Annotated in this window: 49 protein-coding genes, 2 tRNA genes and 3 rRNA genes (2 of these 54 only partly in view); 20 read left to right on the top strand and 34 right to left on the bottom strand. The window is 64.3% G+C overall.

Annotated elements, in window-relative coordinates:
- The 3 genes from CV_RS05525 to acnA all read right to left on the bottom strand — a co-directional run.
- A protein-coding gene (locus CV_RS05525) for a primosomal protein N' (protein ID WP_011134679.1) crosses the window boundary here: on the bottom strand, positions 1 to 1,690 show its 5' portion. It extends 494 nt beyond the left edge of the window; 1,690 of the gene's 2,184 nt are visible here — the first part of the coding sequence; its start codon is at positions 1,688 to 1,690; the stop codon falls past the left edge of the window.
- A gap of 507 nt (positions 1,691 to 2,197) precedes the next feature.
- Positions 2,198 to 3,265, bottom strand: a complete 1,068-nt coding sequence (hemE, locus tag CV_RS05520) for a uroporphyrinogen decarboxylase (RefSeq protein ID WP_043595575.1) — start codon at positions 3,263 to 3,265, stop codon at positions 2,198 to 2,200.
- 116 nt (positions 3,266 to 3,381) lie between these two features.
- Positions 3,382 to 6,054 (bottom strand): aconitate hydratase AcnA, encoded by a 2,673-nt coding sequence (gene acnA / locus CV_RS05515; protein WP_011134676.1) that lies wholly within the window; start codon positions 6,052 to 6,054, stop codon positions 3,382 to 3,384.
- Between the two features lie 148 nt (positions 6,055 to 6,202).
- Between acnA and fumC the strand changes: the two genes are divergently transcribed.
- Positions 6,203 to 7,588 (top strand): class II fumarate hydratase, encoded by a 1,386-nt coding sequence (fumC, locus tag CV_RS05510; RefSeq protein WP_011134675.1) that lies wholly within the window; start codon positions 6,203 to 6,205, stop codon positions 7,586 to 7,588.
- 133 nt (positions 7,589 to 7,721) lie between these two features.
- Here the strand turns inward: fumC and CV_RS05505 are convergent, their stop codons facing one another.
- The 4 genes from CV_RS05505 to CV_RS05490 all read right to left on the bottom strand — a co-directional run bounded on the left by CV_RS05505 (position 7,722) and on the right by CV_RS05490 (position 10,614).
- The gene (locus tag CV_RS05505; RefSeq protein WP_011134674.1) at positions 7,722 to 8,567 is read right to left on the bottom strand and encodes a substrate-binding periplasmic protein; all 846 of its coding nucleotides are present in this window, start codon (positions 8,565 to 8,567) and stop codon (positions 7,722 to 7,724) included.
- A 42-nt stretch (positions 8,568 to 8,609) separates the two neighbouring features.
- Positions 8,610 to 9,125: a chromate transporter gene (locus CV_RS05500; protein WP_011134673.1), complete on the bottom strand. Its 516-nt coding sequence runs from the start codon at positions 9,123 to 9,125 to the stop codon at positions 8,610 to 8,612.
- Positions 9,122 to 9,679, bottom strand: coding sequence for a chromate transporter (locus tag CV_RS05495; protein WP_011134672.1), 558 nt, complete (start codon positions 9,677 to 9,679; stop codon positions 9,122 to 9,124). Before CV_RS05495 ends, CV_RS05500 begins: the two co-directional genes overlap by 4 nt.
- A 68-nt stretch (positions 9,680 to 9,747) precedes the next feature.
- Positions 9,748 to 10,614: a LysR family transcriptional regulator gene (locus CV_RS05490; RefSeq protein ID WP_220468526.1), complete on the bottom strand. Its 867-nt coding sequence runs from the start codon at positions 10,612 to 10,614 to the stop codon at positions 9,748 to 9,750.
- Between the two features lie 122 nt (positions 10,615 to 10,736).
- Here CV_RS05490 and CV_RS05485 point away from each other — a divergent pair, with 122 nt between their 5' ends.
- Both CV_RS05485 and CV_RS05480 read left to right on the top strand, forming a co-directional pair.
- The gene (locus CV_RS05485; protein ID WP_011134670.1) at positions 10,737 to 11,333 is read left to right on the top strand and encodes a short chain dehydrogenase; all 597 of its coding nucleotides are present in this window, start codon (positions 10,737 to 10,739) and stop codon (positions 11,331 to 11,333) included.
- Positions 11,334 to 11,400: 67 nt separating this feature from the next.
- On the top strand, positions 11,401 to 12,114 hold the full coding sequence (locus CV_RS05480; RefSeq protein ID WP_080508924.1) for a substrate-binding periplasmic protein: 714 nt from the start codon (positions 11,401 to 11,403) through the stop codon (positions 12,112 to 12,114).
- Positions 12,115 to 12,178: 64 nt separating this feature from the next.
- On the opposite strand, the gene parE is transcribed toward CV_RS05480, so the two are convergent.
- Positions 12,179 to 14,146 (bottom strand): DNA topoisomerase IV subunit B, encoded by a 1,968-nt coding sequence (gene parE / locus CV_RS05475; RefSeq protein WP_011134668.1) that lies wholly within the window; start codon positions 14,144 to 14,146, stop codon positions 12,179 to 12,181.
- A gap of 114 nt (positions 14,147 to 14,260) precedes the next feature.
- Positions 14,261 to 14,785 (bottom strand): RNA pyrophosphohydrolase, encoded by a 525-nt coding sequence (locus CV_RS05470; protein ID WP_011134667.1) that lies wholly within the window; start codon positions 14,783 to 14,785, stop codon positions 14,261 to 14,263.
- A 186-nt stretch (positions 14,786 to 14,971) separates the two neighbouring features.
- Between CV_RS05470 and pssA the strand changes: the two genes are divergently transcribed.
- A complete protein-coding gene (gene pssA / locus CV_RS05465) occupies positions 14,972 to 16,312 on the top strand; it encodes a CDP-diacylglycerol--serine O-phosphatidyltransferase (RefSeq protein WP_011134666.1) in 1,341 nt (446 codons plus the stop codon).
- A 100-nt stretch (positions 16,313 to 16,412) separates the two neighbouring features.
- Positions 16,413 to 18,206: an ATP-binding protein gene (locus tag CV_RS05460; protein ID WP_011134665.1), complete on the top strand. Its 1,794-nt coding sequence runs from the start codon at positions 16,413 to 16,415 to the stop codon at positions 18,204 to 18,206.
- A 116-nt stretch (positions 18,207 to 18,322) separates the two neighbouring features.
- Here the strand turns inward: CV_RS05460 and CV_RS05455 are convergent, their stop codons facing one another.
- The 18 genes from CV_RS05455 to CV_RS05370 form a co-directional block, all read right to left on the bottom strand.
- The gene (locus CV_RS05455; RefSeq protein ID WP_218567068.1) at positions 18,323 to 19,342 is read right to left on the bottom strand and encodes an ion channel; all 1,020 of its coding nucleotides are present in this window, start codon (positions 19,340 to 19,342) and stop codon (positions 18,323 to 18,325) included.
- A gap of 60 nt (positions 19,343 to 19,402) precedes the next feature.
- Positions 19,403 to 19,517, bottom strand: a 5S ribosomal RNA gene (gene rrf / locus CV_RS05450).
- Positions 19,518 to 19,641: 124 nt separating this feature from the next.
- A 23S ribosomal RNA gene (locus CV_RS05445) occupies positions 19,642 to 22,530 on the bottom strand.
- A 254-nt stretch (positions 22,531 to 22,784) separates the two neighbouring features.
- A tRNA-Ala gene (locus CV_RS05440) sits at positions 22,785 to 22,860 on the bottom strand.
- An 86-nt stretch (positions 22,861 to 22,946) separates the two neighbouring features.
- Positions 22,947 to 23,023, bottom strand: a tRNA-Ile gene (locus CV_RS05435).
- Between the two features lie 182 nt (positions 23,024 to 23,205).
- Positions 23,206 to 24,741 (bottom strand): 16S ribosomal RNA (locus CV_RS05430).
- Together the 16S, 23S and 5S rRNA genes with 2 tRNA genes alongside form the textbook arrangement of a ribosomal RNA operon.
- Before the next feature lie 370 nt (positions 24,742 to 25,111).
- The gene (locus CV_RS05425; protein ID WP_052262797.1) at positions 25,112 to 25,663 is read right to left on the bottom strand and encodes a glutathione peroxidase; all 552 of its coding nucleotides are present in this window, start codon (positions 25,661 to 25,663) and stop codon (positions 25,112 to 25,114) included.
- A gap of 117 nt (positions 25,664 to 25,780) precedes the next feature.
- Positions 25,781 to 26,143 (bottom strand): thioredoxin, encoded by a 363-nt coding sequence (trxA, locus tag CV_RS05420; RefSeq protein ID WP_043595566.1) that lies wholly within the window; start codon positions 26,141 to 26,143, stop codon positions 25,781 to 25,783.
- A 126-nt stretch (positions 26,144 to 26,269) separates the two neighbouring features.
- Complete coding sequence (gene gltS / locus CV_RS05415) at positions 26,270 to 27,472, bottom strand: sodium/glutamate symporter (protein WP_011134660.1); 1,203 nt, start codon at positions 27,470 to 27,472, stop codon at positions 26,270 to 26,272.
- Positions 27,473 to 27,705: 233 nt separating this feature from the next.
- Positions 27,706 to 28,650: a class I SAM-dependent methyltransferase gene (locus CV_RS05410; protein ID WP_011134659.1), complete on the bottom strand. Its 945-nt coding sequence runs from the start codon at positions 28,648 to 28,650 to the stop codon at positions 27,706 to 27,708.
- 80 nt (positions 28,651 to 28,730) lie between these two features.
- Positions 28,731 to 29,261 carry a pantetheine-phosphate adenylyltransferase gene (coaD, locus tag CV_RS05405; RefSeq protein ID WP_043595562.1) on the bottom strand — a complete coding sequence of 177 codons (531 nt, stop codon included), beginning with the start codon at positions 29,259 to 29,261 and terminating at the stop codon, positions 28,731 to 28,733.
- A 92-nt stretch (positions 29,262 to 29,353) separates the two neighbouring features.
- Positions 29,354 to 29,764 (bottom strand): VOC family protein, encoded by a 411-nt coding sequence (locus tag CV_RS05400; RefSeq protein WP_011134657.1) that lies wholly within the window; start codon positions 29,762 to 29,764, stop codon positions 29,354 to 29,356.
- Positions 29,765 to 29,875: 111 nt separating this feature from the next.
- A complete protein-coding gene (locus CV_RS05395; protein ID WP_011134656.1) occupies positions 29,876 to 30,847 on the bottom strand; it encodes a peptide ABC transporter ATP-binding protein in 972 nt (323 codons plus the stop codon).
- Positions 30,840 to 31,820: an ABC transporter ATP-binding protein gene (locus CV_RS05390; RefSeq protein WP_011134655.1), complete on the bottom strand. Its 981-nt coding sequence runs from the start codon at positions 31,818 to 31,820 to the stop codon at positions 30,840 to 30,842. Before CV_RS05390 ends, CV_RS05395 begins: the two co-directional genes overlap by 8 nt.
- 10 nt (positions 31,821 to 31,830) lie before the next feature.
- Positions 31,831 to 32,751 (bottom strand): ABC transporter permease subunit, encoded by a 921-nt coding sequence (locus CV_RS05385; protein WP_011134654.1) that lies wholly within the window; start codon positions 32,749 to 32,751, stop codon positions 31,831 to 31,833.
- Positions 32,752 to 32,764: 13 nt separating this feature from the next.
- On the bottom strand, positions 32,765 to 33,793 hold the full coding sequence (locus tag CV_RS05380; RefSeq protein WP_011134653.1) for an ABC transporter permease subunit: 1,029 nt from the start codon (positions 33,791 to 33,793) through the stop codon (positions 32,765 to 32,767).
- Between the two features lie 415 nt (positions 33,794 to 34,208).
- Positions 34,209 to 35,804 (bottom strand): ABC transporter substrate-binding protein, encoded by a 1,596-nt coding sequence (locus tag CV_RS05375; RefSeq protein WP_011134652.1) that lies wholly within the window; start codon positions 35,802 to 35,804, stop codon positions 34,209 to 34,211.
- Between the two features lie 170 nt (positions 35,805 to 35,974).
- Positions 35,975 to 37,096: a beta-ketoacyl-ACP synthase III gene (locus CV_RS05370; RefSeq protein WP_011134651.1), complete on the bottom strand. Its 1,122-nt coding sequence runs from the start codon at positions 37,094 to 37,096 to the stop codon at positions 35,975 to 35,977.
- Between the two features lie 309 nt (positions 37,097 to 37,405).
- Here CV_RS05370 and iscR point away from each other — a divergent pair, with 309 nt between their 5' ends.
- From iscR to CV_RS05305, 13 genes are all read left to right on the top strand, one after another.
- Entirely contained in the window at positions 37,406 to 37,900 is a 495-nt protein-coding gene (iscR, locus tag CV_RS05365; RefSeq protein ID WP_011134650.1) for a Fe-S cluster assembly transcriptional regulator IscR, read from the top strand.
- A 31-nt stretch (positions 37,901 to 37,931) separates the two neighbouring features.
- Positions 37,932 to 39,149, top strand: coding sequence for an IscS subfamily cysteine desulfurase (locus tag CV_RS05360; RefSeq protein WP_011134649.1), 1,218 nt, complete (start codon positions 37,932 to 37,934; stop codon positions 39,147 to 39,149).
- Between the two features lie 56 nt (positions 39,150 to 39,205).
- Positions 39,206 to 39,589: a Fe-S cluster assembly scaffold IscU gene (gene iscU, locus CV_RS05355; protein WP_011134648.1), complete on the top strand. Its 384-nt coding sequence runs from the start codon at positions 39,206 to 39,208 to the stop codon at positions 39,587 to 39,589.
- A 13-nt stretch (positions 39,590 to 39,602) separates the two neighbouring features.
- A complete protein-coding gene (gene iscA / locus CV_RS05350) occupies positions 39,603 to 39,926 on the top strand; it encodes an iron-sulfur cluster assembly protein IscA (RefSeq protein ID WP_011134647.1) in 324 nt (107 codons plus the stop codon).
- A gap of 91 nt (positions 39,927 to 40,017) precedes the next feature.
- Entirely contained in the window at positions 40,018 to 40,545 is a 528-nt protein-coding gene (gene hscB / locus CV_RS05345; protein ID WP_043595559.1) for a Fe-S protein assembly co-chaperone HscB, read from the top strand.
- Position 40,546: 1 nt separating this feature from the next.
- Positions 40,547 to 40,906 carry a hypothetical protein gene (locus CV_RS05340; protein ID WP_011134645.1) on the top strand — a complete coding sequence of 120 codons (360 nt, stop codon included), beginning with the start codon at positions 40,547 to 40,549 and terminating at the stop codon, positions 40,904 to 40,906.
- A gap of 33 nt (positions 40,907 to 40,939) precedes the next feature.
- Positions 40,940 to 42,799: a Fe-S protein assembly chaperone HscA gene (gene hscA, locus CV_RS05335; protein ID WP_011134644.1), complete on the top strand. Its 1,860-nt coding sequence runs from the start codon at positions 40,940 to 40,942 to the stop codon at positions 42,797 to 42,799.
- Between the two features lie 9 nt (positions 42,800 to 42,808).
- Positions 42,809 to 43,150 (top strand): ISC system 2Fe-2S type ferredoxin, encoded by a 342-nt coding sequence (gene fdx, locus CV_RS05330; protein ID WP_011134643.1) that lies wholly within the window; start codon positions 42,809 to 42,811, stop codon positions 43,148 to 43,150.
- Positions 43,151 to 43,280: 130 nt separating this feature from the next.
- On the top strand, positions 43,281 to 43,475 hold the full coding sequence (iscX, locus tag CV_RS05325; RefSeq protein ID WP_011134642.1) for a Fe-S cluster assembly protein IscX: 195 nt from the start codon (positions 43,281 to 43,283) through the stop codon (positions 43,473 to 43,475).
- Between the two features lie 138 nt (positions 43,476 to 43,613).
- Positions 43,614 to 44,249 (top strand): glutathione S-transferase family protein, encoded by a 636-nt coding sequence (locus CV_RS05320; RefSeq protein WP_011134641.1) that lies wholly within the window; start codon positions 43,614 to 43,616, stop codon positions 44,247 to 44,249.
- A gap of 91 nt (positions 44,250 to 44,340) precedes the next feature.
- Positions 44,341 to 44,955 (top strand): uridine kinase, encoded by a 615-nt coding sequence (gene udk, locus CV_RS05315; protein WP_011134640.1) that lies wholly within the window; start codon positions 44,341 to 44,343, stop codon positions 44,953 to 44,955.
- Positions 44,956 to 45,001: 46 nt separating this feature from the next.
- The gene (locus CV_RS05310) at positions 45,002 to 45,349 is read left to right on the top strand and encodes a hypothetical protein (protein WP_139794327.1); all 348 of its coding nucleotides are present in this window, start codon (positions 45,002 to 45,004) and stop codon (positions 45,347 to 45,349) included.
- Positions 45,350 to 45,427: 78 nt separating this feature from the next.
- Positions 45,428 to 45,874, top strand: a complete 447-nt coding sequence (locus CV_RS05305) for an LEA type 2 family protein (RefSeq protein WP_011134638.1) — start codon at positions 45,428 to 45,430, stop codon at positions 45,872 to 45,874.
- On the opposite strand, the gene CV_RS05300 is transcribed toward CV_RS05305, so the two are convergent.
- From CV_RS05300 to CV_RS05285, 4 genes are all read right to left on the bottom strand, one after another.
- Entirely contained in the window at positions 45,875 to 46,315 is a 441-nt protein-coding gene (locus CV_RS05300) for a hypothetical protein (protein WP_011134637.1), read from the bottom strand.
- A 99-nt stretch (positions 46,316 to 46,414) separates the two neighbouring features.
- Entirely contained in the window at positions 46,415 to 48,298 is a 1,884-nt protein-coding gene (locus CV_RS05295) for a methyl-accepting chemotaxis protein (protein WP_011134636.1), read from the bottom strand.
- Positions 48,299 to 48,576: 278 nt separating this feature from the next.
- A complete protein-coding gene (locus CV_RS05290; protein WP_011134635.1) occupies positions 48,577 to 50,463 on the bottom strand; it encodes a methyl-accepting chemotaxis protein in 1,887 nt (628 codons plus the stop codon).
- Between the two features lie 103 nt (positions 50,464 to 50,566).
- Positions 50,567 to 51,526 (bottom strand): LysR family transcriptional regulator, encoded by a 960-nt coding sequence (locus tag CV_RS05285; RefSeq protein WP_052278766.1) that lies wholly within the window; start codon positions 51,524 to 51,526, stop codon positions 50,567 to 50,569.
- 86 nt (positions 51,527 to 51,612) lie between these two features.
- On the opposite strand from CV_RS05285, the gene CV_RS05280 reads away from it, so the two are divergent.
- Together CV_RS05280 and CV_RS05275 are read left to right on the top strand one after the other, a co-directional pair.
- Positions 51,613 to 53,118: an MFS transporter gene (locus CV_RS05280; RefSeq protein WP_158303300.1), complete on the top strand. Its 1,506-nt coding sequence runs from the start codon at positions 51,613 to 51,615 to the stop codon at positions 53,116 to 53,118.
- A 45-nt stretch (positions 53,119 to 53,163) separates the two neighbouring features.
- The gene (locus CV_RS05275; protein ID WP_011134632.1) at positions 53,164 to 53,805 is read left to right on the top strand and encodes a TetR/AcrR family transcriptional regulator; all 642 of its coding nucleotides are present in this window, start codon (positions 53,164 to 53,166) and stop codon (positions 53,803 to 53,805) included.
- A 117-nt stretch (positions 53,806 to 53,922) separates the two neighbouring features.
- Here CV_RS05275 and sucD read toward each other — a convergent pair whose 3' ends face one another.
- The 3 genes from sucD to lpdA form a co-directional block, all read right to left on the bottom strand.
- A complete protein-coding gene (sucD, locus tag CV_RS05270) occupies positions 53,923 to 54,807 on the bottom strand; it encodes a succinate--CoA ligase subunit alpha (RefSeq protein ID WP_011134631.1) in 885 nt (294 codons plus the stop codon).
- A 27-nt stretch (positions 54,808 to 54,834) separates the two neighbouring features.
- Positions 54,835 to 56,007, bottom strand: a complete 1,173-nt coding sequence (gene sucC / locus CV_RS05265) for an ADP-forming succinate--CoA ligase subunit beta (protein WP_011134630.1) — start codon at positions 56,005 to 56,007, stop codon at positions 54,835 to 54,837.
- Positions 56,008 to 56,170: 163 nt separating this feature from the next.
- On the bottom strand, positions 56,171 to 57,438 hold the 3' portion of the coding sequence (gene lpdA / locus CV_RS05260; protein WP_011134629.1) for a dihydrolipoyl dehydrogenase. The gene runs 166 nt beyond the window's last position; 1,268 of the gene's 1,434 nt are visible here — the last part of the coding sequence; its start codon lies off the right edge, out of view; its stop codon occupies positions 56,171 to 56,173.

Below are 57,438 nucleotides of genomic sequence, written 5' to 3'. Positions count from 1 at the left end.
AGTCGGCCGAATACAGGCCGCCGTCGGCCCCCAGCGCCGCCACCAGCGACAGGGTGCCGAAATCGTGGCCCTTGGCCAGCATCTGGGTGCCGACCAGAATGTCCACCTCGCCGCCGTGCACCTTGCGGTACACCTCGTCCCAGGCATCCTTGCGGCTGGTGGTGTCGCGGTCTATCCGCAGCACGCGCGCGTCCGGCAGCATGCGCTGCAGCGCCGACTCCAGCCGCTGCGTGCCTTCGCCCAAGGGCTTGATGTCGGGATCGCCGCAGTCCGGACAGGCGCGCGGCACCGGCTCCTCCCAGCCGCAGTGGTGGCAGCGCAGCTTGCGCTCCATCAGGTGCACCACCAGCTTGGCCGAGCAATGCGGGCAGCCGCTGGTCCAGCCGCAGGCGCTGCAGGCCACCACCGGCGCGAAGCCGCGGCGGTTGATGAACACCAGGCTCATCTCCTTGCGCGCCAGCCGGGCCTGCAGCGCCTCCAGCACCGGCTCGGACAGGCCCTCGGCCAACTTCTTGCGGCGGGTGTCCACCAGCCGCACCTCGGGCAGCCTGGCCGCGCCGTGGGCGCGCCGGCTCAGCGTCAATCTCTTGTAGCGGCCGGCCTCGACATTGGCCACCGTCTCCAGGCTGGGCGTGGCCGAGCCCAGCACGATGGCGACGCCGGCGCGGCGCGCGCGCCACACCGCCAGGTCGCGCGCGTGGTAGCGCAGGCCGTCCTGCTGCTTGAACGAGCCGTCATGCTCCTCGTCGACCACGATCAGCCCCAGCCGCGGCAGCGGCGTGAACACCGACAGCCGGGTGCCGATCACCACGTCGGCGTCGCCATGCCAGGCGTCCAGCCAGCCGTGCAGGCGCTCGCCGTCGGCCAGGTGGCTGTGCTGCACCACGATGCGGCTGTCGGGAAAGCGGTCGGCGAAGCGGTTGATCAGCTGCGGCGTCAGGTTGATTTCCGGCACCAGCACCAGCGTCTGCGCCCGCGCGGCCAGCTGCTCGGCGATCAGGCGCAGATAGACCTCGGTCTTGCCGCTGCCGGTGACGCCGTGCAACAGCCAGGGCTGGAAACCCTCGCTCGCCAAGAGCGCGTCCAATGCCGCCTGCTGCTCGTCGTTCAGCGCCGGCGCGTCGCCCAACCGCAAAGGCGGCCTCTCCGGCGTCGCGCGCTCGGCCTTGCCCTCGGCCAGCCAGTCGGCCAGCAGCTTGCCGGCCTGCGGCGTCACCGCCTTGGCGGCGGCCAAATCCAAGGGCCCATCCTGCAGCGCCTGCCACAAGGCCAGCCGCGCGCGCTGCCGCGCCGGCGGCGGCTCGGCCAGCCCGGCGGCGGTCAGCGCGAACGGCCGGCGGTCGGGCCGGCTGACGTCGCGCGGCTCGCGCAGGCCGGTAGGCAGCGCGGTGAACAGCGTCTGGCCCAACGGGTGGTGGTAGTAATCGGACGCGAAACGCGCCAGCGCCAGGAAATCGTCCGGCAGGGGCGGCAGGCCATCCAGCACGCCGTCTATGCGCCGCAACTTGGCGGCGTCGACCTCGGCCACACCCTCCCCCGGTATCGGCGTGACCACGACGCCACAAACCCGGCGATTGCCGAAGGGAACGCTGACTCGGGAGCCTGGCATGACAGACGATTCAGTCAGGTAGCTGAACGTTCCTGCCAAGGGCACATCGACCGCCACCTGAATCCGGACCGGCCCGTTCATGATCGCCCCCCGACAGATGCAAACCCTGCTGCGACAAGGCTTTGCATCCGCTGTGCACAGATCTTGTGGATAACTTTGTGAACAACCATGGTGATATCGGGCAAAAAGCCGTGAAATCAGTGTTTCCACTAGATTGCACAAAAATTAATCAGATGTAAAACTTCTTATTTTTCAATGACTTACTTATATTAATTTTTTTTAACGCGCGCGCTTGACAAGTTTTCCACCAGGGTCTAGGCAGTGTGCATAACTCGCGGAACACCAGCCGAGCCGGCTGTCAACCCGCATCTTTCCCGAGTCGGGCATCGATATTGTCTACAGGCGCATTTACGCAACGCGAACGATAACAAGCGGCTGAATACCCCCTGGCCCAAGCGCCTGTTACAACAGGGAAAATTTAATAAAACCTTAAAAAAGCAACGCCTTTTAATCAGTTTCGCTCAAAGCGACAGTCACAACGCACCGACATGGGGCGGCATGCCTGGACAACCGCCCCGGATCGGCGCGTCACGCCGCGCCGTGATAGTCGCGCGACAGGCGATGGACCGCCTCCACCAGCGCCCCGGCGTGGGCCGGGTCGGCGAATTGCGAGATGCCGTGCCCCAGATTGAACACGTGGCCGCTGCCCTGGCCGTAGCTCTGCAGAATGCGCTCCACTTCGCGCTCGATCGCGGCCGGTTCGGCGAACAAGGCGTTGGGATCGAAATTGCCCTGCAGCGCCACCTTGGCGCCGACGCGGGCGCGCGCCTGGCCAATGTCGGTGGTCCAGTCCAGGCCCACGCAGTCGGCGCCGATGGCGGCGATGTCCTCCAGCCACTGGCCGCCGCCCTTGGTGAACACGATCACCGGCACCCGGCGGCCATCCGCCTCGCGCTTGAGGCCGGCGACGATGCGCTGCATGTAGGCGAGAGAGAACTCACGGTAGGCGGCATGGCTGAGCGCGCCGCCCCAGGTGTCGAAGATCTGCACCGCCTGCGCGCCGGCGTCGATCTGCGCGTTCAGGTAGGCGATCACCGACTGGGTGTTCGCCTCCAGGATGTGATGCAGCAGCTCGGGCCGGCTGTACAGCATCGCCTTGACGTGGCGGAAGTCGTCGGAGCCGCCGCCCTCCACCATGTAGCAGGCCAGCGTGAACGGGCTGCCGGAGAAGCCGATCAGCGGCACGCGGCCGTCCAGCGCCTTGCGGATGCTGGCCACCGCGTCGAACACATACTGCAGCTTGCCCATGTCGGCCGGCGCCAGCGCGCGGATCGCCGCCTCGTCGCGCAGCGGGCGCTGGAACTTCGGCCCCTCGCCCTCGGCGAAGTACAGGCCCAGGCCCATCGCGTCCGGCACGGTCAGGATGTCGGAAAACAGGATGGCCGCGTCCAGCGGGAAACGGTCCAGCGGCTGCAGCGTCACCTCGGTGGCGTAATCGGGGCTGGTACACAGGCCCATGAAGCTGCCGGCGCGGGCGCGGGTGGCGCGGTATTCCGGCAGGTAGCGGCCGGCCTGGCGCATCATCCAGATCGGGGTGTATTCGACCGGCTCCTTCAGCAGGGCCCGCAGGAAGGTATCGTTTTTCAGCTGGGTCATGGCGTCACGCGGCTATGGAAATCAGCGGGCATTATATCCCAGCCGACCCTGCCGCCGGCGCGGACAAATGAAAACGGCCGCAAAAGCCGACCGTCCTTCCATCCTTCCAGGCGCCGTCAGGACAAGATCTGCCTCAGCACATAGGGCAGAATGCCGCCGTGGCGGTAGTAGTCGACCTCCACCGGCGTGTCGATGCGCAGCGTCAGCGCCAGGCGCCGCTCCGCGCCGCCCGGGCTTCTGATCACCAGCGTCGCGTCCTGCCGCGGCCGCAGTTCGCCGTCCAGCCCTTCCAGATCGAAAGTCTCGTCGCCGGTGAGGCCGGCGGCGCTGTCGCCGTCCCGGAACTGCAAGGGCAGCACGCCCATGCCCACCAGGTTGGAGCGGTGTATCCGTTCGAAGCTCCTGGCGATCACCGCGCGCACGCCCAACAGCCGCGTGCCCTTGGCCGCCCAGTCGCGGCTGGAGCCGGTGCCGTATTCCGCGCCGGCGAAGATCACCGTCGGCGTGCCCTCGGCCTGGTAGGCCATCGCCGCGTCGTAGATGGACAGCCGCTCGCCGTCCGGCTGGCGCAGCGTCAGGCCGCCTTCCACCGGCCGGCCGTCGGCGTCGGGCGGCAGCATCAGGTTGCGGATGCGGACATTGGCGAAAGTGCCGCGCATCATCACCTCGTGGTGGCCGCGGCGCGAGCCGTAGCTGTTGAAATCGACCGGCTTGATGCCTTGCGCTTGCAGATACAGCCCGGCCGGCGACGAGGGCTGGATCGATCCCGCCGGGCTGATGTGGTCGGTGGTGACCGAGTCGCCGAAGATGGCCAGCGCCCGCGCGCCGCGCACCGGCTGGGCGGTGGACGGCTGCAGCGCGAAATCGGCGAAGAACGGCGGCTCGGCGATGTAGCTGGACGGCTCCCAGCCGTACACCTCGCCGCCCGCCGCCTGGATGCCGGCCCACAGCGGATTGGCGTCGGCCAGGTCCCGGTACAGCTTGCGGTAGGTTTCCGGATCGGCGGTCTGCGCCAGCGCCGCGCCCACTTCGTCCAGGCTGGGCCAGACGTCGCGCAGGAATACCGGCTGGCCGTCCGCGCCCTCGCCCAGCGGCTCGCGCGCCAGGTCGATGTCGACGCGGCCGGCGATGGCGAACGCCACCACCAGCGGCGGGCTCATCAGGAAATTGGCCTTGATCGCCGGATGGATGCGCGCCTCGAAATTGCGGTTGCCGGACAGCACCGACGCGCATACCAGATCGCCGGCGGCGATGGCCGATTCGATCTCCGGCGCCAGCGGGCCGGCGTTGCCGATACAGGTGGTGCAGCCGTAGGCGACCACGCCGAAGCCGAGTTGCTCCAGCGCCGGCAGCAGCCCGGCCTTGGCCAGGTAATCGGTGACCACGCGAGAACCCGGCGCCAGCGAGGTCTTGATATGCGGCGCCACCGTCAGCCCGCGCGCGGCGGCCTTCTGCGCCAGCAGGCCGGCGGCCAGCATCACGCCGGGGTTGGAGGTATTGGTGCAGGAGGTGATCGCGGCGATCAGCACCGAGCCGTGCGTCAAGCCTTTCGCGGCGGCCCCGCCGGCCGCCTTGCCATAGCCGCCGGCGGCGGCCGGCGTCTGCAGCAGCTCGCCGAAGCGCGGCTTCAGCTCCGTCAGCGCGATGCGGTCTTGCGGCCGGCGCGGGCCGGCGACGCTGGGCACGACGGACGCCAGGTCCAGCGTCAGCGTCTCGCTGTAATCGATGTCGCCTTCCCGCGGCATGCCGAACAGCTTCTGCGCCTGGAAGTAGCGGCGGAAGGCGTCCACCTCCTCGGCGCTGCGGCCGGTGGCGGCCAGGTAGTCGGCGGCGCGCTCGTCCGGCGGGAAGAAGCCCATGGTCGCGCCATACTCCGGCGCCATATTGGCCAGCGTCGCGCGGTCCGGCAGCGTCAGCGAGGCCGCGCCCTCGCCGAAGAATTCGACGAACTTGCCGACCACCTTGGCCTGGCGCAGCCGCTCGGTCACCGCCAGCACCAGGTCGGTGGCGGTGACGCCGGCGGCCAGCTTTCCCTTCAGGTGCATGCCCACCACGTCCGGCGTCAGGAAATACACCGGCTGGCCCAGCATGCCGGCCTCGGCCTCGATGCCGCCGACGCCCCAGCCGACCACGCCCAGCGCATTGATCATCGTGGTGTGCGAGTCGGTGCCGACCAGCGTGTCCGGATAATAGACGTCGCCGTCGCGCTGCACGCCGCGCGCCAGGTATTCCAGGTTCACCTGGTGGACGATGCCGATGCCCGGCGGTACCACCTTGAAGGTGTCGAAGGCCTGCATCCCCCACTTGATGAAGCGGTAGCGCTCGGCGTTGCGCTGGAACTCCAGCTTCATGTTCAGATCCAGCGCCCCCGCCTCGCGGAAATGGTCGACCTGCACCGAGTGGTCGACCACCAGATCCACCGGCACCAGCGGCTCCACCGCCGACGGCGGCTTGCCGAAACGGGCGGCGGCGCCGCGCATCGCCGCCAGGTCGCACAGCAGCGGCACGCCGGTGAAGTCCTGCAGCACGATGCGGGCGACCACGAAGGGGATTTCCTCGCTGCGTTCGGCCCTGGGCTGCCAGCCGGCCAGTTGCCGCACATGGGCTTCGGTAATACGCTGACCGTCCAGCTTGCGCAGCAGAGACTCCAGCACGATGCGCAGCGACACCGGCAGCCGGCCGACATCGCCGACGCCGAGCTCGGCCAGCGCCGGCAGCGAATGGAAGCGGACGCGGTGGCCGGACGCCAGTTGGAAATCTCGCAAACTATCTTGGGCAAGCAGGGACATGGTGAACTCCGGTGAGCGCCGGCCGCTCGGCCGGCGGGGCCGCAAAGGGCGGATGGGAAGGCGTCCGCCGCCAGAATCTGACATCCTGCGTCAGGATAGATTAGGACCGGCCCCGCCGGCGCAAGTTCGACCCGAAAAGGATGATGGCATGACGAAAACCGTACGCAGCGAAACCGACACCTTCGGTCCGATCGACGTCCCCGCCGCTGCGCTGTGGGGGGCGCAGACCCAGCGCTCGCTGGCGCATTTCCGCATTTCCAGCGAGAAGATGCCGCCGGAGCTGATCCTGGCGCTGGCTCGGGTCAAGCGCGCCTGCGCCGAGGCCAACCGCGGGCTGGGCAAGCTGGACGACGCCAAGGCCGCCGCCATCGCCGGCGCGGCCGACGAGGTGCTGGCGGGCCGACACGACGGCGAGTTTCCGCTGTCGGTGTGGCAGACCGGCTCCGGCACCCAGAGCAATATGAATATGAACGAGGTGCTGGCCAACCGCGCGTCGGAGCTGCTGGGCGGCCGGCGCGGGCCGGGCCGGCTGGTCCATCCCAACGACGACGTCAATCTCGGCCAGTCGTCCAACGACATCTTCCCCACCGCGATGCACGTCGCCGCCGCCACGCAGGTCAAGGAACGGCTGCTGCCGTCGCTGGATCTGCTGCGCCACGCGCTCGAATCCAAAGCCGAAGCCTTCGCCGACGTCGTCAAGATAGGCCGCACCCATCTGCAGGACGCCACGCCGCTGACGCTGGGCCAGGAGATCTCCGGCTGGGCGGCGCAACTGGCGCTGTCCGAACAGGCGGTGCGCGCGGCGCTGCCCATGCTGTGCCAGCTGGCGGTCGGCGGCACCGCGGTGGGCACCGGCCTCAACACCGATCCAAGCTTCGGCGCCGCGGTGGCGGCGCGCCTGGCCGAGCAAAGCGGCCTGCCATTCGAAAGCGCCGGCAACAAATTCGCCGCGCTGGCCGGCCACGAGCCGCTCGTGTTCGCCCACGGCGCGCTGAAAACGCTGGCCGCCGCGCTGATGAAGATCGCCAACGACATCCGCTGGCTGGCTTCCGGCCCGCGCAGCGGCCTGGGCGAGCTGTCGCTGCCGGAGAACGAGCCGGGCAGCTCCATCATGCCGGGCAAGGTCAACCCCACCCAGTGCGAAGCGATGACCATGCTGTGCTGCCAGGTGCTGGGCAACGACGCGGCGCTGGCCATCGGCGCCGCGTCCGGCAATTTCGAACTGAACGTGTTCAAGCCGCTGATCGCGCACAACTTCCTGCAAAGCGCGCGGCTGCTGGCAGACGGCATGGACAGCCTGCGCGAGCACTGCGTGGACGGCATGGAAGCCAACCGCGCGCGCATCGCCGAACTGATGGCGCGCTCGCTGATGCTGGTCACCGCGCTGAACCCGCACATCGGCTACGACAAGGCGGCCGCCATCGCCAAACACGCCCATCGCCACGGCACCACGCTGCGCGAGGCGGCGCTGGCGCTGGGCCACCTGAGCGCCGAGCAGTTCGACGCCTGGGTGCGGCCGGAAGACATGGTGTGAGCGGCGGGCCCTGCCGGACGGGAAGACGGGAGCCGATGGCCCTGCCGGGCCGGTCTCCCGTCGGGCAGCCCAGGCGAGTCAAGCCGTCATCCGCGCGGCGGTCCCCAAACCACGATCGCCGGAAACGGCGGCGTCAGGGATGAAACCACAGCTCGCGCCGCGACAGCGGCGTGGCCTCGGGCAGCAATGGATTGGGCAATTCGATGATGGCGCGGCCGGACAATTTCAGGCCGCGCAGATGCTCGTCGTTGAACGCGCGGAACAGCTGATCGAAGCTGCCGTCGGCCACGCTCTTCTCCAGTCCCTGCTGCAGCATGCGCGCCAGTTCCGGCCGCTTGGGGCTGACGAAGAAATAGAAAGCGGTGGGATAATGCAGCAGCAGGTGCGGATCCAGCATCAGCCCCTTGCTGTTCGGCGACTCCAGCTCCTGCCTGACCTCGATCACGCTGCGGGGAAAGTAGTCGTAGCGGCGTTGGCGCAGCATGGAAAACAGATTGGGATAGTCGGCGCTGGTGACCACCGGCAGGCCGGCCTCGCGCAGAATCCGGGTATCGGGCCAGTCCTGCCCCTGCCCGGCGCGGAAGGCCGCCAGCTGGCGGATGCTCTTCACATCCTTGAGCAGATCGGGCCGGTCGGCGGCAATCAGCGGCACCCGCCAGCCTATCAGTCCCTTGTCCAGCGGAATCCGCACCGTTAGCAGCTTTTGCTCGCGCTCGCGGCTGGTCATGCCCCAGAACAGGTCCACCTGGCCGTCCGGCCGCAGCATCTGCTCCATCGCCCGGCCCTGGTTCATGTCGCGCGCGGACAGCAGTTCGCAGCGTTGGGCCATCTGGCTGCAGGCCAGCTGCAGCAGCCCCTGGACATAGGGCCAGTGCGGATCGTTGTCGCCGGACACCAGCGCATAGTGAATCTGGACGCCGGCCGCCTGCGCGCACGCGCAGCTCAGGCACAGCAGCCAAGTCCGCAGCAATCTCGCCATGTTTTGCCTTTATGTAAGCGCTAAGGCCATTATGGCAACGCCTCACAGCCAGCCCAAGCCCCCGGCCGCCCCACCCAGCAGCAGCAGCCACAGCGGATTCCAGTTGCGCTTCCACGCCAGCAGCGCCACCACCGCGCTCAACGCCCAGCCGGCGAGGTCGCGGTTGGCCGCCTGCAGCAGCAGGCAGGCGCTGGCCCCCACCAGGCCCACCGTCAACGGCAGCAGGGCGCGCGACAGCAGCCTGGCCAGCTCCCCGCCCTGGTTGGCATCCCACCAGCGGGAAACGTAGAAGCTCAGCAGCGACGACGGCAGACACATCCCCAGCATGCTGACCAGCGCGCCGGCAACGCCGGCCACATGCCAGCCCACCAGGCTGACCACCAGCACATTGGGCCCCGGCGCGGCCTGGGCGATGGCGAACAGCTCGGCGAACTGGCCGGCGCTCATCCAGCCCTCGGCCACCACCAGCCGCTGCAGCTCGGGCAGCAGCACGTTGGCGCCGCCCACCGCCAGCAGCGACATCAGGCAGAAATGCCACAGCAGCACCAGCAGGATCATGTCGCCCTCCTCTCCCGGCTTAGCCAGGCCAGCGCCAGCGCCGACGGCGCGGAAGCCAGCAACACCCACAGCAAGGGCAGGCGGAACACCGCGATGGCGGCGAAGGTGGCGCACACCACCAGCGCGCTCCACCAGCGCCGCTCCAGCCTGGACAGCAGCCGCAGCGCCATCGCCAGCAACAGGCCGGCCGCCGCCGCCGCCAGGCCGTGCATCACGTGTTCGACCAGCGGCAGCTGCCGGTAGCGTCCATAGGCCGCGGCCAGCAGCAGCACGATGACCATGGGCGCCAACAGGAGGCCGCACACCGCGACCAGCGCGCCGGACGGCCCGTGGAAGCGCGCGCCTATCGACACCGCCATATTGACGATATTCGGCCCGGGCAGCACCTGGCACAGCCCCAGCTGCTCGGCGAAGTCGGCCTCGGACAGCCAGCGCCGCCGCAGCACCAGCATGCTGTGCGCCTGCGGCAGCACGCCGCCGAAGCCGCTGACGCCGATGGAGAAGAAGCCGGCGAACAATTCGCGCCGGCTGGGAAGGATCAGATCGCGATTCATGCCTTGACACTACTCGCCGCAAGCGGGCGATACAAACGAGAATTTCTGACAGGGGCGGTCACCGGACCTCACAGCTCGCCCAGCCGTTCGACGATGAAATCGACGAAAACCCGCAGTTTCGGCAAGGGCTGGCGATCGGCCGGGTAGATCAGGTGCATGGGCTTGGGGTCGGGCAAATAGCCGTCCAGCAGCGACACCAGCCTACCTGCCGCCACATCCTCCGCCAGCAGCGCTTCCGCCTGCAGCGCGATGCCGGCGCCGGACAGCGCCAGCTGGCGCAAGGCCTGGCCCTGATTGCACTGGAAGCGGCTGGCGCGCATCCGCACCCCATGCAGCTGCGCCAGCGCCTCCCAGCCGTCGTCGCGCCGCCAGCGGCTGAAGCCCAGGCAGTCGTGATCCGCCAAGTCTGCCGGCGTCGCCGGCGTGCCGCGCGCGGCCAGGTAGGCCGGCGACGCGGCGATCATCATCCGGTACGGCCGCAAGCGCCGCGCCACCATGCCGGAATCGGCCAGACGGCCGATGCGGAACACCGCGTCGTAGCCGTCGGCCACCAGGTCCGCCAGTTGATCGCTGAGTTCCAGCTCCACGCCGATGTCCGGCCAGCGCGCCATGAACTCGGCCAGCAGCGGCGCCAGGCGCAGCGTGCCGAAAGTGATGGAGGCGTTGACCCTCAGCACGCCGCGCGGCTGCGCCCGCAACAGCGCGGCGGCGTCCTCGGCGGCCGCCAGTTCGGCCAGGATGGCGCGGCAGCGCTGATAGTAATGCTGGCCCAGCTCGGTCAATTGCTGGCGGCGGGTGGTGCGCACCAGCAGCTTGCCGCCCAGCCTTTGTTCCAGCGCGGCGATATGCTTGCCGACCATGGGCTGGGACAGCCGGTGGGCGTCGGCCGCGGCGGTGAAGCTGCCTTTCTCCACCACCGCGACGAATAACTCCATGCTGAGCAGGCGATCCACAGATTAAAAACTCCAGATTATTAATCTTGTTCATCATAGCGGATTAATCAACACAGGGAATCCATGCACACTGTGGACATCGCAACCCGCAACGGAGAACACGCATGAAGATCCTGCTCGTAGGCGCCAGCGGCACGCTGGGCCGCGCCGTGCATCAAGCCTTGTCCCACCATCAAGTCATCACCGCCGGCCGCGGCAGCGGCGATCTGCGCGTCGACATCACCGACAGCGCCAGCGTGCAGCGGATGTTCGAGCAGGCAGGCCGGCTCGACGCCATCGTCAGCGCCGCCGGCAGCGTGCACTTCGCCCCGCTGGCGGAGATGACCGCCGCCGATTTCCGCATCGGCCTGAACGACAAGCTGCTGGGTCAGATCGACCTGGCGCTGACCGGCCAGCACTATCTGAACGACGGCGGCTCGATCACGCTGACCAGCGGCATCATCAGCGCCCAGCCCATCCGCCAGGGCGCCAACGCCACCGCGGTGAATCGCGCGCTGGAGGGCTTCGCCGCCGCCGCCGCGCTGGAGCTGGGCCGCGACCGCCGCATCAACGTGGTCAGCCCCAACGCGCTGCAAGAATCGTGGGACGGCTACGCGCCCTTCTTCCCCGGCTTCGAGCCGGTGCCGGCCTCGCGCGCGGCGCTGGCCTACGTGCGCAGCGTGGAAGGCATCACCAACGGCCAGACGCTGACCGTCTGGTAAGCCCGGCTATACTGCAGCAAGCGTTGTCCGCCGCCCTTCTCGGACACGCTCCTGCCGCGGGAGCCGGATGATGAACAAGTTGCTGGGCGGGCTGGCGTTGCTGCTATGCCCGCTCCTTCTCCATGCCGAACCGATCCCGGCATACAGCCAGGCGATAGAGCCCTGGGGCGACGCCGTCAGCGGCGACGGCCTGACACCGCGCTTCCTGCGCTGGCTGGCGGAGCAAAGCGGCCTGCAGTTACAGCAGAACACCCGCCCGCTGCCGCGGCTGGTGGAGGAGCTGAAAGCGGGACGAGACGCATTGGCGCTGATCACCGCGTCTCCGGAGCGCGACGTCTTCGCACTGGAACTATGCCGCCCGACCGACATCAGGCTGTCCATAGTCTACCGGCAAGACGAGCGCGCGCCGAAGGCCGCCAATCTGCGAGCGCGGCCGGTGGGCATTCTGCGCGGCACCCATACGCTAGATGGATTCATCGCCCAGAGCGGCGCGGAAGCGGTATTGGTCAACGACATGCGCCAGGGGCTGGGCATGCTGCGCATCGGCCGGCTGGATGCGATGATGTGCGTGCGCCCAGGCTGCGGCCGCGTGCTGCGCGGCCTGTCCGTGCCGGCCGACCGCTGGGCGGAACTGCCGGTCAGCCGCGAGCCGATGGCGGTGTACGTGTCGCGCGCCCATCCGCTGGCGCATGACGCTGCGGCGTTGGAGAAAATCAAGGCCGCCTGCCAGTCCTCCGCCGGAAAGGCCAAGATGGCGGAGCTGCTGTCCATTTTCGACTGACCATGAAAAACCCCGCCGGCCTTCGCAGGCGGACGGGGTCGTCGAACTCGCGGATCCAGCCGGATCAGATGTCGGCTTCCACCTCGTTGCCCTTGGCCTCCATCCAGCCGCGGCGGCTGGACGCCTCGCCCTTGCCCATCAGCATCACGAACATGTCCAGCGTTTCCTGCAGCATGCCGGGACGCACCTGCACCCTGACCAGGCGGCGGGTGTCCGGGTTCATCGTGGTGTCCTTCAACTGCTCCGGGTTCATCTCGCCCAGGCCCTTGAAGCGGGAGATGCTCCACGCGTTCTCGCGCACGCCCTCGCTGCGCAGGCGGTCGAGGATGGCGCTCATCTCGCCTTCGTCCAGCGCGTACAGCTTGCGCGGCGGCCGGGTCTTGCCCTGACCGGGCACGTCGACGCGGAACAGCGGCGGCTGGGCGATGTAGATGTTGCCGTTTTCCACCAGCCGAGGGAAATGGCGGAAGAACAGCGTCAGCAGCAGCACCTGGATGTGGGAGCCGTCGACGTCGGCGTCGGACAGGATGGCGATCTTGCCGTAGCGCTGGCCGGACAGGTCCGGATCATCGTTCGGGCCGTGCGGGTCGACGCCTATCGCCACCGCGATGTCGTGGATTTCGGCATTGGAGAACAGTTGGTCGCGGTCGGTCTCCCAACTGTTCAATACCTTGCCGCGCAGCGGCAGGATGGCCTGGTATTCCTTGTCGCGCGCCAGCTTGGCCGAGCCGCCGGCGGAATCGCCCTCCACCAGGAACAGCTCGTTGCGCTCGATGTCCTCGCTCTCGCAGTCGGTGAGCTTGCCGGGCAGCACCGCGACGCCGGACCCTTTCTTCTTTTCCACCTTCTTGACCGACTTCAGCCGGCTCTGCGCCTGGCGGATGGCCAGCTCGGCGATCTTCTTGCCGGCTTCCACATGCTGGTTCAGCCACAGCTCCACCGGGTCGCGGGCGAGGCCGGAGATCAGCTTCAGCGCGTCGCGGCTGGTCAGCTTGTCCTTGGTCTGGCCCTGGAACTGCGGGTCCAGCACGCGGGCGGACAGCACGAAGCGCACGCGGCTCCACACGTCCTCGGCCATCAGCTTGACGCCGCGCGGCAGCAGGTTGTGGTGGTCGATGAAGCTCTTCACCGCGTCGTAGACGCCGGCACGCAGACCGGCCTCGTGGGTGCCGCCCACCGGCGTCGGGATCAGGTTGACGTAGCTCTCGCCGCTGGCGCCGTCCTCGAACCAGGCCATCGCCCACTGCGCGCCCTCGCCCTTGGCGAACTGCTCGTGGTCGTCGCCGATATAGGCTTCGCCGGCGAACAGCGGCGCCACCGGCTCGTCGCCGTTGCACAGCTCGGCCAGGTAGCTCTTCAGGCCGTCCGGATACTGCCACGCCTTCACTTCGTCGCCGCTGGGCTTTTCCACCGTCAGCGTGACCGCCACGCCGGGCAGCAGCACCGCCTTGGCGCGCAGCAGGCGCTCCAGCTCCTGCATCGAATAGCGCGGACTCTCGAAATACTTGCCATCCGGCCACACCCGCACGCGGGTGCCGCTGGTGCGCGGACCGCAGTCGCCCACGCGGGCCAGCGGCTCGATCACGTCGCCGCCGGAAAACACCAGCCGGTGCACGCCGCCCTCGCGCTTCACTTCCACTTCCAGCCGGGTGGACAGCGCGTTGGTCACCGACACGCCGACACCGTGCAGGCCGCCGGAGAAGGCGTAGGCGCCGCCATCCTTCTTGTTGAACTTGCCGCCGGCGTGCAGGCGGGTATACACCAGCTCCACCACCGGCACGCCTTCCTGCGGATGCAAACCCACCGGAATGCCCCGGCCGTCGTCCTCGACGCTCAGCGAGCCGTCCTGATGCACGGTGACGGCGATCTTGCGCGCGAAGCCGCCCAGCGCCTCGTCGGCGGCGTTGTCTATCACTTCCTGGCAGATGTGGGTGGGGTCGGTGGTGCGGGTGTACATGCCGGGCCGCTCTTTCACCGGCTCCAGCCCTTTCAGCACCCGTACCGAGGATTCGTCGTATTGTTGTTGAGTCATGTTCTGGTCTTGCCCTGTCGGCGCGTCACGTCGACGCCGCCCGCGACGGGCGGCACAAATGAAGACAGCGGGCATCGCCCGCCGTCGCTGTACTGTAAACAATCCTGCCGCCGCTCACTGCTCGCTCTGGGTGGAGGTGCGCGCCAAGTACGCGTGGTGGCTTTCCACCCCTCGCATGAAGCGCGCCAGCTCGGACAGCGCGCGCTCGTAGACGTCACGCTTGAACTCGATCACCGCGTCCACCGGCGCCCAGTAGTCGTTCCAGCGCCAGCCGTCGAACTCCGGATGATTGGTGGCGCGCAGACAGACGTCGCTGTCCCGCCCCACCAGCCTGAGCAGGAACCAGATCTGCTTCTGGCCCTTGTAACTGCCGCGCCATTCGCGGCGAACCCAATTGGTCGGCACCTCGTAACGCAGCCAGTCGCGGGTGCGTCCCAGGATCTTCACGTGCTGAGGCAGCAAACCCACCTCTTCCAGCAGTTCGCGGTACATCGCGGCTTCGGGGCTTTCGCCCGGCTTGATGCCGCCTTGCGGGAACTGCCAGGAATGCTCGCGCACGCGCTTGCCCCAGAACACCTCGTTTTTAGCGTTGGTGAGGATGATTCCGACGTTTGGGCGGTATCCGTCCCGGTCCAGCATGGAAAAAACCTGCAATTCGTTAGTTACCGGAATTTTTGCACATTTCAGGCCTCCTTGCCACGCGCCCAGGCGCGTCCCTCCCGCTCAGGCCGCTTGACCCATGTCACCGCGGCCGGTCGGGCACTCCCCCAAACCACTCAAACGGTGCTACGATTCGCCGATTGAACGTCATTCCACTGCGCATTCATGGCAATCCTGCTCAACCGACCCACGCTGTCCCGCCTGCCCTGGTTTCCCTTGCGGCCCGAGGACTTCACCACCCTGCTGCAGACGGCCGATTTCCGCCTGCGCTTGCTGGAGGCCATCGCGGCGGCGACGCGGCGCGTCTACATCTGCGCGCTGTACCTGGAAAACGAGGAGGCCGGCCAGGAGATGCTGGATGCGCTGTACCGGGCCAAACAGCGGAATCCCCAACTGGACGTGAGGGTGATGGTGGACTGGCACCGCGCGCAGCGCGGCCGCATCGGCGAGGACCAGTCGCATTGCAATGCCAGCTGGTACCGCGAAGAAGCCGCGCGCCGCGAGCTGGACATTCCGATCTACGGCGTGCCGGTGCAAACGCGCGAGCTGTTCGGCGTGCTGCACCTGAAAGGCTTCGTCATAGACGATACCGTTTTCTACAGCGGCGCCAGCCTGAACAACGTCTATCTGCACAAGCTGGACAAATACCGCTTCGACCGCTACCACCTGATCCGCAGCCCGGAGCTGGCGGACGCGATGGCGGGCTTCATGGCCGAGCAGTTCTTCAACGACCCGGCCGTATTCCGCCTGGACAAGCCGACGCCGTCCACCCGCAGCATCCGCAAGGAAATCCGCCAGCTACGCGACAAGCTGTCCCACAGCCAGTACCGCCCCGGATCCGCGCATGCGGCTCCGGACGAGCTGGCGATCAGCCCCATCGTCGGCATCGGCAAGGGCAACCGGCTGAATCGCGCGATCCTGGACGTGATCGCCGGCGCCCAGCGCCGCCTGTTCATATGCACGCCTTACTTCAACTTCCCCCGCGCGGTGGTGCTGGAAATCAACCGCGCGCTGCGCCGCGGCGTGGAAATCGACATCGTGGTCGGCGACAAGACCGCCAACGATTTCTACATCCCGCCCGAGCAGCCGTTCCGCGTGATCGGCGCGCTGCCCTACCTGTACGAGATGAACCTGCGCCGCTTCGCCAAGCGCCAGCGCCAGTACCTGAGCCGGGAACAGCTGCGTGTCCGCCTGTGGAAAGATGGCGACAACACCTATCATCTGAAGGGCATCTGGAGCGATGACCGCTTCATCCTGCTGACCGGCAACAATCTGAATCCGCGCGCCTTCCGGCTGGATCTGGAAAACGCGCTGCTGCTGCGCGACCCGCAGGGCGCGCTGCGCGGGCAGAGCGCGGCCGAACAGCAGAGCATCCTGCGCCACACCACCCAGTTGAGCCATTATCGCCAGTTGGAGGACGTGCGCGCCTATCCGGAACAGATCAAGAAACTGCTCACCCGCCTGAGCCGGGTGCGGATAGACCGGATGCTGAATCTGATGCTGTAAGCGCCGTCCCGCCCCTTCACCCCATAGCCCCGCTTGCCGGGGCTTTTTGCCGCCCTCGGCTATGATTAAGCGGAGAACCGGAGTCCCTGTGGAGAGGGCGATGCGCGCAGCCGTCAATGTGGAAACCCGCAGCTTGGCCGTCGGCCATGATTACGCCGAGAAATGGCAGGAGGTGCTGGATTTGCTGGCCAAGCTGGTCCGCATCCCGGCCGCGCTGATCATGCGGGCGCAGCCGCCGCAGATCAAGGTCTTCTTGTCTAGCCGCAGCAAAGGCAACCCCTACGAGGAAGACGAGCTCGCCGATCTGGGCACCGGGCTCTACTGCGAAACCGTCATGGCCCGCCGCGGCGAACTCATCGTTCCCAACGCGCTGACGGATCCCGCCTGGGACCACAATCCGGACATCAAGCTGGGCATGATCTCCTACATGGGGATGCCCCTGGTCTGGCCCAACCAGGACGTGTTCGGCACCATTTGCGTGCTCGATGTCGAAGAAAACGCCTACAACGCCACCTACCGGCAGCTGCTGGCGCAATTCCGCGCCATGGTCGAGCGCGATCTCAGGCAGATCTACAACGACAAGGCCCGCGCCCAAGAGGATGCCGCGCTGCGCGCCGAAGAAGCGGAGCGGGTCCGCCGCGAGTTCGAACTGCTGAGGGCCGGCGAGCAAAAAGCGCTGCAGGCGCTGCGCGAGAGCGAAGAACGCTGGCACTTCGCGCTCGAAGGCGCAGGCGACGGCGTCTGGGACTGGGACATCTCCAACGGGAGCATCTTCTTTTCCAGCCGCTGCCGGCAGTTGTTGGGCCTGACCGCTCCGGAGGCAATCGCCGGCTTCCAGCTGTGGCAGACCGGCATCCACCCGGATGAGCGCCCCACCGTGCAGGCCGAGCTGGCCGGCTACCTGCGGCAACCCGAGGGCTCCTTTGTCACCGAGCACCGTTTCCGCAAGGGAGAAGAATGGATCTGGCTGCTGGGACGCGGCATGGTTGTCAGCCTGGACATTCAAGGACGGCCGCTGCGGATGATAGGCACCTACTCCGACATCACCGAACGCAAGGAAGCCGAGGCGGAGCTGCAGCTTTTGAACAGCCATCTGGAAGAGAGGGTGGCCGCCCGCACAGCCGAGCTGAAAAAAGCGATGCAGCAGATCAGCATCGCCGAGAAACAAGCGGCGCTGGCAAGAATGGTCGCAGGCATGGCGCATGAGTTGAATACGCCGATAGGCAACATCCTGCTATGTTCGTCGCAGATACAGGCTGACGTGGCAGCCATCGCCAAGGCCGATACCGACCGGCTGCTTTCTCGCAAAGGCTTGCAGAGTTTTCTGCAGAAGGCGGCAGAGAGCTGCGAGCTCCTGCAACGCAACAGCGAACTGGCTGGCGACCTGATCGGCCGCTTCAAGCAGATCGCCGTCGATCAGCTCGATCAGCCGCGACGCAGCTTCCATCCGGCACAGATCATTTCCAGGCTGCTGCAAACGCTGCTGCCGCCCGAACACCATCCTGATATCGACGTCCAGCTGCGGATTCCGGACCGCTTGGTCATTGAGAATTACCCCAGCGCGCTGGAGCAACTGCTTTCCCATCTGGTGGCCAACTCGCTGACCCACGGCTTCGAGGAAAAAGGCGTCGGCTGCATCCGCATCGACATCCGCCGCGATCAGGAAGAACTGATCCTGATCTACTCGGACGATGGAAAAGGCATCACCCAGGAGCTGCAAAGCAGGGTATTCGACCCATTCTTCACCACCCGAATGGGGCAAGGCGGCGTGGGTTTGGGCCTGGCCCTGGTCCACAACATCGTCCAGGTCATTCTGAAGGGGCAGATCCGGCTGGAAAGCGAGCCTGGCCAGGGCGCAGCCTTCATCATCACGTTCCCGGCGAACCAGGGCTGATTTCGATACCCCCAGCAGAGCGGGACAAGTGGCAGATCGCCATGGCCACTCCATGCCATCGACATGAGTGTGCCTTCTTGCCGCAGAGTATCGGCTTATGAGCAGGCAATCGCCATTTACTCCTCTTTTGGCGGCAATGGACTCACTTCCTGCAGTCGCTGATAGTCGACATGATCGTTTTCATCCTCATCGGTGTAGATCAGGTCGGCGAAAGCATGATTCCAGCGGATATCCTGATGCGAGAAGGTATGCCGCGCCACCATGGGCTGGATGGTGGTTTCGTCAATGCCGTTGATGGACAGGATCAGCTGCGCCCTGGCCACGGCCAAGGACGCCGCATCGCGCTGGTACAAGGGACTGCCCTCGTCTATTTTGTGCACCAGCGTCCAGCCCAGCACGAACATCGGATGCTGGTCGCGCACCAGCGCCAGATCATACAGTTTGCGGAATGCCGTCCCTTCAGCGGTCACCTCATGCTGCAGCAACCTCAGGCGGGCGCTGGCATCGATGATTACATTGTTTCTGGCATTGGCTGCCCTCAGCATCAACACCTGCTCGCCATTCAATGGCCTGACCACCGGGTTGCCGGTAAACACGATGCGCGCCCTGGGCCGCGAAAAACGGGCAAAGGTCACGCCGGTGATCAACGCGATGCTCATCATGCCGATGAAGATTTCCAGCATCGAGATCCAATGGGTATACAGCGTCTGCGGATGCATGTCGCCGTATCCGACAGTGGCCAGCGTTTCGACGCTGAAAAAAAAGGCGCCGAGGAACCCTTGCGGAAACTGGTTGGCGATGCCGCCAGGCTGGAGTTGATAGAGACCGGCAAACAACAGATTCAATGCGATGAAGGACATCGCGATGAACAAATAGAACTGCGGCCAACTGATGGTCATGCAGTAGTGATAGAGATCGTGCAGGGAGTGGCGCGGCTGGCTGTGGATGAACAGGCTGCGGCCGCCCGCCTCTATCCGCCGCGCCGGCTTGCTGCTGCGAGGAGCCATCAAAGCTTCCTTGAAATGTGAATGGCTGATTGTGTGAGCGAGGCAGGTCGGCGTCAATGATTGCCGATGCAGCCAGGAAACGGCCAAGCCCCGCCGGTGACCGGTCGGGGCAGGATTGGCGCGGCGCAATGTCCTGCGCCGGAATGCGCAAAGCCCAGCTCGTCTGAGCTGGGGTTCTGCGTATGGGGCGTCTGGCGGTGTCCTACTTTCACATGGCGAATGCCACACTATCATCGGCGCTAAGGCGTTTCACGGTCCTGTTCGGGATGGGAAGGCGTGGGACCACCTCGCTATGGCCACCAGACATAAACTGGTCAAACTCAAGAAGCCTGAACCAGAGATCCTCTCTGATTCTGAATATTCGGTATCTGATCGTGTCGCACACACGCTATCTTCGCGCCTTGGATTCTCCAAGCCACTCAAATGATAGGATCAAGCCTCACGAGCAATTAGTATCGGTTAGCTTCACGCCTCACAGCGCTTCCACACCCGACCTATCAACGTCCTGGTCTCGAACGACTCTTCAGGGAGGTCAAGCCTCCAGGGAAGTCTCATCTTCAGGCAAGTTTCCCGCTTAGATGCTTTCAGCGGTTATCTCTTCCGCACTTAGCTACCCGGCAATGCGACTGGCGTCACAACCGGTACACCAGAGGTGCGTCCACTCCGGTCCTCTCGTACTAGGAGCAGCCCCCGTCAAACTTCCAACGCCCACTGCAGATAGGGACCAAACTGTCTCACGACGTTTTGAACCCAGCTCACGTACCACTTTAAATGGCGAACAGCCATACCCTTGGGACCGGCTACAGCCCCAGGATGTGATGAGCCGACATCGAGGTGCCAAACACCGCCGTCGATGTGAACTCTTGGGCGGTATCAGCCTGTTATCCCCGGAGTACCTTTTATCCGTTGAGCGATGGCCCTTCCATTCAGAACCACCGGATCACTATGTCCTGCTTTCGCACCTGCTCGACTTGTCGGTCTCGCAGTTAAGCTACCTTTTGCCATTGCACTATCAGCACGATTTCCGACCGTACCTAGGTAACCTTCGAACTCCTCCGTTACACTTTGGGAGGAGACCGCCCCAGTCAAACTGCCTACCATGCACTGTCCCCAATCCGGATCACGGACCAAGGTTAGAACCTCAAACACACCAGGGTGGTATTTCAAGGACGGCTCCACCAGAACTAGCGTCCTGGCTTCAAAGCCTCCCACCTATCCTACACAAGTCTGTTCAAAGTCCAATGCAAAGCTACAGTAAAGGTTCACGGGGTCTTTCCGTCTAGCAGCGGGGAGATTGCATCTTCACAAACACTTCAACTTCGCTGAGTCTCAGGAGGAGACAGTGTGGCCATCGTTACGCCATTCGTGCGGGTCGGAACTTACCCGACAAGGAATTTCGCTACCTTAGGACCGTTATAGTTACGGCCGCCGTTTACCGGGGCTTCGATCAAGAGCTTGCACCCCATCACTTAACCTTCCGGCACCGGGCAGGCGTCACACCGTATACGTCCACTTTCGTGTTGGCACAGTGCTGTGTTTTTGTTAAACAGTCGCAGCCACCGATTCTCTGCGACCTCTCAAAGCTTCGAACGCGAAGTCCTACACTCTAAGAGGCATACCTTCTCCCGAAGTTACGGTATCAATTTGCCGAGTTCCTTCTCCTGAGTTCTCTCAAGCGCCTTAGAATTCTCATCCTGCCCACCTGTGTCGGTTTGCGGTACGGTTCTTGTGTAGCTGAAGCTTAGTGGCTTTTCCTGGAAGCGTGGTATCAGTCACTTCAGGTCCGTAGACCCTCGTCATCACGTCTCGGCGTTAAAGAAGGGCGGATTTGCCTACCCCTCACGCCTACCGGCTTAAACAGACTATTCCAACAGTCTGATGACCTAACCTTCTCCGTCCCCACATCGCACTACACAAAAGTACGGGAATTTTAACCCGTTTCCCATCGACTACGCTTTTCAGCCTCGCCTTAGGGGCCGACTCACCCTACGCCGATGAACGTTGCGTAGGAAACCTTGGGCTTTCGGCGAGCGGGCTTTTCACCCGCTTTATCGCTACTCATGTCAGCATTCGCACTTCTGATATCTCCAGCATCCCTTACGAGACACCTTCACAGACCTACAGAACGCTCCCCTACCACGGACACTTACGTGCCCATCCGCAGCTTCGGTTATCAGTTTGAGCCCCGTTACATCTTCCGCGCAGGACGACTCGACCAGTGAGCTATTACGCTTTCTTTAAATGATGGCTGCTTCTAAGCCAACATCCTGGCTGTCTAGGCCTTCCCACTTCGTTTACCACTTAACTGATCATTTGGGACCTTAGCTGGCGGTCTGGGTTGTTTCCCTCTTGACGATGGACGTTAGCACCCACCGTCTGTCTCCCATGCTCGCACTTTCCGGTATTCAGAGTTTGCCATGGTTTGGTAAATCGCAATGACCCCCTAGCCATAACAGTGCTTTACCCCCGGAAGTGATACATGAGGCACTACCTAAATAGTTTTCGGGGAGAACCAGCTATCTCCGAGTTTGTTTAGCCTTTCACCCCTATCCACAGCTCATCCCCTAGTTTTGCAACACTAGTGGGTTCGGACCTCCAGTGCGTGTTACCGCACCTTCATCCTGGCCATGGATAGATCACTCGGTTTCGGGTCTACGCCCAGCAACTAAGACGCCCTATTCGGACTCGGTTTCCCTACGCCTCCCCTATTCGGTTAAGCTTGCTACTGAACGTAAGTCGCTGACCCATTATACAAAAGGTACGCAGTCACGGAACAAGTCCGCTCCCACTGTTTGTATGCATCCGGTTTCAGGTTCTATTTCACTCCCCTCCCGGGGTTCTTTTCGCCTTTCCCTCACGGTACTGGTTCACTATCGGTCGATCACGAGTATTTAGCCTTGGAGGATGGTCCCCCCATCTTCAGACAGGATTTCGCGTGTCCCGCCCTACTTCTCGTACGCCTAGTCCTTGGAATGTGTTTTCGTGTACGGGGCTATCACCCACTATGGCGGTCCTTTCCATAACCTTCCACTAACACAATCCATAACACGTACAGGCTGTTCCGCGTTCGCTCGCCACTACTTACGGAATCTCGGTTGATTTCTGTTCCTCGAGTTACTTAGATGTTTCAGTTCACTCGGTTCGCCTCCACTGACCTATGTATTCAGTCAGGGATCTCCTTGCGGAGGGGTTTCCCCATTCGGACATCGCGGGATCAAAGCTCTATTGCCAGCTCCCCCGCGCTTTTCGCAGGCTTACACGTCCTTCATCGCCTGTGATCGCCAAGGCATCCACCAGATGCACTTAGTCGCTTGACCCTATCATTTCAGTAACCTAAATCACCAAAACGACGGAGCGTGTTTGTGCGACGACTGCACCGCCCCTTTTGATATGGCGACGCAGCCTTAGATACAATCAAATACCCAAGATGACGATTTGTCCGCGTAAAGAGTTAACTCTACGCTTTCATCTCGCCGTCTTATATATTCGGCTTCTTCAGTTTGTTAAAGATCGGGCGTTTCAACAACGCAAACAAAATCAAACTTCTCAATTCGATTTTGTTTGCGGCGTATGGTGGAGGATGACGGGATCGAACCGACGACCCCCTGCTTGCAAAGCAGGTGCTCTCCCAACTGAGCTAATCCCCCTCTTTTTGGGTGATGCTGCGTTGCTCAGTCGCTCATGTGCATGAGCACACTTCGCTTCTTCGCGCCTTGCCTGACCCAAAAAATACTGGTGGGTCTGGTAGGACTCGAACCTACGACCCCTGCGTTATCAACACAGTGCTCTAACCAGCTGAGCTACAAACCCAGTAGTCGTTTGATACCACATCCTTTTCGATCAAAATCAAGCAGATCCAGGCGAAAGCTGACGACGTGTACATCGAGTACACGAGGAGGCTTTCAACGCAGAGCTGCGCAGATTTTCATCGAAAATGCCCTTAACTTGAATAACCGATAGGCTGTAAGTACTTGGCAATCGCCAGTCTCTAGAAAGGAGGTGATCCAGCCGCAGGTTCCCCTACGGCTACCTTGTTACGACTTCACCCCAGTCATGAATCCCACCGTGGTAAGCGGCCTCCTTGCGGTTAGCCTACCCACTTCTGGTGAAACTCACTCCCATGGTGTGACGGGCGGTGTGTACAAGACCCGGGAACGTATTCACCGCAGCATGCTGATCTGCGATTACTAGCGATTCCGACTTCACGCACTCGAGTTGCAGAGTGCGATCCGGACTACGATCGGTTTTCTGAGATTAGCTCCACCTCGCGGCTTGGCAACCCTCTGTACCGACCATTGTATGACGTGTGAAGCCCTGCTCATAAGGGCCATGAGGACTTGACGTCATCCCCACCTTCCTCCGGTTTGTCACCGGCAGTCTCATTAGAGTGCCCAACTGAATGATGGCAACTAATGACAAGGGTTGCGCTCGTTGCGGGACTTAACCCAACATCTCACGACACGAGCTGACGACAGCCATGCAGCACCTGTGTTACGGCTCCCTTTCGGGCACCAAGCCATCTCTGGCAAGTTCCGTACATGTCAAGAGCAGGTAAGGTTTTTCGCGTTGCATCGAATTAATCCACATCATCCACCGCTTGTGCGGGTCCCCGTCAATTCCTTTGAGTTTTAACCTTGCGGCCGTACTCCCCAGGCGGTCAACTTCACGCGTTAGCTACGCTACCAAGGATTCAAACCCCCAACAGCTAGTTGACATCGTTTAGGGCGTGGACTACCAGGGTATCTAATCCTGTTTGCTCCCCACGCTTTCGTGCATGAGCGTCAGTGTCATCCCAGGGGGCTGCCTTCGCCATCGGTATTCCTCCACATCTCTACGCATTTCACTGCTACACGTGGAATTCTACCCCCCTCTGACGCACTCTAGCTGTGCAGTCTCCAATGCCGTTCCCAGGTTAAGCCCGGGGCTTTCACATCAGACTTGCACAACCGCCTGCGCACGCTTTACGCCCAGTAATTCCGATTAACGCTCGCACCCTACGTATTACCGCGGCTGCTGGCACGTAGTTAGCCGGTGCTTATTCTTCAGGTACTGTCATCCCCGCCGGGTATTAACCAGCGGGATTTCCTCCCTGACAAAAGTCCTTTACAACCCGAAGGCCTTCTTCAGACACGCGGCATGGCTGGATCAGGGTTGCCCCCATTGTCCAAAATTCCCCACTGCTGCCTCCCGTAGGAGTCTGGGCCGTGTCTCAGTCCCAGTGTGGCGGATCATCCTCTCAGACCCGCTACTGATCGTCGCCTTGGTGAGCTCTTACCTCACCAACTAGCTAATCAGACGTCGGCTGCTCGTATAACGCGAGGTCTTTCGATCCCCCGCTTTCCCCCTCAGGGCGTATGCGGTATTAATCCGGCTTTCGCCGAGCTATCCCCCATTACACGGTACATTCCGACGCATTACTCACCCGTTCGCCACTCGTCAGCGGTGCAAGCACCCTGTTACCGTTCGACTTGCATGTGTAAAGCATGCCGCCAGCGTTCAATCTGAGCCAGGATCAAACTCTTCAGTTCAATCTCTTAGCAATTTCTGGCACGCAAGTTCAAAGAAATAACTGGTATTTCCTATCTCTTGCAGTGCAAGTATTCGGCTTTCGCCAAGCACTTACACCTATCGGTTATTCATTCTGTTAAAGAGCAGTGCCGGTCGCTGCGTCGTCGCTGCGGAACCGTTTCGTTTCCGCTGTTTCGTTCGCTGCGTCAGCTGAGGAGGCGAACTATACGCCCCGACCCCAAACCCGTCAACACCTTTTGCGAGAAAAAATGAACTTTCTTCGCCACTTTGCCACAAGTCATTGATTTGCAATGATTGAAGGCATGGAAGTTTTCATCAAAACGCAAAACGCCGCCTCAGGGCGGCGTTCGAACAGCGGGTGAAATACGCTCAGGGCTTGGCCGCAGCCTGGGTTTCCGGCTGCAAGTAAGGCAGGAAGGCGTTGACCACCTCCGGCGCATCCGGCTTGGTGCGGGTGCCGATGCTGATCACCTTGCTGGCGCCGGGCAGGATCAGGTACTTGTGGAAGTTCCACGACGGCGCGTCGTCGGTGGCGGCGATCAGATCCTTGAACAAAGGCTGGGCATCGGCGCCTCGAACATGCCCCTTGCCCGCCATCGGAAAGGTCACGCCGTAATTGGCCTGGCAGAAGGCGCCGATCTCGCTAGGCTTGTCCAGCTCCTGGAAGAAATCATTGCTGGGAAAGCCGATCACCATCAACCCGCGCGGACCATACTGCTTGTATAGCGACTCCAGTTGCGTGAACTGCGGCGTGAAGCCGCAATGGCTGGCGGTGTTCACCACCAGCAGCGGCCGGTCGGCGTACTGGCACAGATTGATCTGCCCGCCCATCAGCCCCGGCACGGAGTGGTTCAACAGGGCCGGACACGCGGCCAGCGCGGCCTGCCCCCACAGCATCAACATGGCTCCCCAGCGTTTCATGGCGTTCTCCCTGCCGAGCCAGCCCATAGCTCGGCGCTTGCTTGATATAAGAATAGGGCAATGCGCCCATGCATTGCCCTATCGTCTCACATTGCGAAGGCGGATGCCCCCGCCCTGTCATTCCTGCTGGCTGGCGATGTCCGCCCGCACCTTGTCCATGTCCAGATCGCGCAAGCTTTGAATCAGTTGCTCGAACTGGCCGGCCATCATGGCACCGGCCTGATTGAACACCATGACGCCATCCTTGACCGCGATCAGCGTCGGAATGGAGCGGATGTTGAAGTGGGCGGCCAGGTCGCGCTCGTCTTCGGTATTGATCTTGCCGAACACGATGTCCGCGTGTTTTTCAGAGGCGGCCTCGAACACCGGGCCAAACATCTTGCACGGGCCGCACCAGGGCGCCCAGAAATCCAGGATGACCAGCCCTTCTTCCTTCATATTGGCATTGAAGTTGTCGGCGGTGAGGTTGACATAGGACATGGCGGCTCTCTTTCTATGAATCGTTAGGCCCGCCAGGCGCGGGCCGTCTGAGTCCAAGATATGAGCGGGCCGGAGTCATTGCAAGGCATGATCCCGGTTGTATTTTTCAATCCTGCCGATAGTCGGCTAGCCGATGAACGGCAGAGCCAGATACAGCTTGATCACGATGGCGTTGACGATGTCGATGAAGAACGCCCCCACCATGGGCACCACCAGGAAGGCCAGATGCGATGGGCCGAAGCGTTCGGTCACCGCCTGCATATTGGCGATGGCGGTGGGCGTGGCGCCCAGGCCGAAACCGCAGTGGCCGGCGGCCAGCACCGCGGCGTCGTAGTTGCGGCCCATCACGCGGAAAGTGACGAACACCGCGTACAGCGCCATCGCCAGCGTCTGCAACAACAGCAGCGCGAAGATGGGCAACGCCAACGCGGCCAGATCCCACAGCCGCAGCGACATCAGCGCCAGCGCCAGGAACAGCGACAGGCTGACGTTCCCCACCACCGACACCTCGCGCTCGAAGATCCGGTACCAGCCCAACGCGGCCAGGCCATTGCTGATCAGCACGCCGACAAATAGCACGCAGACGAAAGTCGGCAGTTCGAACGCCGTGCCTTTCAGCAGCGAAGCGATGAAGGTGCCGCCCAGCAAGCAGACGGCGATCAAGGCCAGCGTTTCGATGAAGGAGTGCGGCGTGATCAGCCGCTGCGCGTCCGGTTGCTCGAACCCCTGCGGCGGCTGGTCGGCGTTGTGCTCCGCGCCCGGCGCCTTCACCCGCTTGACCAGGAAGCGCGCCACCGGGCCGCCGATCAGCCCGCCCAATACCAGGCCGAAAGTCGCGCACGCCATCGCCAGTTCCGCGGCCGAGGCCAGGCCATACTTGTCGGCGAAGGTGCCGCTCCACGCTGCGCCGGTGCCGTGGCCGCCGGACAAGGTGATGGAGCCAGCCAGCAGTCCCATCAGCGGATCCAGGCCCAGCGCGCTGGCCACAGCCACGCCCAGGGTGTTCTGCACCAGCAACAGGCCGACCACCACGCCGAGAAAGACGCCCACCGTTTTGCCGCCGTGTTTCAGGCTGGCGAGGTTGGCATTGAGGCCGATGGCGGCGAAGAAGGCCAGCATCAGCGGGGTTTGCAATGAGGCGTCGAAACGGACTTCCACGCCGGAAAACTGGCGCCACGCCAGCAGAACGGCGGCCACCACCAGGCCGCCGGCCACCGGCTCGGGAATGTTGTAGGTGCACAGCGCGCCGGTATGGGCGACCAACTTGCGGCCCAGCAGCAGGACCAGCGAGGCGGCCACCAGCGTGCCGTAGAAATCGAGTTGGATCATCGGTTCTCCTATTGTCGTTTTCGAGCGAAAACGCGCCCGCTGCGCGACGCAGGCAAACCGATGAGGCAGGAAGGCATGGAGGCGCTCCACATCCCGCCGCTTGCGCGGCGAGGCGGCGCCATGGCCGCCGGCTGGCTGGTCGGCGGCTCCATGCGGAAACGCGCTGGGTGATGGGAGCGGAGAAACGGAGGAAAGTTCGAGTAAAAACTATTTACAATCAACAGGATGACGGATCAAACCCGATCTATCCGCCAGCACTGGTGGATCTTGCGATTGCGAAAGTCTTCCGGCACCGACTGCGCGCTGATGTCGCGTATCCGGTAATCCTGATGCAGACGCTCGTCCAGCTGGAAGGTGCGCAGATTGTTGGAAAAGTACAGCCAGCCGCCCGGCGCCAGCAGCGCCATCGCATAGTCGATCAGCCAGACGTGATCGCGCTGCACGTCGAGGATGTCGCGCATTTTCTTGGAATTGGAGAAAGTGGGCGGATCCATCACGATCAGATCGAACTGCTTGCCCGCGTCCACCGCCTCTTCCAGATACTGGAACACATCGGCGCGCACCAGCTGGTGCTTGCCCAGATCCAGCCCGTTCAGCTCGAAATTGCGGCGCGACCAGTCCTGATAGGTATTGGACATGTCCACCGTCTCCGAACTGAGCGCGCCGCCGGCGCCGGCATAGACGGTGAAGCTGCCGGTATAGGCGAACAGATTGAGGAAACGCTTGCCGGCCGCCTCCTCGCGCACGCGCTGGCGGGTATTGCGGTGGTCGAGGAACAGGCCGGTATCCAGGTACTGGTCCAGATTGACGATGAAGCGCTGGCCGAACTCCTCGACGATGAAGTCCTCGCCTTCCGCGCCCACCTTCTCGTACTGGCTGACGCCCTTCTGCCGGCGGCGGTTTTTCAGCGTGACCGCGGCGGCCGGAATGCCCGCCACCTGCGCGATGGCGGCGACCACGGCGTCTATCCACGCGCGGTAGGCGTCGTCGTCCATCTCCCAGCCGGTATCGTATTCCTGCAGATGGACGCGCGAGCCATAGATGTCCACCGCGAACGGGAACTGCGGGACGTCCTTGTCGTAGACGCGCCAGGCGTCCAGCCCCTGGCGGCGCGCCCATTTGGCGTAATGCTTGTAGTTCTTGGCCAGACGGTTGGCGAAGGCGCTGACGTCCTGCATGGCGTATCCTCGATTGCTGCAAAACAAACGCGCCAGCCTGGGCTGGCGCGGCACGGTGTTCAAACCGGCATTATAAGGCGCTATTGCTCGGAGTACATCGACAGCATCTTGCGGTACACCGGCTCCGGCAGATACTGGCGGATCACGCCTTCCCAGCCGCGCGGGCCGATCAGGCCCTTGACCATGGTCGACGACACCTCCGCGTATTCGCGCGGCGGCAGCAGGAACAGCGTGGTGATGTCCGGATGCAGGTCGGAATTGATGTAGCGCATCGTGCGCTCGTACTCGTAGTCGCTGGCGGTGCGGATGCCGCGCACGATGTAGTTGGCGCCGACGCTCTGCGCGTAATTCACCAGGAACTGATTCTCGAAGACGTCGACCCGCAGCTTGCTGAAGCCCGAAGTCACTTCGCGCAGCAGCGCGACCCGCTCGTCGACGCTGAAAGTGCAATGCTTGTCCGGATTGACGCCCACCGCGACGATCAGCTCGTCGAACAGCTCCACCGCCTCGCGTATCATCCACAGGTGGCCGTTGGTCACCGGATCAAAGCTGCCGGCATAGACGGCTCGTTTCAATTGGCGTTTTCCTTTGGCTTTGATTGTGTGCTCCATGCCGAATGTATCTTGCGTTGAGAGGGGTGGTAAAGGATTTTTTGTGCGGCGCGGCAAAAAACAGCCGCGCCGGGAAGGCCGTCAAGAAAAGGTCATAATTGACAATTGACCATCCAGTTGACGCCGAATTTATCACTAAAACAGCCAAAAAGCGCGTTCCAGAATGTTTTGCCCAGCGGCACCGTCACCTGGCCGCCCTTGCTCAAGGCGGCGAAAACCCTTTCCGCCGCGGCGGTGTCGCCCTCCAGGTTGATGGACAGGGTGATCTGCTGGCCGGATGCCATCGGCCGGTCGGTGTCGGAAATCATCAGCACATTGGCGCCGAACGTCAGCCTGGCGTGCATCACCCAGCTTGGGTCGATGTCGCCCATCGGCGGCATGTCCTTGGGCGCGTCGGCGTAGCGCATCAGCATGGCGATTTCGCCGTCCAGCGCCTCGCGGTAGAAATTCAGCGCCTCCTCGGCGCGGCCGCCGTTGAAGTTCAGATACGGATACACATGCATGGCAAGTCTCCGCTAGGGGTGGGAAAGCCAGTGTACGCCCGGGCTTCAGGACATTGAAATGAAAAAGGCCCGCGACGACGCGCGCCGCGGGCCTCCAGTGCCGATTTGGTCTCAGCCGTTGATCTCTTCCGCGCGGTGGCAGGCCACCATGCGCTGATCCAGTTCGCGCAGCTGCGGCACCTCGGCCTTGCAGCGCTCATTGGCGTGCGGGCAGCGCTTGTGGAAGGCGCAGCCGGACGGCGGATTCAGCGGGCTGGGCAGCTCGCCCTCGATCTTGATCTTGATGCGGCGGTCTTCCGGATGGATGGACGGCGTCGCCGACAGCAGCGCCTGGGTGTACGGATGCAGCGGGCGCTCGTAGACGCGGGCCTTGTCACCCACCTCCACCGCGCGGCCCAGGTACATCACCATCAGGTCGTTGGCCACGTGCTCCACCACCGCCAGATTGTGCGAAATGAACACGTAGGCGGTGTTGAACTCCTCCTGCAGATCCATGAACAGGTTGAGCACCTGCGCCTGGATCGACACGTCCAGCGCCGAAGTCGGCTCATCCGCCACCACGATCTTGGGGTTCAGCATCATGGCGCGGGCGATGGCGATGCGCTGGCGCTGGCCGCCGGAGAACATGTGCGGGTAGCGGAAATAGTGCTCCGGGCGCAGGCCGACGCGAGCCATCATCGCCCGCACCTTTTCTTCCCGCTCTTTCGCCGACAAGTCGGTATTGATCAGCAGCGGCTCGGACAGCTGGTCGCCGATCTTCTGGCGAGGATTCAAGGAGCCATAGGGGTTCTGGAACACCATCTGCACCTTGCGCCGCATCGCCTTCAACTCGGCGCCGCCGGCCTTGGCCGCATCCTGGCCGTCCAGGATCAGCGAGCCGGAGGTCGGCTGCTCGATCAGCGTCAGCTGGCGCGCCAGCGTGCTCTTGCCGCAGCCGGACTCGCCCACCACCGCCAGCGTGCGGCCGGCCTCCAGCTCGAACGATACCCCGGCCAGCGCCTTCACCTGCGCCTTGGGCTTGAACAGGCCCTGCGCCACATCGTAGTAACGGGTCAGATCCCCCGCCTGCAAAACCTTAGCCATGCTGCTTCTCCTTGGCCAGCAACGGGTAGTGGCAACGCACCGCGCCATGCTCGTGGGCGGTCAATCCGGGCCGCTGGCCGCGGCAGTTGTCCTGCGCGTACGGGCAGCGCGGCGACAACAGGCAGCCGCTCGGCCGGTCGTACTGGCCGGGCACGATGCCGGGTAGCGTCGCCAGGCGGCGCGCGCCCTTGCTGTGCTCGGGAATCGACGACAGCAGCGCCTCGGTGTACGGATGAGCGGGATGGCGGAAGATCTCCGGCACCGTGCCCATCTCGGCCACCTGGCCGGCGTACATCACCACCAGCCGCTGCGCGACCTCGGCCACCACGGCCAGGTCGTGGGTGATCAGGATCAGCGCCATGTTCTGGCTCTTCTGCAAAGACACCAGCAGTTCCATGATCTGGGCCTGGATGGTGACGTCGAGCGCGGTGGTCGGCTCGTCGGCGATCAAGAGCTTGGGATTGCAGGCGATGGCCATGGCGATGGCGACGCGCTGGCTCATGCCGCCAGACAACTGGTGCGGATAGGCGTTCAGCCGCGTCGCCGCCGCCGGGATCTCCACCAGTTGCATCAGCTCCAGCGCGCGCGCCTTCAGCGCCGCGCCGCGCAAGCCCTGGTGCACCTTCAGCACTTCCATGATCTGGTAGCCGACGGTGTAGCTGGGGTTCAGCGCGGTCATCGGATCCTGGAAGATCATCGAGATGTCCTTGCCGACGATCTTGCGGCGGCCGCGCGCCGAGATGGTCAGCAGGTCCTTGCCGTCGAAGGTCAGTTGGTCGGCGACGATGCGGCCCTGCCCTTCCAAGAGGCCCATCATCGCCATCATGGTCACCGACTTGCCGGAGCCGGACTCGCCGACGATGCCGACGATCTCGCCCTGGGCGACGCTCAGCTCCAGCCCTTCCACCGCGCGGAACGGGTTCTTCTCCGATCCGAACTCCACGGACAGGTTTTTGATTTGCAACAGACTCATGTTCTTATCCTCAGGCGGCGCGCTTCAGCTTCGGGTCCAGCGCGTCGCGCAGGCCGTCGCCCATCAGGTTGATCGCCAGCACCGACAGCAGGATGGTCAGGCCCGGCAAGGTCACCACCCACCAGGCGCTCTCGATGTAGTCGCGCGCCGAGGCCAGCATGGTGCCCCACTCGGCGGTCGGCGGCTGCACGCCCAGGCCCAGGAAGCCCAGCGCGGCGATTTCGAGGATGGCGGAGGAGAAGCTCATGGTGGCGTGCACGATCAAGGGCGCCATGCAGTTGGGCAGCACGGTGACGAACATCAGGCGCATCAGGCCGGCGCCGGCCACGCGCGAAGCCACCACGTAGTCGCGGTTCAGCTCGGTCATCGCCGACGCGCGGGTCAGGCGCACATAGGCCGGCAGCGACACGGTGGCGATGGCGATCATCGCGTTGGTCAGGCCCGGGCCGAGGATGGCCATGATGGCCACGGCCAGCAGCAAGGATGGCAGCGCCATCATGATGTCCATCAAGCGCATGATGGAAGCGCCCAGCGCCTTGGGGAAGAACGCCGCCAACAGGCCCAGGATCACGCCCGGCACCAGCGCCATCAGCACCGACATCAGGCCGATGAACAGCGACAGCCGCGCGCCGTAGATCAGGCGCGACAGGATGTCGCGGCCCAGCTCGTCGGTGCCGAACAGGAATTGCGCGCTGCCGGCGGCCTCCCAGGCCGGCGGGGTCAGCATGTGGTCGCGGTACTGCTCGATCGGGCTGTACGGCGCGATCAGCGGCGCGAACAGCGCACAGGCGACGATGAACAGCACGAAGACCAGGCCGGCGACCGCGCCCTTGTTGTGGGAAAAGCCCTGCCAGAACTCCTTCAGCGGAGACGGATAGGACAGCGCCAGATCGGCCGTCTGCGCGGCCGCGGTTTGATTGGTTTGGCTCATATTGCGTCCCTGCTTACTTGGCGTGACGGATGCGCGGATTGGCGATGCCGTACAGGATGTCGACGACGAAGTTGGTGACGATCACCAGCGTGGCCACCATCAGGATGCCGTTCTGCACCACCGGGTAGTCGCGGCGGGCGATGGCGTCGATCAGCCACTTGCCGATGCCGGGCCAGGAGAAGATGGTCTCGGTCAGCACCGCGCCGCCCATCAGCGTGCCCACCTGCAGGCCGATCACGGTCAGCACCGGGATCAGCGCGTTGCGCAGGGTGTGGATGAAGATGACGCGCGCCGGCGACAGGCCCTTGGCGCGCGCGGTGCGGACGTAGTCCTCGCGCAGCACTTCCAGCATCGACGAGCGGGTCATCCGCGCGATCACCGCCAGCGGAATGGTGCCCAGCACGATGGACGGCAGGATCAGGTGCGACAGCGCGCTCCGGAACGCGCCGGCGTTGCCCTCGGGATCGGCGGACTCGGCCAGCCAGCTGTCGATCAGCATGAAGCCGGTCTTGGGATGGATGTCGAACATCAGGTCCATGCGGCCCGATACCGGCGTCCAGCCCAGTTTGACCGAGAAGAACATGATCAGGATCAGACCCCACCAGAAGATGGGCATCGAGAAACCGGTCAGCGAAATGCCCATCACGCCGTGGTCGAACAGCGAGCCGCGCTTGATCGCGGCCAGCACGCCGGCCAGCAGCCCCCACACCATGGCGAACAGCAGCGCGGACAGCGCCAGTTCCAGCGTGGCGGGGAACAGGGTCTTGAACTCGGTCCAGACGCTGGTCTTGGTCACCAGCGATTCGCCGAGATTGCCGTGCAGAAGATTGACGACATAGTCGAAGTATTGCGCGTACAGCGGCTTGTCCAGCCCCAGCCGGTGCAACGCTTCGGCATGCATCTGGGGATCGAGCGTGCGCTCGCCCACCATCACCTCCACCGGGTCGCCGGGGATCAGGCGGATCAGCGCGAAAGTCAGCAGCGTGATGCCGAAGAAGGTGGGCACCAGCAGGCCCAGCCTCCGCAAGATGAATGAAAACATGGAAACCTCTCCCGGACGCGCGCTACGCGCGGCGTCCTCAGACCTAGACATCGCGTGCAAGGAATCCGTACAGGAAAGGTAGAAACGCAAGACGCGCCGTGAAGGCGCGAAGAGAGAGAGACCGGGGTGCCGGACAGCGGACTGGCAACTAAACCACCCACCAGCATTAGCTGCATCCACTGTCGCGGCAGGACAGACAATAGCAGCGCCCTGTCCCGTCCCGCTTGACGCAGGTCAAACCGCCGTCACCGCCGGCCGACCGTCGTCCCTTCCTCTAACCAATTCCTGTGCAGACACTGCCATGCCGCGGCGGCCGCCCTCTCTGCCGGAGGACTGGACGCGGCGGCACTTACGCCAGGCGGACGGGGCTGTCGCCCCGCCGCCGATTACGGTTACGCCTTGTTTGAAACCCGGCTTACTTGACGCTGACGCCGTAGAAGGAGTTCAGGCCGAACGGGCTGACCTTGAAGCCCTGCACTGACTTCAGCATCGGCTGATTGACGGTGGAGTGGGCGATGGTGGTCATCGGCACCTGCTGCTTCACGATTTCCTGCGCCTTCATGTACAGCTTGGTGCGCTCGGCGACGTTGGAAGTGGCCTTGCCCTTCTGGATCAGGTCTTCGAACGGCTTGTAGCAGAACTTGGAGAAGTTGTTGCCGTTCATCGCGTCGCAGCCGAACAGCACGCCCAGCCAGTTGTCCGGATCGCCGTTGTCGCCGGTCCAGCCGATCAGCATGGAGTCATGCTCGCCCGTCTTGGCGCGCTTCAGGTACTCGCCCCACTCGTAGGAGGTGATCTTGGCTTTGACGCCGATCTTGGCCCAGTCGGCCTGCACCATTTCCGCCATCAGCTTGGCGTTGGGGTTGTACGGACGCTGAACCGGCATCGCCCACAGCGAGATGTCGAAGCCGTTCGGGTAACCGGCCTTGGCCAGCAGCGCCTTGGCCTTGGCGACATCGTACGGCGCGTCCTTCAGGTTCTTGTTGTACGACCACTGGGTGGGCGGCATCGGGTTGGTCGCGGCCTGGCCAGCGCCCTGGTACACCGCCTGCAGGATGGCTTTCTTGTTGATGGCCATGTCCAGCGCCTGGCGCACTTCCAGCTTGTCCAGCGGCTTGTGCTTGACGTTGTAGGCCAGGTAGCCCAGGTTGAAGCCGGCCTGGGACATCACGTTCATCTTCGGATCGGCCTTCATCGCGGCGATGTCGGTCGGGCGCGGATAGGTGGTGATCTGGCACTCGCCGGCCTTCAGCTTCTGGTAGCGCACCGACGGGTCGGTGGTGATCGCGAACACCAGGTTGTCCACTTTCGGGCCGTCAGCCTTGTTCCAGTAATCCTTGTTGGCGGCGAAGCGGATCTGCGCGTCCTTCTGGTAGCGCTTGAAGATGAACGGGCCGGTGCCCACCGGCTGCTGGTTGATCAGCTGCGGCTTGCCTTCCTTCAGCAGCTTGTCAGCGTATTCGGCGGACTGGATGGAGGCGAAGCTCATCGCCAGGTTCTGCAGGAAGGCGGCATCCACCTTCTTCAGCGAGAACTTGATGGTGTACGGATCGACCTTCTCCACCTTGGCGATGTTCTCGTCCATGCCCATGTCGGTGAAGTACGGGAATTCGGTCGGGTAGGCCTTGCGGAACGGATTGCTCTTGTTGAGCATGCGGTCGAAGGTGAAAGCCACGTCGTCGGCGTTGAATTCGCGGGTCGGCTTGAAGTAGTCGGTGGTCTGGAACTTCACGCCCTTGCGCAGGTGAAAGGTGTAGGACAGTCCGTCCGCGGCCACATCCCATTTCTCGGCCAGGCCCGGGATCACCTTGGTGCCGCCGCGCTGGAATTGCACCAGGCGGTTGAACACGGTTTCGGCGGAAGCGTCAAAGTCGGTGCCGGAGGTGTACTGGCCCGGATCGAAGCCGGCCGGGCTGCCTTCGGAACAAAACACCAGCGTTCCCGCGGCTTGAGATGCGACGGAGACCCCAGCAATCGCGCTTGCGACCAGCAACTTCTTGAAAGTTTGCATAATGTTTCCCTTCCTTTGTACAGACTGATTAGTCTTTTCTGATATTCAACCTGAGCATGCTTAGGCTTCGGCTGGTGGGGGATACATTACTCACAGAGGGCGCTTTTGACAAGCGCCCTCTGGCTTTTCATGCGCAATCCGACTATGACAATTCGTAAACGGAAAGTGAACTACGCGCGGCGCAATATGACGGAACCCACGGAATAGCCGGCCCCGAACGATGAAATGACGCCAACATCGCCGGCGCTCAAATCATGCGAATGAAGATGGAAGGCGATGATGGAACCGGCCGAACTGGTGTTGGCGTAGCGGTCCAGAATCACCGGCGCCTCCACGGTATCGGCCTCTCTGCCCAGCACGCGGCGGGCGATCAACTGGTTCATCGCCAGGTTGGCCTGGTGCAGCCAGAAGCGGCGCACGCCTTCCGGCGCGATGTCCAGGCTGCCCAGATGGGCAACGATGTGCTCGCCCACCATCGGACACACTTCCTTGAACACCTTGCGGCCCTGCTGGACGAACAGCTTGTCCGGCTGGCCGATGCCGCTCGCGTCGCAGCGGTTGAGGAAGCCGAAATTGTTGCGGATATTGTTGGAGAACACCGTCGCCAGCTTGCAGCCCAGCACCTCGAAGCGGCGCTCGGAAACCGCGGCGTCGGCGCGCTCCAGCACCACCGCGGTGCAGGCATCGCCGAAAATGAAGTGGCTGTCGCGGTCGCGGAAGTTCAGGTGGGCGGAACAGATCTCTGGATTCACCATCAGCACCGCGCGCGCCTGCCCGGTGGCGATGGCGTTGACCGCGGTCTGGATGCCGAAGGTCGCCGACGAGCACGCCACGTTCATGTCGAAGGCGTAACCCTCTATCCCCAGCGCCTGCTGCACCTCGATCGCCATCGCCGGATACGGCCGCTGCATATTGGAGCAGGCGACGATCACCATGTCGATGTCGGCGGCGGCGCGGCCGGCCGCCTCCAGCGCCTGGCGCGCGGCCGCCACCGCCATCTCGGCCTGCAGCGACAGCTCGTCGTTGCCGCGCTCGGGCAGATTCGGCGTCATGCGCTCCGGGTCCAGCACGCCGTCCTTGTCCATCAGGAAACGTTGCTTGATGCCGGAGGCCTTCTCGATGAATTCGGCGCTGGACTCGGCCAGCGGTTCCATGGTGCCCGCGGCGATCTGGGCCGCATGGGCTTCGTTGCGCCGCCGCACGAAGGCATTGAAGGCCTCGACCAGTTCGGCGTTGCCGACCGCATGCGGCGGGGTGAATAGCCCGGTCCCGCTGATAACAACCTTATGCATCTTCTTATGTCCTCATCCCAATGATTAGGGAACGAAAGCATGGCGGACGGACCCGGCCTTCCTCGGCCCGGCCGGTTGCATCCGCCGCCACTCGGCACCCTTGCGGGCGGATCTTGCGGAATATTGCAGCGATTTTACACAGCGGCCGCCGCGAAAGTAAGAAATCCATAGCCTTGGGCCACTTAAACCAAGTAAAATGCTCAACTTTGCGACTTCCGGCGCTGGATTGCCTCGCCAAATACTTGACTAATTTAGTCGGATATTGGGTATAATCTGAGGCAGTACCACCACCCACCGGAACTGAACACCATGCGCCTCACCACCAAAGGACGTTTTGCCGTCACCGCGATGCTGGATCTCGCGATGCGCGAGGAAGGCGGCCCGGTCACCCTGGCCGGCATCAGCGAACGCCAGAGCATCTCGCTGTCTTATCTCGAACAGTTGTTCGGCAAGCTAAGACGCGCCGAACTGGTGGACAGCGTGCGCGGTCCCGGCGGCGGCTACACGCTGGCCAAACAGATCTGCGACATCTCCGTCGCCGACATCATCGTCGCCGTCGACGAGCCGGTGGACGCCACCCAATGCGGCGGCCGCGAGAACTGCCGCGGCAGCCAGCGCTGCATGACCCACGACTTGTGGACCAACCTCAACGTCACCATTTTCGATTACCTCTCCAAGGTAAGCCTCGCCAGCCTGGTGGAAGAACAACACGCCAAAGAGCAGCAAGCCAAGGAGAGCAGCGTCGTGCAGGACAAGCGCGACAGCTGTAGCAGCTCCCGTGCAGCTGCCAGCAGCGCCCTGTGAGCGCACGAAAAATCTTGCGGAGATTAAATAAATGAGCCAGCCCAAGCTACCGATCTATCTGGATTACTCGGCCACCACCCCGGTGGACCCGCGCGTCGCCGAAAAGATGATTCCCTATCTGACCGGCAAGTTCGGCAACCCCGCCTCGCGCAGCCACAGCTTCGGCTGGGAAGCCGAGGAGGCCGTCGAAAACGCGCGCGCCGAAGTGGCCAAGCTGATCGGTGCCGATCCCAAGGAAATCGTCTGGACCTCCGGCGCCACCGAGTCCGACAACCTGGCGATCAAGGGCGCCGCCCAGTTCTACAAGAGCAAGGGCAAGCACATCATCACCGTCAAGACTGAGCATAAGGCGGTGCTGGACACCTGTCGCGAGCTGGAGCGCCAAGGCTTCGAAGTGACCTATATGGACGTGCTGGAAAACGGCCTGCTCGACATCGAGGCGTTCAAGGCCGCCATCCGTCCGGACACCATCCTGGTGTCGGTGATGTACGTGAACAACGAGATCGGCGTGATCCAGGACATCCCCCTGATCGGCGAGATCTGCCGCGAGAAGGGCATCATCTTCCACGTCGACGCCACCCAGGCGCCGGGCAAGGTGAAGATCGACCTGAACACGCTGAAAGTCGACCTGATGAGCCTGTCCGCGCACAAGGCCTACGGCCCGAAAGGCATCGGCGCGCTGTACGTGCGCCGCAAGCCGCGCGTGCGCCTGGAAGCCCAGATGCACGGCGGCGGCCACGAGCGCGGTTTCCGCTCCGGCACGCTGGCCACCCACCAGATCGTCGGCATGGGCGAGGCCTTCCGCATCGCCCGCGAAGAGATGGACAGCGAGTGCGAGCGCATCCGCATGCTGCGCGACCGCCTGTGGCACGGCATCCAGGACATGGAAGAGGTGTACATCAACGGCGACGCCGACCAGCGCGTGCCGCACAACCTCAACGTCAGCTTCAACTTCGTCGAGGGCGAGAGCCTGATCATGGCCATCAAGGACCTGGCCGTGTCCAGCGGCTCCGCCTGCACCTCCGCCTCGCTGGAGCCGTCCTACGTGCTGCGCGCGCTGGGCCGCAACGACGAAATGGCCCACAGCTCCATCCGCTTCACGCTGGGCCGCTTCACCACCGAGGAAGAGATCGACTACGCGATCGCGCTGCTGAAATCCAAGATCGGCAAGCTGCGCGAGCTGTCCCCGCTGTGGGAGATGTACAAGGACGGCGTGGACCTGAACAGCGTTCAATGGGCCGCCCACTGAGCCGATAACAGATTACCGGCCGCGGCGCGCGCTGCGGCCTTGCAGGAGCGAAAGACATGGCATATAGCGAAAAAGTGTTGGATCACTACGAAAATCCGCGCAACGTCGGCTCGTTCGACAAGGGCGACGACAGCATCGGCACCGGCATGGTCGGCGCGCCGGCCTGTGGCGACGTGATGAAGCTGCAGATCAAGGTGGGCGCGGACGGCGTGATCGAAGACGCCAAGTTCAAGACCTACGGCTGCGGCTCCGCCATCGCCTCCTCGTCCCTGGTGACCGAGTGGGTGAAGGGCAAGTCGCTGGACGAGGCGCTGGCGATCAAGAACACCGCCATCGCCGAAGAGCTGGCGCTGCCGCCGGTGAAGATCCACTGCTCCATCCTGGCCGAAGACGCGATCAAGGCCGCGGTGGAAGACTACAAGCAGAAACACGGCAAGTAAGCGGAGGCGACCGATGGCACTCACCCTTTCCGAACGCGCCGCCCAGCATGTCGGCGCCTTCCTCGCCAAGCGCGGCAAGGGCCTCGGCGTGCGCCTGGGCGTCAAGACCTCCGGCTGCTCCGGCATGGCCTACAAGCTGGAGTTCGTCGATGTCGAAAGCAGCGACGACGTCCGTTTCGAAAGCTACGGCGTAGCCATCTACACCGACGCCAAGAGCCTGGCCTACATCGATGGCACCGAGCTCGACTACGTGAAGGAAGGCCTGAACGAGGGGTTCCGCTTCAACAACCCCAACGTCAAGAACGAGTGCGGCTGCGGCGAGAGCTTCAACGTCTGACCGCCGCCGCCCCGGGGCGGAGCGTTGACGCGCAAGCGCTGATGCTCCGCCCTCGTTTTTTCAGTCCCCACGCTTGAGTCCGGACGCATCGATGAACCACGATTTCAACCAGGATTTCTTCAGCCTGTTCGGCCTGCCGCGCCGCTTCGCCATCGACGCCGCCGGCCTCGACGCCGCCTGGCGCGCGGCGGCGGCCCAGGTCCATCCCGACCGCTATGCCGCCAGCTCCGACGCCGACAAGCGCAGCGCGCTGATGCTCGCCACCCGCGTCAACGAGGGCTACCAGACGCTGAAGTCGCCGCTGAACCGCGCCCGCTACCTGCTGCAGCTGTCCGGCGTCGACACCCAGGAAGAGAACAACACCCGGATGCCGGCCGATTTCCTGATGGCGCAGATGGAATGGCGCGAGAGCATAGACGACGCCCGCGCCGACGTGGACGCGCTGGAGTCGCTGTCGCGCCGCCTGCGCGGCGAAGTCAGGGACCTGCAGACCGAACTGGAAGCGGCGCTGGATGCGCGCGCCGACTTGGACGCCGCCGCCGTTCTGGTGAGAAAATTGCGTTTCATGGAAAAGCTGGACCAGGAGATCGGCGACGCCATCGAAAGCCTGCTGGACTAGCATGCTCGCCGCGGAATATCGGCAAGCCTTGCGGCAGCAAGCCTGGGCATGGATGCCGGGCATCGGCTACCTGCTGTTCCAGATCCTGATGCTGCTGCCCGACGCCCATCGAGGCGAGGATGGCCCCGGCTGCGGCAATCCGCAACTGGGAGGCCTGCTTTTGCTCGGCCTGCTGGCGTTGCCGATAGCCGGTTGGAATGCTAAACGGTTGTCCCGCCTAGGCTGGAAACGCGGGCAGGATGACAGCCCTGCGGCGCGCCTGGCCTGGGCCAGGCACTGGTTCAACCTCGCGCTGAGCGCGCCGGGGCTGATTTTCGGTCTTTACATCGTATTCGCCATCCTCTCCGCGCCTTGGCGCTGAGAGGGTTAGCCACTTACATTGACTTGAACTGACATGGCTCTACTGCAAATCGCCGAACCCGGCCTCTCCGCCGCTCCCCACCAGCACCGCCTGGCCGTGGGCATAGACCTGGGCACCACCAACTCGCTGGTGGCCACCGTCAGGAGCGGCTCCGCCGCCGTGCTGCCCGACGAAACCGGCCGCAGCCTGCTGCCCTCGGTGGTGCGCTACGGCGACCAGGGCGTGCTGGCGGTCGGCTACGACGCGCAGAAGGAGCAGAACCGCGATCCGCACAACACCATCGTCTCGGTGAAGCGCTTCATGGGCCGCGGCGTCAGCGACATCAAGGACGCCGGCAGCCTGCCCTACCGCTTCGTCGACGCGCCGGGCATGGTGCAGTTGGTGACCCGCGCCGGCGTCAAGAGCCCGGTCGAGGTATCTTCCGACATCCTGCGCGCGCTGAAGGAACGCGCCGAGGCAAGCCTGGGCGGCGAGCTGACCGGCGCGGTGATCACCGTGCCCGCCTATTTCGACGACGCCCAGCGCCAGGCCACCAAGGACGCCGCGCGCCTGGCCGGCCTGAACGTGCTGCGCCTGCTCAACGAACCGACCGCCGCCGCCATCGCCTACGGCCTGGACAACGGCAGCGAAGGCACATATGTCGTATACGATCTTGGGGGAGGCACGCTGGACGTGTCCATCCTGAAGCTGACCCGCGGCGTGTTCGAAGTGCTGGCCACCAGCGGCGACTCGGCGCTGGGCGGCGACGACTTCGACCACCGCGTGTTCTGCTGGCTGCTGGAGCAGGCCGGCGTCACCGCGCCGTCCGCGCACGACATGCGCCTGCTGCATACCCGCGCCCGCGAAGCCAAGGAAGCGCTGACCGACCACGCCAGCACCCGCGTTACCGCCATCCTGTCCGATGGCCAGTCGCTGGACCTGGAGCTGGACCAGGCCACGCTGCACGCCATCACCAAAACGCTGGTCGACAAGACGCTGACGCCGGTGCGCAAGGCGCTGCGCGACGCCAAGATCGCGCCCGAGGACATTCAGGGCGTGGTGATGGTGGGCGGTGCCACCCGCATGCCGCACGTGCAGAAGGCCGTCGCCGACTACTTCGGCCGCGCGCCGCTGACCAACCTCGACCCCGACAAGGTGGTGGCGCTGGGCGCCGCCATCCAGGCCAACGTGCTGGCCGGCAACAAGCAGGACGACGAGTGGCTGCTGCTGGACGTGCTGCCGCTGTCGCTGGGCATCGAAACCATGGGCGGCCTGACCGAGAAGATCATCCCGCGCAACAGCACCATCCCGGTGGCGCGCGCGCAGGACTTCACCACCTTCAAGGACGGCCAGACCGCGATGTCCATCCACGTGCTGCAGGGCGAGCGCGAACTGGTGTCCGATTGCCGCAGCCTGGCCAAGTTCACGCTGACCGGCATTCCGCCCATGGTGGCCGGCGCAGCGCGCATCCGCATCACCTTCCAGGTTGACGCCGACGGCCTGCTGTCGGTCACCGCGCGCGAGCAGACCTCGGGCGTGGAATCCAGCATCGAGGTCAAGCCATCCTACGGCCTGTCCGACGACGAGATCAGCCGCATGCTGAGCGAATCGCTGGCCAACGTGCAGGAAGACATCGAAGCCCGCAAGCTGCGCGAGGCCATCGTCGACGCGGAAAGCCTGCGCGACGCGACGCTGAACGCGCTGGCGCAGGACGGCGACCTGCTGGACCAGGCCGAGCGCGCCGAAGTGGAAGCCGCCGTCGCGGCGGTCGCCTCCGCCATCGCCGAGGGCGTCACCCGCCGCGTCAACGAGGCCAGCGCCGCGCTGAACCACGCCACCGAAACCTTCGCCTCGCGCCGCATGGACCGCAATATCCAGCGCGCGCTGAAGGGCCACAAGATTACCGATCTGTAAGGATACGCCATGCCGCGCATCATCGTTTTGCCGCACCCGGACCTTTGCCCCGAGGGCGCCGTAATTGATAACGCCGAAACCGGCCAGAGCATCTGCGACGCCCTGCTCGCCCACGACATCGAGATCGAGCACGCCTGTGAGATGTCCTGCGCCTGCACCACCTGCCACTGCATCGTGCGCGAGGGCGGCGCTTCGCTGAACGAGGCCGACGAACTGGAAGAAGATCTGCTGGACAAGGCCTGGGGCCTGGAAGCGCAATCGCGCCTGTCCTGCCAGGCCATCGTCGCCGACGAGGATCTGGTGATCGAAATCCCGAAATACACGATCAACCACGCCCGCGAACATCATTAAGGAGCAGGCCCTGAAATCCCAGCGGCAGCGTTGCGCCGCCTTGCCGTACTATGTGTACTGTCTGCGGCGGCGCGCCTCGCCGCTGCCGCTGCGCTGGATTTCATGACCTACTCCCGCTCAGGAGACATCTATGAAATGGACCGACGTTAACGACATCGCCATCGAACTGGCGGACGCCCACCCGGACGTGGACCCGAAGACCGTGCGCTTCGTCGACCTGCACAACTGGGTGGTGGAGCTGCCCGGCTTCGACGACGACCACGCCCGCGGCGGCGAGCGCGTGCTGGAGGCGATCCAGCAGGCGTGGATAGACGAAGCCGAGTGATCTTCCGCTCGCAGCAAAAAGCCCCGGACTCCGGGGCTTTTTTCATGTCCCTGCGCCCGCGCGTGAAAATCCCGCCCCGCCGGTTTATCATCGGAAAGCACGCGCCGGCCTTCGCCGCCGCCCCGTTACGGAGCCGCCATGTTCACCCTGATCATCGGCAACAAGAACTACTCCCCCTGGTCGCTGCGCCCCTGGCTGGTGCTGAAGATGCTGGACGAACCCTTCCAGGAGCAGCAGATCGACCTCTACCTGTCCGACAGCAAGGCCCGCATCCTTGCCGCCCATCCCGCCGGCAAGGTGCCGGTGCTGGTGGACGACCAGCTCAGAATCTGGGACTCGCTGGCCATCTGCGAATACCTGGCCGAATGCTTCCCCGCCGCTAGGCTGTGGCCCGACGACAGCGCGCTGCGCGCCGTCGCCCGCTCCATCGTCGCCGAGATCCACTCCGGCTTCGTCGCGCTCAGGGAAAACCTGCCGATGGACATCACGCTGCGCCAGGTGGACTACGAAAGCTCGCCGGCGCTGGAATCCGACATCGCCCGCGTGATCGCGCTATGGGAAGAGCACCTGGAACGCCACGTCGTCGACGGCGATTTCCTGTTCGGCTGCTTCACCATCGCCGACGCCTGCTTCGCGCCCATCTGCACCTGCTTCCAGACCTACAACGTCAGGCTGCCGGAGCGCTCGCAGGCTTATGTCCGCCATATCCTGTCCCTTCCCGCCATGCAGGAATGGTACGCGGCGGCGGCGGCCGAGCGGCGGCGGGCGTCTTAAGTCAGAGCATGTCGCAAAACGGGTGGATCAACGCGCCATAAGTCATTAGAATGGCGCGTTTTTTACATTTTCATTACGTCAAGGATTTCACATGAGCACCCCGTTCATCATTGGCGTTGCCGGCGGCAGCGGCAGCGGTAAAACCACGGTAACCAACAAGGTGCTGGAAACCATTGGTTCCGAGATGGCGGCGGTGATCATCCAGGACTACTACTATCGCGACCAGAGCCACCTGACCTTCGAGCAGCGCCTGGGCACCAACTACGACCACCCGCAGGCCTTCGACTGGCCGCTCTTGATCTCCCACATCGACGACCTGCGCAACGGCCGCGCGATCGAGATGCCGGTGTACGACTTCGCCAACCACACCCGTTCCGACCAGACCGTCACCGTGCAGCCCGCGCCGGTGATCGTGATCGAGGGCCTGTTCCCGCTGTACGACGCCGCCTTGCGCGAGATGATGTCGCTGAAGATCTTCGTCGACACTGACTCCGACGTCCGCTTCATCCGCCGCCTCAAGCGCGACATCGCCGAGCGCGGCCGCACGATGGAGAGCGTGATCGAGCAATACCTGTCCACCGTGCGCCCGATGCACAACCAGTTCATCGAGCCGACCAAGCGCTTCGCCGACGTGATCCTGCCGCACGGCGCCAACGATCCGGCGGTGGACATCATCACCACCAAGGTCGCCAGTCTGATGGTGTGAGCGCTCGCCGCGCAGGAAATCCCAAAGCCGCCCCAGAGGCGGCTTTTTGCTTGCCCGGTTGACGCCGTGCTCTCGCGGGCGGACAATCGCCGCGCGCCATCCGGCGCGTGATCACCTAAGGCACATCATGCATACCATCAAACCGCGCAATCCGCTGGCTTGCGCAGCCATCCTGAAAAAGGGCGGCGCACACGGCCGCAGCCGATCCGGCCTGCGCCAATCGCAGAAACATTCGCTGTGGGCGGAACTGGAAGACTGGCGCGAAGAGCGCGACCGGCAGCCGATGGCCGCCGACCGCGGCCAGGACGCCGATGAGGCGTTTTTCTCCGCCGAGTTTCCAAAAGCAACAGGCCGTCAATCGATGGCCTGTTGCTTTTGGGCGTTCGTCCGCTAACAATTCCGCACATTCCGTTTACACAACGCCACAAGGCCTGCCCGTAAAATAGCGGACATCTCAATCGGGAATGTCGTCATGAAATGGATAGCCACCGCCCTGTTGCTGCTTTCGCTTGCCGGATGCGGCAGCATGGGCCTGAAAAAGCCTGAAGTCAGCCTCAGCAATATCGAACCGGGCAGCAGCACGCTGTTCGAGCAGAACTTCGCGGTGACGCTGCGCGTCGCCAACCCCAATCCCATCCCGCTGAACGCCAGCGGCGTCGATTTCGAGCTGATGCTGGGCGGAGAAAAACTGGGCGGCGGCAGCAGCCAGCAAGCGGTGTCCATCCCCTCGCGCGGCGAAGGGATGGTGACCCTGCAGGTGCATACCTCGCTGGCCGCCTGGATACGCCAGCTGGCCAACTGGCGGCAGCTGCCGGGCGGCAAGCTCAACTACGAGCTGCGCGGCCAGCTGCACGGCCTGAACGGCCTGGCCGACCTGCCGTTCAACAACAAGGGCGAATGGCAGCTGCCGCAGCGCTGATCACTGCCGCGGCACCGCCAGGCAGTTGTTGCCGTCGAAGCTGACGCTCAGCACTTCCTTGGTTTTCTTGTCCACCACGAAGTTGGTGGTGCATTCGTAATGGACGGTGCCGCCGCCGCTCATGCCGTTGCTGACCCAGCGTCCCGGGGTTTCGACCACCCGCGCCTGCCCGTCCTTGTCGGTCACCGTCACCTTGGTGCCGGGCTCATAGCGGGTGTTCTCGCGCAGCGGCTGCTGCTCGGTGCTTTCCTTCACATAGGTGTACAGGCTGTTGCCGTTGGGCATCTGCATGGTCTTGGTCGGCGGTCCCCACTGCGCCAGCAGCTCGTTGACGTCGCGTCCCTGCCAGCGGAACACCTTTTGCGCATAGCCCTCCTGGCTGGGAAACATCGCGCAGCCGGCCAGGCTCAGCGCCAGCAGCGGTAAGCACAACTTCTTCATTGTTCGCCTTTTCGCTTGATAACGTTGCGACATTTTCCCGTCTAGGCAATAAAAACGCCAGCCCGCGGGCTGGCGTCGGCGCAGAAAAACGGCCGCGGTTTACAATTTGAAGCGGCTGAACGCCTGCTGCATGCTGCGCGCCACGCCATCCAGCGTGCTCAGCGTGCGCTGGGCGCTCTGCAGCGCGGCGTCCGAATCCAGGATCTTGTTATTGATGGACTCGGTGCTCTGCGCCATCGCCGTGGTGGCGTTGTGCTGCTCGCCGGTGGACAGCGCGACGTCGCCGATCTTGTCGACCACCTGCCGCATCGCCTCGGTGATTTCCACCAGCCGCGCGCGCGCTTGCTCGGTCTGCGCCGCGCTGCCGTCCACCGCCCCTATGGTGCGGTCCATATTGCCGACCGCGCGTCCGGTCTCGGCCAGGATGTTCTGCACCATGTCGCCGATCTCGACGGTGGCGCTGCCGGTGCGCTCGGCCAGCTTCCTTACCTCGTCGGCCACCACCGCGAAGCCGCGGCCCTGCTCGCCGGCGCGCGCCGCCTCGATCGCCGCGTTCAAGGCCAGCAGATTGGTCTGGTCGGCGATGTCGCGGATCACGCCGGTGATCTTGGAGATCTCCTGCGAACGCTGCTGCAAGGAAGCCAGCAGCGCCGACAGCTCGCCCACCGATACGCTGGTGCTGGCCATCTCGCTGCTGATGCGCTGCAGCTCCTCGGCGCTGGACTGGGCGTGGGCGCCGGTGTCGCGCGCCAGCGAATCGGTCTCGCGGGTGGCGTCGGCGATGTGGGAAATGCTCACGGTCACCTGCTCGATCGCCGCCGCGTTGGAGCTGGAAATGTCGGCCAGCATGTGGGAGTCCTCGGCCAGCCGCGCCACGTCGCCGCCGACGGCGATCACGCCCTGCGCCAGTTGCTCGGCCTCGGCGCGCAGCTCGCGGAACATGCCGTTCAGGCGGCCGACGAACTGATTGAACGCCTCGGCCATCTGCGCCACCTCGTCGCGGCCTTCAGCCGCGATGCGGCGGGTGAGGTCGCCTTCGCCCTGCGATATCTCGCGCAGCGCGTCGCGCACCTGGAACAGGCCCCGCAACAAGCGGCGCAGGTAGGCACCGGCCAGCAGCTGGGTGATCGCCAGCGCGGCCAGCAGCGATAAGGCCATCGACACCATCATCTGGCGCAGCGGCGCGTCGCGCAGCTCGCTGTCCACCACCACGCCCAGCACCCAGTCGCTGCCCTCCACCGAGCTCAGCCGCAGCAGGCGGCTCGCGCCGTCCAGCTCCACCGTCGCCAGCTCGGGCTTGTCCAGCAGGCCGGCGATGCGGGCGGCGTCCATGCCCGGCATCAGCTCGGACAGGGGCTTGAGCGCGGTGTCGGCCTTGGGATAGGCGATCAGCTTGCCGTCCTTGCCCATCAGAAACACGAAGCCGTTGCCCGGCAAGGATACCGACAGCACCGACTTCACCAGCTGGCCGATGGCGATGTCGCCGCCGACCACCTTGTTGCCGGCCGGCAAGGCCTGGGCGATGGTGATCACCAGGTCCTTGATCGACGCGCTGGCGGGCCTGTACGGCGCGGTGACGATCACCCCGCCCTGCGCCTTGGCCGCCTTGAACCAGGCGCGAGAGGCCGGATCATAGTCCGGACTGGGCTTCTGCTTGCCCGGTATGGAATAGACCATGCCCTTGCTGTCGCCGTCGCCGACGAAGATCTGGGCATAGCCGCCGGCCTCGGCCAGCTGCTGCAGATACAGGGTGGGATCGGCTTCGCCGCCGTGGCGGACGGCGCTGGCGATGATCTGCTTGCGCTGCTCCAGCCAGGAAGTGACGAAACGCTGCTGGCCGCCGATGGCCAGATCCAGCTGGGCGGACACGCCGGCGGACAGGTTGTCGCGGAATTTGAAATAGGCGCTGACGGCAGTGCTCAGCGTGGCCACCAGCATGGCCAGCGCCAGCAGCAGGGCAATCTTGCTTCGTATGGATTTCATGGCAATCGACTTGTAGCTTCTCTCTCGTTGCCAATCCTCTGGACGGCAAAAAGGGCGTCGACGACGCCCTTTTTGTGCCGCCGGCTCCCGCCGGCGCATGCTGCGGATCGCAGCTTGTAAGGATTGGCGCGTATTCAGACCGGGTGGATTGTAAACAACGTTTACAAGCCACGCGATGAAGCGCCAACCGATTATGCCAATGGCTTTGATTTTCCTGGCGAAAATCACCCAAACCATGGCTTTTTCGCCACACCGGCCAGCCGGCGCGGCGAAAACGCTTACAGCTTGAAGCGGCCGAACGCGCCCTGCATATTGTGGGCCAGCTGCTTCAGCGACTCCAGGGTCTGCATCGCGCCCTGCAGCGCGGCGTCGGAGTCCAGGATCTGGTTGTTGATGGACTCGGTGCTCTGCGCCATCGCCGTGGTGGCGTTGTGCTGCTCGCTGGTGGACAGCGCCACGTCGCCGATCTTGTCTATCACCTTCTGCATCGCGTCGCTGATGGCGATCAGGCGGCCGCGCGCCTGGCTGGTCAGCTCGACGCTGGTATCCACCGCGCTGACGGTGCGCTGCATATTGCCCACCGCCTTGCCGGTTTCGCCCAGGATGTTCTCCACCATTTCGCTGATTTCCACCGTCGCCTTGCCGGTGCGCTCGGCCAGCTTGCGCACTTCGTCGGCCACCACGGCGAAGCCGCGGCCCTGCTCGCCGGCGCGCGCCGCCTCGATCGCCGCGTTCAGCGCCAATAGGTTGGTCTGGTCGGCGATGTCGCTGATCACGTTGGTGATCTTGGAGATTTCCTGCGAGCGCTGCTCCAGCGAGGCCAGCAGCGCCGACAGCTCGCTCACCGACTGGCTGGTCTGCTCCATCTCGCTGCTGATGCGCTGCATGTCGCCGGCGCTCTCGCGGGAGTGTTCGCCGGTGTTGCGCGCCAGCGAATCGGTTTCGCGCGTCGCCTCGGCGATGTGCGAGATGCTGACGGTCACTTCCTCGATCGCGGCGGCGTTGGAGCTGGAGATGTCGGCCAGGCGGTGCGAATCGCTGGCCACCTGCTTCACCGCGCCGCCCACCTCGATCACGCCGTGCGCCAGCTCTTCCGCCTCGCCGCGCAGTTCGCGGAACATGCCGTTCAGGCGGCCGACGAACTGGTTGAACGCCTCGGCGGTCTGCGCCACCTCGTCCTCGCCGTGGATGTCGATGCGGCGGGTCAGGTCGCCTTCGCCCTTGGCGATCTCGCTCATCGCGTCGCGCACCTGGATCAGGCCGCGCAGCAGGCGGGTCAGGTAGCCGGAGCTCAGCGCCACCAGCACCAGCAGCACGATGACCACGCCGCCGGCGATCAGCCAGATCAGCTGGGTCACCGGCGCCAGCACCGCCTCTTCATCGGCGGCCACGCCCATCACCCAGTCGGTATTCGCCACTTGCTTCAGCGTCACCAGGAAGGTGCGGCCGTCGATGTCCAGCGGCGCCACGTCGCCGCTGGCCACCAGTTGCTGGAAGCGGCTTTCGTCCAGGCCGGGGATCAGCTCGCTGATCGGGCGCAGTTCCTGGCCCGGCTTGGGATAGGCGATCACCTTGCCCTGGCGGGTCATCAGGAAGGCGTGGCCGTCGCCGGCCAGCTTGATGTCCAGCACCGACTTCACCAGCTTGTCGATCAGGATGTCGCCGCCGACCACGATTTCCTGGCCCGGCGCCTTGTCGGCGATGGTGATCACCAGCTTGTCCTTGGTCTCGGGCTCGGAGTCCTTGTACGGATCGGTGACGATCACGCCGCCCTGCGCCTTGGCCTGCTGATACCACGGCCGCTGCGCCGGCTGGTAGTCGGCGCTGGGCTTGGGACGGCCCGGCACCGAGTAGAACATTTCGCCGCTGTCGCCGTGGCCGGCGTAGATGATGTTGAAGCCGCCGCCCTTGGCGATCTGCTGCAGGTAGTAACTGGCCTGCGGATCGCCGGCGCGGGACAGGCTGGCGGTGATCAGGTTCTTGCGCACGGTCAGCCACTCCGACACCAGTCCGCCCTGCAGCTGCAGAACCTGGGTGACCTCGCGCTTGGCTTCGTCGTAGGCGTGATTGCGGATGTTGAGGCAGGCGATGACTGTCACGCTGATCGTGGCGACCAGGATGGACACCGCCGTCAACAAGATGAGCTTGTGTCGGATGGAGCGCATGAGATGATAAGCCGATGCTGATAAAAGCTTTATTATCCGTCATATCAGCTGGCACGCATTGTTAAAAATCACATACCATTTAAATACTTACGGCAAATTTAAATCAAACCCCGGCCAATTCTGCTTCTTCCTGCGGTTCTCGCCATGCGGCGGTCTGCCGCCGCAGCAAGGCGTCGATGAATCGCCGCAAGGGGTCGGCATCGCAACGCGGATGCCAGACATGCTCGACGGCGATCTCCAATGCCGCGTCGGAAACCGGCCGCAGCGTCAGGCCGCCCGCCTCCGCGCGCAGCACCCGCCCGATCAGCGCCGGCAGCACCGCCACCGCCGGCAGGCGCTCCAGCAGCAGCGGTATCGCCAGCAAGCTGGCGGTGGAGGCGATCACTCGCCGCCGCTGGCCATGCGCGGCCAGATAATCGTCGATCAGGCTGGCGCTGTTGCCGATATAGGAGGTGTACAGATGCGGCGGTCCGGCCAGCGCCGCCGCGTCCAGCGCCGCCGGCAGCGCCAGCCGGCCGGCGTGATGCAGGCAGACGAAGCCGCTGCGGAACAGCTCGCGCCGCGACAACCGCGCGGAACGCGCCGGGAAATGGCCGACGGCGCCGTCTATCCGCCGCGCCTCCAGCGCCGCCTCGGCCTCGTCCGCCGCCATCGCCGCCACTTCCAGCCGCAGGCCCGGCGCCTGCTGCTGCAAGGCCGCGATCAATTCCGGCAGCAGCGCCGCCTCCAGCAAGTCGGGCATCGCCAGCCGGTAAACGCCGTCCAGCGCGGCCGGATCGAAAGCCGGCGGCGCCAGCAAGCGCTGCGCCTCTCCCAGCCACGCCTCCAGCGCCGGCAGCAGCGCCTCGGCGTACGGCGTGGTCGTCAAGCCGCGCCCGTCGCGGCACAGCAGCGGGTCGCCGCACTGTTCGCGCAGCTTCTTCAGGATGTGGCTGACCGCCGGCTGGCCCAGGCACAGCAAGTCGGCGCTGCGGCTGACGCTGCGGGTGCTGAGCAGCGCGTGCAGGGCCACCAGGCTGTTCAGATCCAGCCGCCGCAGTTTCAGCGCGTCAATATCATTCACAGTAATATATCCAATGAAAAACATCGATTTTATTAAATCATAAGCGCTTTCTACACTGGCGGCATCCCCACCCTCGGATGCCGCGCATGCATGCTTTTTCTCCTCAGCCCCATTGGAGCCGGCTGGCCGCGATCGCGCTGATCGCCTGGCTGGAATTCCTGCAGAACGGCCTGCTCAATTTCGCGTCCTCGCAGGTGATGGGCGGGGTCGGCGCCGGACCGGAGGAGTTCAGCCAGGCGGCGATGGCTTACGCGCTGTGCGCGGTGCTGGCGCTGTTCAATCATCAATGGTGCGTCGAGCGCTTCGGCTCGCGCCGCCATCTGCAGGGTTCCATCCTGCTGTTCGCGCTGGGCGCGCTGATCGCCGGCGCCGCCGCATCTCCGGCAGCCTTCATCGCCGGCCGCGCGGTGCAGGGCCTGGGCGGCGCCGCCTTCTTCACCGCCGCCCGTCTCGAAGTCGCGCAGCTGCCGCCCGCCAAGCGCGGGCCGGGCCTGGTCGCCTTCGGCCAGGCGCTGCTGCTGGGCAGCGCGCTGGGGCCGCTGCTCGGCGGCGTCCTGCTGCAGGCCTACGGTTGGCGCGCGCTGTGCTGGGGCATCCTTCCGCTGCTGCTGCCCGCCTGGTGGGCGGCTGGCCGCCTGCCGCTGCGGCCGCCGGCGCATCGTCCCGCGCATTATCCGACCTGGACTTTCCTGCTGCTGCTGACCGCCGTCTTCCTGCTGCAATGGCTGATCCAGCAAACGCCTTACCGGCTGTTCGCCCATCCGCAATGGCTGGCCGGCCTGGCGGCGGCGGCCGTCGCCGCCTGGATGCTGTTCCGCGCCGCCCACCGCGGCCGGGCGTCCGACCGCCGCCGCTGGCGTCTGCTGCGCCGCCCAAGCTATCGGCTGGGACTCGTCGGCTACAGCTGCTGCTACCTGCTGGTATCGGCCAACAGCTACATCCTGCCGATGCTGTCGGTGCAGGCGCTGGGTTTCGACCTGCCCACCAGCGGCATGCTGCTGTCGGTCAGCTACCTGGCCGGCATCGCCTTCGCGCTGCTGTACGCCAAGCTGCTGCTGAAAGGCAAGGCGCCCGGACTGAGAGAAACCATGGCCGGCGGCTGCCTGCTGCTGGCCGGCTACGGCTGGCTGATGAGCGGCCTGAACGGCGAGGCGACGCTGGCCCGCGTCGCGGCCATCCTGCTGCTCAACGGCGGCTTCATGTCGCTGTTCATCATGGCGGTGGCGCAGAGCGCCTTCCGCGGCATCGCCCCGGTAGCCTTCGGCCACGCCTACCAAACCAAGAACATCGTGCGCCAGGTGTCGGTCTCGGCCGGCGTGGCCTTGGCCAGCGTGTTCATGCAGGCGCGCAACGCGCTGCATTACAGCCGTCTGTCCGAGCATTTTTCCTGGAATTCGCCACAGTTTCTCGACTCATTGCATCAATTACGACAATTCATGCCCGATTTGAGCGATACTCAACGCTTCGGAGTGCTGGCCGGCGAACTCGCCCGGCAAGCCACGCTGGTTTCCTGCCTGGACTTCTTCCGCCTGGAAAGCTGGATAGGCCTGGCGCTGGCGGCCGGCCTGCTCGCGGCCAGAAAAAACGGCTGAGCCGGCGCTCCGCGGCATCTCAGTTTCAGCGGGAAGAATCAAACCATGCGCAAAAGCGGCCAATCGGAGACCTTCAACAAGATTGTCGAAGCGAGCCTGCAACTGTTCAATCAGGAAGGCGAGCGCGTCATCACCACCAACCACATCGCCGAGCGGATGAACATCAGCACCGGCAAGCTCTACTATCACTTCCGCAACAAGGAAGAGATCATCAACGAGCTCTACCAACGCTACGTGAAGGGCATGGCGGAGCAGCTGTCGGCCGCGCTCAGCCACAGCAACTCGATCGAGGCGATGGTGATGGCGATGGAAAAGACGCTGCGCCACATCTGGAGCTTCCGCTTCCTGCCCAAGAGCCTGCCCAGCCTGTTCTACGTCAACCCGCAGCTGGAGGAAGAGCACCAGCAGCTGTCGCGCGGCCAGCTCAACGGCAAGCTGGGCCAGTTGTTCACCCGCTTGCGCGAGCAGGGCATGATCCTGGTCGACGACCAGCAGCTCGCCCATCTGGTCCAGCACTTCCAGATGGTGCAGACCGGCTGGATCAGCACCATCAGGCAGAACGCCAGCGCGGCGGAGCTGGACAAGCTGATCCAGCACGGCTGCCGCAGCCTGATGTATCTGCTGACGCCCTACGTCAGCCCCCGCTTCCAGTCGCCGTTCGAACGCGCCTGCGCGCGCTTCGCCTGATGCGGCCGCGCGGGACCGCCGCCAATGAACCCGCGCTAGAGCGCTAGGGCATAGCCCATAAAAAAAACACCCCGCGATCGCTCGCGGGGTGTTTTCGTTCAGACCGGGAAACCGGGCTTAGATCATGCCCTTGCTCTTCAGCAGGTCGAACATGGTCTTGCCGATTTCGGCCGGGCTGCGGGTGTAGGCGATGCCGGCCTTCTCGAAGGCCTTGAACTTCTCTTCCGCCGTGCCTTTGCCGCCGGAGATGATGGCGCCGGCGTGGCCCATGCGCTTGCCCTTCGGCGCGGTGACGCCGGCGATGTAGCCGACCACCGGCTTGGTCACGTAGGCCTTGGCGAATTCGGCAGCCTCTTCCTCGGCGGTGCCGCCGATTTCGCCGATCATCACGATGGCGTCGGTGTCCGGATCGTCCTGGAACAGGCGCAGCGCGTCGATGTGGCTGGTGCCCGGGATCGGGTCGCCGCCGATGCCGATGCAGGTGGACTGGCCCAGGCCCAGCGCGGTGGTTTGCGCCACGGCTTCATAGGTCAGCGTGCCGGAACGGGACACGATGCCGATGCGGCCCGGGTTGTGGATGTGCCACGGCATGATGCCGATCTTGCACTCGCCCGGGGTGATGATGCCGGGGCAGTTCGGGCCGATCAGGCGCACGCCGGCTTCGTCGACGGCCTTCTTCACGTACAGCATGTCCAGGGTGGGCACGCCTTCGGTGATGCAGACGATCAGCTTCACGCCGCTGTCCACGGCTTCCAGGATGGAGTCCTTGGCGAAGGCCGCCGGCACGTAGATCACCGAGGCGTCGGCCTGGGTCTGACGCACGGCGTCCTTCATGGTGTTGAACACCGGCAGGCCCAGGTGCTCGGAACCGCCCTTGCCCGGGGTCACGCCGCCCACGACCTTGGTGCCCACTTTCAGCGCCTGCTCGGCGTGGAAGGTGCCGTTCTTGCCGGTGAAGCCTTGCACCAGCACTTTGGTGTCTTTGTTTACCAATACGCTCATTTTGTATTCCTCAGCTCAGTGCGGGTCTCAGGCCACGGCCTTGACGGCGGCGACGATCTTCTCGGCAGCGTCGTTCAGACCCTGGGCGGAAGTCAGTTTCAGGCCGGATTCGTCCAGGATCTTGGCGCCCAGCTCGGCGTTGTTGCCTTCCAGACGGACCACGACCGGCACGGTCACGTTCACTTCCTTCACGGCGGCGATGATGGCTTCGGCGATCATGTCGCAGCGGACGATGCCGCCGAAGATGTTGATCAGCACGCCTTGCACCGAGGTGTCGGCCAGGATCAGCTTGAACGCTTCGATCACGCGCTCTTTGGTCGCGCCGCCGCCCACGTCCAGGAAGTTGGCCGGCTGGCCGCCCTTCAGCTTGATGATGTCCATGGTAGCCATCGCCAGGCCGGCGCCGTTCACCATGCAGCCGATATTGCCTTCCAGGGCCACGTAGTTCAGGTCGAACTCGGAAGCCTTCACTTCGCGCTCGTTCTCCTGGCTCTTGTCGCGCTGGGCCAGCAGTTCCGGGTGGCGGTACAGGGCGTTGGAGTCCAGGTTGATCTTGCCGTCCACGCAAGCCAGCTCGCCGTTTTCGCGCAGCGCCAGCGGGTTCACTTCGAACAGGGCGAAGTCGTTCTCGATGAAGGCCTGGTAGGAGCCCAGCATCAGCTTGCTGAACGCGGCGACCTGCGCGCCGGACAGGCCCAGCGCGAAAGCGGCGTCGCGCGCCTGGAACGGCTGCATGCCGACCAGCGGGTCCACTTCGATCTTGATGATCTTTTCCGGGGTCTCTTCAGCCACCTTCTCGATTTCCACGCCGCCTTCGGTGGAAACCATGAACACGACGCGCTGGCTGCCGCGGTCCACCACGGCGCCCAGGTACAGTTCGCGCTGCACCGGGTACATGTCTTCGCAAACCAGCACGCTGTTCACCGGCTGGCCGGCGGCGTCGGTCTGGTAGGTCACCAGGTTGGTGCCGATCAGGGTCTTGGCGACTTCCGCGGCTTCCTCGCGGCTCTTCACCACCTTCACGCCGCCCGCCTTGCCGCGGCCGCCGGCGTGCACCTGGGCCTTCACGACGGCGAATTTGCCGCCCAGCTTGTCGTAAGCGGCAGCCGCCTCTTCCGGCGACTTGGCCAGAATGCCTTGTTGCACCGGCAGGCCGTAACGGCTCAGCAGCTCTTTCGCTTGGTATTCATGCAGGTTCATCTATGGTTTCCTTTCGGGGAAATGATGGCGGGCATGCGCCTCTGCCTCTATTCCTTGATCGCTTGCCAAACCTTTGTTGGCGGGGCCGGGGCGCGCCCCCCGGCGCGCGTGTTCCGGCCCTGTACCGGTCGGGTCGTGCGCATTGTACACGACCCGTGTCCACTCAACCGTGCAACGCGCGCTTGTCGGCGGCGAGGGCGGCTTCGTGTATCACTTCCGACAACGACGGGTGGGCGTGGACGATGCGCGCCAGGTCTTCGCTGGCGGCCTTGAACTCCATCGACACCACGCCTTCGCTGACCAGCTCGGACACCATCGGGCCGATCATGTGCAGGCCCAGGATGCGGTCGGTCTTGGCGTCGGCCAGAATCTTCACCGTGCCCTGCGCCTGGCCCAGGCCCAGCGCGCGGCCGTTGGCGCCGAAACCGGAGGTGCCCTTCTTGTACTCGACGCCCTCGGCCTTCAGTTGCTCTTCGGTCTTGCCGACCCAGGCGATCTCCGGCGAAGTGTAGATCACCCACGGGATCACGCCGAAATCGACGTGCGGCTTCTGGCCGGCGATGCGCTCGGCCACGGCCACGCCCTCTTCCGACGCCTTGTGCGCCAGCATCGGGCCGCGCACCACGTCGCCGATCGCCCAGACATTGGGCAGATTGGTGTGGCAGTGGTCGTCGACGGCGACGAAGCCGCGCTCGTCCAGCGCCAGGCCGACGGTTTCCGCGCCCAGGCCCTGGGTGTTCGGCACGCGGCCGATGGAGACGATCAGCTTGTCGAACTCGGCCTTCACCGCCTCGCCATTCAGCTCGTAGCTGACGGAGACGCTCTTCTTGCCGGCCTTCACTTCGCCGATCTTGACGCCCAGCTTGATGTCCAGGCCGGTGTCCTTGGTCAGCGTCTTGAACGCTTCCTTGGCGATCTGCTGGTCGGCGGCGGCCAGGAAGGTCGGCGCGGCCTCCAGGATGGTCACTTCCGCGCCCAGGCGCTTCCATACCGAGCCCATTTCCAGGCCGATCACGCCGGCGCCGATCACGCCCAGGCGCTTCGGCACCGCGGTCAGCGCCAGCGCGCCCTCGTTGTCCAGCACCAGCTGGTTGTCGGTGGCCAAGCCCGGCAGCGCGCGCGGGCTGGAGCCGGTGGCGACGATCACGTGCACGGCTTCCAGGGTGTCCACCACCTTGCCGCCGTCGGTGACTTCGATCACCCACTTCTCGCCCTGGCGGCCCTTGAACGCGGCCAGGCCATGGATGTTGGCGACCTTGTTCTTCTTGAACAGGAAGCCGATGCCGGCGGCGTTCTTGTTGATGATGTCGGTCTTGCGCGACAGCATCTGGCCGACGTCCATCTTGGCGCCGGAGACGCTGATGCCGTGCTTGGCGAAGTCGTGCTGCACCGCGTGGAAGTTTTCCGACGACTGCAGCAGCGCCTTGGACG

The organism is Chromobacterium violaceum ATCC 12472, assembly GCF_000007705.1.
Taxonomy (GTDB): domain Bacteria; phylum Pseudomonadota; class Gammaproteobacteria; order Burkholderiales; family Chromobacteriaceae; genus Chromobacterium; species Chromobacterium violaceum.
Note: the sequence above shows the minus strand (reverse complement) of the source record. Positions and strands in the feature narration are given on the sequence as shown.

Bases quoted from the DNA above. Each gene is read 5' to 3' on its own strand.
- CV_RS05290 (WP_011134635.1), bottom strand. From the start codon at position 50,463: ATGCGCTCCATCCGACACAAGCTCATCTTGTTGACGGCGGTGTCCATC.
- gltS (WP_011134660.1), bottom strand. From the start codon at position 27,472: ATGATCCAACTCGATTTCTACGGCACGCTGGTGGCCGCCTCGCTGGTC.
- CV_RS05380 (WP_011134653.1), bottom strand. From the start codon at position 33,793: ATGTTTTCATTCATCTTGCGGAGGCTGGGCCTGCTGGTGCCCACCTTC.
- sucD (WP_011134631.1), bottom strand. From the start codon at position 54,807: ATGAGCGTATTGGTAAACAAAGACACCAAAGTGCTGGTGCAAGGCTTC.
- CV_RS05400 (WP_011134657.1), bottom strand. From the start codon at position 29,764: ATGCATGTGTATCCGTATCTGAACTTCAACGGCGGCCGCGCCGAGGAG.
- iscR (WP_011134650.1), top strand. From the start codon at position 37,406: ATGCGCCTCACCACCAAAGGACGTTTTGCCGTCACCGCGATGCTGGAT.
- CV_RS05490 (WP_220468526.1), bottom strand. From the start codon at position 10,614: ATGGAGTTATTCGTCGCGGTGGTGGAGAAAGGCAGCTTCACCGCCGCG.
- iscX (WP_011134642.1), top strand. From the start codon at position 43,281: ATGAAATGGACCGACGTTAACGACATCGCCATCGAACTGGCGGACGCC.
- CV_RS05495 (WP_011134672.1), bottom strand. From the start codon at position 9,679: ATGAATCGCGATCTGATCCTTCCCAGCCGGCGCGAATTGTTCGCCGGC.
- CV_RS05340 (WP_011134645.1), top strand. From the start codon at position 40,547: ATGCTCGCCGCGGAATATCGGCAAGCCTTGCGGCAGCAAGCCTGGGCA.
- acnA (WP_011134676.1), bottom strand. From the start codon at position 6,054: ATGTCCCTGCTTGCCCAAGATAGTTTGCGAGATTTCCAACTGGCGTCC.
- CV_RS05395 (WP_011134656.1), bottom strand. From the start codon at position 30,847: ATGGCTAAGGTTTTGCAGGCGGGGGATCTGACCCGTTACTACGATGTG.
- sucC (WP_011134630.1), bottom strand. From the start codon at position 56,007: ATGAACCTGCATGAATACCAAGCGAAAGAGCTGCTGAGCCGTTACGGC.
- CV_RS05480 (WP_080508924.1), top strand. From the start codon at position 11,401: ATGATGAACAAGTTGCTGGGCGGGCTGGCGTTGCTGCTATGCCCGCTC.
- CV_RS05425 (WP_052262797.1), bottom strand. From the start codon at position 25,663: ATGAAACGCTGGGGAGCCATGTTGATGCTGTGGGGGCAGGCCGCGCTG.
- CV_RS05500 (WP_011134673.1), bottom strand. From the start codon at position 9,125: ATGATCCTGCTGGTGCTGCTGTGGCATTTCTGCCTGATGTCGCTGCTG.
- CV_RS05410 (WP_011134659.1), bottom strand. From the start codon at position 28,650: ATGCAGGACGTCAGCGCCTTCGCCAACCGTCTGGCCAAGAACTACAAG.
- CV_RS05275 (WP_011134632.1), top strand. From the start codon at position 53,164: ATGCGCAAAAGCGGCCAATCGGAGACCTTCAACAAGATTGTCGAAGCG.
- fdx (WP_011134643.1), top strand. From the start codon at position 42,809: ATGCCGCGCATCATCGTTTTGCCGCACCCGGACCTTTGCCCCGAGGGC.
- CV_RS05320 (WP_011134641.1), top strand. From the start codon at position 43,614: ATGTTCACCCTGATCATCGGCAACAAGAACTACTCCCCCTGGTCGCTG.
- CV_RS05470 (WP_011134667.1), bottom strand. From the start codon at position 14,785: ATGCTGGACCGGGACGGATACCGCCCAAACGTCGGAATCATCCTCACC.
- iscA (WP_011134647.1), top strand. From the start codon at position 39,603: ATGGCACTCACCCTTTCCGAACGCGCCGCCCAGCATGTCGGCGCCTTC.
- CV_RS05505 (WP_011134674.1), bottom strand. From the start codon at position 8,567: ATGGCGAGATTGCTGCGGACTTGGCTGCTGTGCCTGAGCTGCGCGTGC.
- CV_RS05300 (WP_011134637.1), bottom strand. From the start codon at position 46,315: ATGAAGAAGTTGTGCTTACCGCTGCTGGCGCTGAGCCTGGCCGGCTGC.
- hscB (WP_043595559.1), top strand. From the start codon at position 40,018: ATGAACCACGATTTCAACCAGGATTTCTTCAGCCTGTTCGGCCTGCCG.
- trxA (WP_043595566.1), bottom strand. From the start codon at position 26,143: ATGTCCTATGTCAACCTCACCGCCGACAACTTCAATGCCAATATGAAG.
- coaD (WP_043595562.1), bottom strand. From the start codon at position 29,261: ATGGAGCACACAATCAAAGCCAAAGGAAAACGCCAATTGAAACGAGCC.
- pssA (WP_011134666.1), top strand. From the start codon at position 14,972: ATGGCAATCCTGCTCAACCGACCCACGCTGTCCCGCCTGCCCTGGTTT.
- iscU (WP_011134648.1), top strand. From the start codon at position 39,206: ATGGCATATAGCGAAAAAGTGTTGGATCACTACGAAAATCCGCGCAAC.
- CV_RS05375 (WP_011134652.1), bottom strand. From the start codon at position 35,804: ATGCAAACTTTCAAGAAGTTGCTGGTCGCAAGCGCGATTGCTGGGGTC.
- CV_RS05370 (WP_011134651.1), bottom strand. From the start codon at position 37,096: ATGCATAAGGTTGTTATCAGCGGGACCGGGCTATTCACCCCGCCGCAT.
- CV_RS05280 (WP_158303300.1), top strand. From the start codon at position 51,613: ATGCATGCTTTTTCTCCTCAGCCCCATTGGAGCCGGCTGGCCGCGATC.
- CV_RS05390 (WP_011134655.1), bottom strand. From the start codon at position 31,820: ATGAGTCTGTTGCAAATCAAAAACCTGTCCGTGGAGTTCGGATCGGAG.
- parE (WP_011134668.1), bottom strand. From the start codon at position 14,146: ATGACTCAACAACAATACGACGAATCCTCGGTACGGGTGCTGAAAGGG.
- CV_RS05485 (WP_011134670.1), top strand. From the start codon at position 10,737: ATGAAGATCCTGCTCGTAGGCGCCAGCGGCACGCTGGGCCGCGCCGTG.
- CV_RS05460 (WP_011134665.1), top strand. From the start codon at position 16,413: ATGCGCGCAGCCGTCAATGTGGAAACCCGCAGCTTGGCCGTCGGCCAT.
- CV_RS05360 (WP_011134649.1), top strand. From the start codon at position 37,932: ATGAGCCAGCCCAAGCTACCGATCTATCTGGATTACTCGGCCACCACC.
- CV_RS05305 (WP_011134638.1), top strand. From the start codon at position 45,428: ATGAAATGGATAGCCACCGCCCTGTTGCTGCTTTCGCTTGCCGGATGC.
- fumC (WP_011134675.1), top strand. From the start codon at position 6,203: ATGACGAAAACCGTACGCAGCGAAACCGACACCTTCGGTCCGATCGAC.
- CV_RS05295 (WP_011134636.1), bottom strand. From the start codon at position 48,298: ATGAAATCCATACGAAGCAAGATTGCCCTGCTGCTGGCGCTGGCCATG.
- udk (WP_011134640.1), top strand. From the start codon at position 44,341: ATGAGCACCCCGTTCATCATTGGCGTTGCCGGCGGCAGCGGCAGCGGT.
- hscA (WP_011134644.1), top strand. From the start codon at position 40,940: ATGGCTCTACTGCAAATCGCCGAACCCGGCCTCTCCGCCGCTCCCCAC.
- CV_RS05385 (WP_011134654.1), bottom strand. From the start codon at position 32,751: ATGAGCCAAACCAATCAAACCGCGGCCGCGCAGACGGCCGATCTGGCG.
- hemE (WP_043595575.1), bottom strand. From the start codon at position 3,265: ATGACCCAGCTGAAAAACGATACCTTCCTGCGGGCCCTGCTGAAGGAG.